The organism is Halorussus ruber, assembly GCF_004765785.1.
In the GTDB taxonomy this organism is placed as follows: Archaea; Halobacteriota; Halobacteria; order Halobacteriales; family Haladaptataceae; genus Halorussus; species Halorussus ruber.
The window spans coordinates 293,226-342,574 of record NZ_ML219768.1; the positions used below are offsets into that span (position 1 = coordinate 293,226).

Sequence of the window (49,349 nt, forward strand, 5' to 3'; positions counted from 1 at the left end):
CCCCCCCCCCCCCCGCGTGGGTGCCATTCGCCCCGTGCTGGGACGGGGCCGCGGTCGCCGCGGGTGCCGCGGCGACCGCCGACTGGGACGAGGAGGCGCTGGCCGAGGCTGCTGGCGAAGGATTCTCGACCGCGACCGGCGTGGCCGACCTGCTGGCGATGGCCGGAGTCCCCTTCCGGAAGGCACACGAGATGGTTGCCAAAAGCAACGAGATTGTTGCGATAGACAACGAGAACGTTGCTCAGGACGGAGTGAAGCAGGCCTATCTGGACGCGCTCGACGCGGCGGCCGAGGAGATTCTCGGCGATTCCCTCTCGGCCTACGTCGAGCGCGCGGCGGTCGCCGACGCGCTCGACCCCCAGACGAGCGTGGCGTCGCGCGACTCGACCGGCGGCCCAGCCGCCGAGGCAGTCACAGAGGGCCTGACGGTTGCCGAGTCGGGCATCGCCGACGACGAGGACGCGCTGGCCAGCGAGCGCGAGAAACTGGCCGCGGCAGGCGACCGACTTCGAGAGGAGGTGAGTCACCGTGCCTGACCCACGGCCGGTCCCGTCCGGGACCGCATTTATATACTCTCGAAGTGTGAGAACGACTTCGGATTGACGCGGTATTTGCCTTTTCACGCCGTTAGAGCCGACTTTGTGCAATGAAAAAATCTTGACACATTCGATGGATTTAAGTATTACACCGAAGTAAGAGAGAGTGCTATGACCGAATGCGTGCAATGCGGGGCGGACGTGACCCTGCACGACGACGCCGAAGTGGGAGAGATAGTCGACTGTACGACCTGCGGCGCGGAACTGGAAGTCGTCGAGCGAAACCCGCCAGTCCTCGACCGAGCCCCGGAGCTCGAAGAGGACTGGGGGGAGTAAATTGCAAGTTGGACTACTCTACTCCCGAATCCGTAAAGACGAGAAGCTGCTGCTGGCCGAGCTCCGCGAGCGCGGCCACGACGTGGTCAAAATCGACGTGCGCGACCTCCAGTTCGGGCTGACCGAAGCGCCCGAAGTCCTCGCGGACCTCGACATCGTGGTGGACCGCTGTCTCGCCACGAGTCGGAGCCTCTACGCCACCAAGTTCTGCGAGGCCTACGGCGTACCCGTGGTCAACTCCGCGGACACCGCCGAGACCTGCGCCGACAAGGTCCAGAACAGCCTCGCGCTGGCTGGCGCTGGAGTTCCCACGCCCGCGACCGACGTGGCGTTCACCAAGGAGTCGGCCATGGAGAGCATCGAGACGTTCGGCTATCCCTGCGTCCTCAAACCCGTCGTCGGGTCGTGGGGTCGCCTGATGGCCAAAATCGACTCCAGAAGCGCCGCCGAGGCGATTCTGGAACACAAGGCCACGCTGGGTCACTACGAACACAAGGTGTTCTACGTCCAAGAGTTCGTGGACAAGCCCGGCCGCGACATCCGCGTGCTGGCGACCGACGGCGAACCCGTCGCCGCGATGGTCCGGTCGTCGGACCACTGGCTGACCAACGCCGCCAAAGGGGCCGAAACCGACGTCTTCGAGCTCGACGCCGAGGCCGAGGAGCTCGTCCAGCAGGCCAGCGACGCTGTCGGCGGCGGCCTGCTCGGAATCGACCTGATGGAAGTTAGTGGCGAGGAGGACACCAACTACACCGTCCACGAGGTCAACCACACGGTCGAGTTCAAGGCCCTGAACGACGCCGCCGAAACCGACGTGCCCGCCGAAGTGGTCGATTGGCTCGAAGCCAAGGCCGCGAAAGCCGCCGAGGACGCCAAGCAGGAGGTGTTCGCCTGATGCCCACCAGCGATTCGGCGGCCGAGATAGACGCCGCAAGCGAAACCCTCACCGCCACCGTCGTCGGCGCGAGCGGGTTCGCTGGCGGCGAACTCCTGCGCTTGCTGGCGGGCCACCCCAACTTCGACCTCGCGGGCGCGACCAGCAGAGAGTACGCGGGCAAGTCGGTCGGCTCTGTCCACCCGAACCTGCGGGGCACGGACCTCCGGTTTTCGGACCCGACCGACCTCGACTCGGTGGACGTGCTGTTCGCCGCGACGCCCCACGGCGTCTCGATGAGCCAAATCGACCAGTTCTACGAGTCCGCCGACACCGTCGTGGACCTGAGCGCCGACTTCCGGTTGAACACCGAATCGCAGTACGACGAGTGGTACGACGGCCACGACGCGCCCGAGTATCTGGACGAAGCCGTCTACGCCCTGCCGGAACTCCACCGCGAGGAGCTACCCGGCGCGGACCTCGTCGCGGCGGGCGGATGTAACGCCACTGCGACGATTCTGGGTCTCTACCCCCTCTTCGAGGGCGACCTGCTGTCCGGCGGCGAGCAAATCGTCGCCGACGTGAAAGTCGGCTCCTCGGAGGGCGGCGCGAGCGCAAGCAAGGCCTCCAGCCACGCCGAGCGCTCGGGCGTCGTCAGGCCCTACGCGCCGACCGGCCACCGCCACGAGGCCGAAATCGAACAGGAACTCGGCACCGGAGTCGCCTTCTCGGCGCACGCCGTGGACATGGTCCGCGGGGCCGCGGCGACCTGCCACGTGTTCCCCGACGGGCCGGTCTCGACCGGCGACCTCTGGGGTGCCTTCCGCGAGACCTACGACGACGAACCCTTCGTCCGGATGGCCGCTGGCGGGTCGGGCGTCTATCGCTACCCCGAACCCAAGGCGGTCGCCGGGACGAACGTGGCGGAAGTCGGCTTCGAGGTCGACCCCGAAAACGAGCGCCTCGTGGTCTTCAGCGCCATCGACAATCTGGTGAAAGGCACGGCCGGGCAGGCAGTCCACGCCGCCAACGTCGCGCTCGGCTTCGAGGAGACCGCGGGACTCGAATTTCAGGGACTCCACCCGGTGGGAAGCCCATGACAGACAGCTACACGAAAGACGAACTCGAAGACGCCCACAAACAACTCGTGGACAACGACCTCGGCGACGACGGCCTCCGGACCGACGGAGGAGTCACCCGCGAGGACCAGAGCGCGCCCATCGTCGTCAAAATCGGCGGTGCGCGAGCCGTGAACCCCGAGGGCGCGCTGGCCGACATCGCCCACCTCGTCGCCAACGGCGAGGAGGTCGTGGTCGTCCACGGCGGTTCGACCGCGGTGGACGACACCCTCGAACGCCTCGGCGAGGAGCCGGAGTACGTCGAGACGCCCGGCGGCGTCGTCGGGCGCTTCACCGACGAGACCACGATGGAGGTCTTCGAGATGGTCCTGCCCGGCAAACTCAACACCGACCTCGTGGCCGACCTCCAGAACGAAGGTGTGAGCGCTGTGGGACTGTCGGGGGCCGACGGAAAGCTCCTGACCGGCCCGCGAAAGTCGGCGGTCAAGGTCCTCGAAGACGGTCGCAAGAAGATAAAGAGAGGCGACCACTCGGGCAAAATCGAGGCGGTCAACGACGACCTGCTGAACACCCTGCTGGCGGGGAGCTACGTCCCGGTCGTCACGGTGCCGATGCTCGCCGAAGAGAAATCCGGCGAAGGAACTGCCAGTGACTTCACGCCGGTCAACGCCGACGCCGACCGCGCGGCCGCCGCGATTGCTGGCGCACTCGGCGGCGAGTTGGTCGTGCTGACCGACGTGGAAGGGGTCTACGAGGACCCGGACAATCCGGACTCGCTCATCGAGAGCGCGGAGACCCCCGACGAGTTCGCCGCGGTCGAGGAGGCCGCGGAGGGGTTCATGACGAAGAAAATCATGGCGGCCGAGGAGGCCCTGAAGGGCGGCGCGGCCTCGGTGACGGTGGCGGACGCGAACAACCGCGACCCCATCACCGCGGCCCGGACCGGCCACGGGACCACCATCGAACCGGAGGCGGTCAGATAATGCCCAGTTTCGTCTACTCCGAGAAGCCCATCCAAATCGAGTCCGGCGAGGGGCCGTACCTCTACGACGACGCCGGAAACGAGTACCTCGACTTCGGCGCGAGCTACGGGGTCGCCGCGGTCGGCCACTGCCATCCCGAGGTCGTCTCGGCGGTCCAGAGCCAAGTCGAGAAGCTGACCTTCGTGCAGGCCAGCTATCCCAACTCGGCGCGCGACGGCCTCTACGAGAAGTTGGCCGCGATTTCGCCCGGCGACTTGGAGAACGTCTGGCTCTGCAACTCCGGCACCGAGGCAAACGAGGCCGCGCTCAAGTTCGCCCGGAGCGCGACCGGCGAGTCCAAAATCGTCGCGGCCCAGCGCGGCTTCCACGGCCGGACGATGGGGTCGCTCGCGGCGACGTGGAAACCCAAGTACAAGCAGCCCTTCGAGCCGCTGGCGGGCGATTTCGAGTTCGTGCCTTACGGCGACGAGGAGGCGCTCGCAGAAGCGGTAGACGACGAGACCGCCGCGGTCCTGCTCGAACCGATTCAGGGCGAGGGCGGCGTGAATCCCGCGCCCGAGGGCTACCTCCAGTTCGCCCGCGAGGTCACGGAGGAGACCGGATCGGCCCTGGTTCTGGACGAGATTCAGACCGGCTTGGGGAGAACGGGCGCGCTCTGGGCCTGCGAGAAGCGCGGCGTCGTGCCGGACGTACTCACCTCGGCGAAGGGACTCGGCGGCGGCCTTCCCGTCGGCGCGACCCTCTGTGCGGACTGGATAGCCGAGAGCGCGGGACCCCACGGCTCGACCTACTCGGGCGGACCGGTGGTCAGCGCGGCCGCGGAGGCCACGCTGTCGGTCATCGCCGACGAGAACCTGCCGGAAAACGCCAGCAGGGTCGGGGAGCATCTCCAGTCGAAACTAAGGGGTAGTGAGTTACCAATCCGCACGGTTCGCGGCGAGGGCCTGCTCGTCGGCGCGGAGGTCAAGCGCGGCGCGAACCGCCTGCTGAAGCAGCTGGCGATGGACCACGGAATTTTGGCGCTCCCGGCGGGCCGGACCGTCGTTCGCCTGCTCCCGCCGCTGACCATCGAGAAGTCCCACGCCGACGAAGTCGTGGCGGCGCTGGAATCGGTCCTCGCGGAGGTGTCGCAGTGAGCGCGAGCGACGAGGCCGTGAGTAGCGAGGCGGCCCGCGAGTTGCTGGTCGACCTCGTGAAAATCTCCTCGCCGACCGGCGAGGAGGCCGAGTGCGCCGAGCGCCTCGCGGCCTTCTTCGAGGAGCGCGGCCGCGAGGTCTGGATAGACGAGGCGGGCAACGTCCGCGCGCCCGCCGACGACTCGGTCCTCCTCACGTCGCACATCGACACCGTGCCGGGCGACATCCCGGTGCGGGTGGAGGAAGCGAGCGAGAGAAATACAGCAACAGCCGAAGGAAATGAGAACGTTTCCGAAACAAATGAAGAGGAGTCTCCACAGCTCTGGGGCCGCGGGAGCGTGGACGCCAAGGGACCGCTCGCGGCGATGGCCGCCGCGGCGGTCGAGACCGGCGTGAGTTTCGTCGGCGTCGTCGGCGAAGAGACCGATTCCCGCGGCGCGCGCCACCTGATTGCGGACCGGGAGGCCCCCGACGCGGTGGTCAACGGTGAACCCTCCGGCTGGGACGGCGTGACCCTCGGGTATCGGGGCTTTCTGGCTGGCGAGTACGCGACCAGCACCGACTCGACCCACACCTCCCGGCCCGAACCGAACGCGATTCAGGAGGCGATGGACTGGTGGCAGTCGGTCGAATCGGCGCTCGCCGGTTCGACCGGCGCGGGCGAAGGAGCAGAGAGTAGCGAGCAATCCGTCTTCGAGCAGGTCACGGCCAAACCGGTCGAGTTCTCGGGCGGCACCGCAGACGACGGCCTCTCGGTCGAGGCCAGCGCCGAGGTCCAGTTCCGGATTCCGCCCGGCGAGACCGCCGAGGAGATTCGGGAGACTGTCGAGGACGAGCTCGGTTCAGGGACAATCGACTGGCAGGAGCCGATTCCGCCCGTGATGGAGACGCCCCGGAGCGAGGTCGGGCGAGCGTTTCGGCGAGCGATACGACGAGTCGGGGGCGACCCCCGACTGCTTCGCAAAACCGGAACCAGCGACATGAACCTCTACGCCGGAGCGTGGGACTGCCCGATGGCGACCTACGGCCCCGGCGACTCCGAGTTGGACCACGCGCCGAACGAACACCTCGACCTCGGGGAGTTCGACCGCGCCGTCGCGGTCCTCGAATCCGTCTCCGAGACCCTGCAAGAATGAGCAAACACGCCACCCAAACCATGCCGAACCCGACCATCGAATCGCCAGCCGACCACCTCCTCGACGTCGACGACCTCTCTGACGACGAACTCGCGGAAGTCGTCTCGACCGCCGAGGAGTTGAAGCAGGCCCACCACGAGGGCGAACCCCACGCGGTCCTGCCGAACCAGAGCCTCGCCATGCTGTTCGAGAAGCCCAGCACCCGGACGCGAGTCTCCTTCGAGACGGGGATGACCCAACTCGGCGGCCACGCGGTCTACCTCGGGCCGGACACGACCCACCTCGACCACGGCGAACCGGTCGCCGACACCGCCCGCGCCCTCTCGCGCTACGTCGACGCCGTGATGGCCCGCGTCTTCGACCACGACGCGCTCGAATCCATGGCGGCCCACGCCTCGGTCCCGGTCGTCAACGGTCTCTCGGACGACGCCCACCCGTGCCAGACGCTCGCGGACCTGCTGACCATCTACGAGGAGTTCGGCGGGTTCGAGGACGTGTCGGTCGCGTGGGTCGGCGACGGCAACAACGTCGCCCAGTCGTTCGCCATCGGGGCCGCGATGGCCGGTCTCGACCTCACGATGGCGACGCCCGAGGGCTACGAACCCGACGAGTCGGTCCTCGCCCGCGCCGCCGAGAGAGGGTCCGCCCCCGAGGTCGGCCACGACCCGGAGGCCGCCGTCGAGGACGCCGACGTGGTCTACACAGACGTCTGGGTCAGCATGGGCCAAGAGGACGAGCGCGAGGCCAAACTCGGCGACTTCGACGGCTTTCAGGTCAACGACGAGTTGCTCTCGGCCGCGCCCGACGCCGACGTGATGCACTGCCTGCCCGCCCACCGCGGCGAGGAGATTACCGGCGAAGTCCTCGAAAGCGACCGCGCGCTGGTCTGGCAGCAGGCCGAGAACCGGATGCACACCCAGAAGGCGCTGTTGACGCACCTCCTCGGGTAACAGTCACCGAATACGCTCGACGCTTCGTTGCATCCGAGGGAACTCCTCTGCGATGGCCTCTCGCTTGATGAGGACGAATCCGACGAAGATGAGGACGAACCCGCCAATCGTGACCGAACCGATCTGCTCATCTAGAACCAACCATCCCGACACAGCCGCGAACACCGGTGCGACGTAGGAAACGAGGTTGATTTCTATCGGTCCGAGACGGTCGAGTAGGTCGAAGTAGATGAAATAGCCGACCGCGCTGGAACCGACGACGAGGTAGGCCAACGCCGTGATGCCCTGAACCGTCCACTCGATACTGCCAAACGACTCGCCGAGGCCGAGGCTCGTCGCGTGCAACATCACCGCCCCGACCAGACACGCCCATCCGGTCGTCCCCTCGGTCGAGAGTTCGTCGTCTATCAACTGGACGAAGACGCTCCCGAACGCGAAACTGGCCGCCGCGAGTAACATCAGGAGTTTACCGAGGGTGTCGCCAGTAAAGAGGTTCGCAAGGTCGGGGTTGGAGACGAGTCCGACACCGCCGAAACCGACGAGCAGACCGAACAGACCCAATACAGTAAGTCGCTCGTCGGGGAGAATGACCCGAGAGAACACTGTCGATAAAACTGGATTGAGACTGACGATGATGGCCGCGACTGCGCTCGTGACGTGGAGTTCGCCGAGGAAGACGAATACATTGTACGCGCCAACTAGAAACAGGCCATCGACCGTCGCCGCTGTCCAGTCACTTCGAGTGCGGGGGATCCAGTTGTCAGTCACGTACGCCGCGTACAATATCATGATGACCGCAGCAATATCGTACCGGATTGCGGCGAATAGAACAGGTGGGAAGAAAGCCAAACCTGCTTTAATCGCCATAAAGGCGACACCCCAGAGGGCGGCAAGCGCGACGAACAGAGTGAAGTTTCGGTGCCAGCTCATTTAACCAGAGTATTGTTTATCTATTTAAATAAAGGTTGGTTCGTAGCGGGAGCGACAACGGCCTACCGTAGCATGTTCTCCTGACCGAGTCGGTCGCCCATGTCGAGTTCGCCGGACTCGATGATGCGACCATCCTCTCGGTAAATGTAACTACTGCCGTCTGGCAGGAAGAACGTCGGGGTACCGGAGAAGTACTTGTGCTGAATCGATTCCTCCTCGGCGACGTAGTTCCCGTGTCTCTCACCTGCGGGAATCATCTCGAAGCGACCCGCTTCCGTAGTCGAGCCGTCAGGGTGACGGAGTTTCCCTTCGGTAAGGTAGAGCGTCTGAAGCGAGGTGTGGTAGTGTGCCGGGAATTCGGCCCCTTCTTCGATCTTCACGAGTTCGAAGACCTCGCCCGAGACGGGGTTCGAGTAGAGGACCTTGTTGTACACGCCCTCGAAGTGTTCCTCGGGGAGCGGTACCCAATCGTACTCCTCGTGATTACCGAGTTGTGTGAATGCCTCTTCGAAGCCGGATTCGTTTGGTTGCGTACTCATGCAGGTCAAATGACAATCCAAGGCAACTAATAGTTTTTGGTGACTACATAGACTAGGAATTTAGTTCTATATAGTAAGTAAACTTCTGTTTTGGGCGGTATTGTCGGACAGAAAAAATCTAATCAATATCCTGAAAACGCATTATAGTTGGGATTCCTAGGTTATCGGTAGGCGAAGCGCCGGAGTGCTGTCAAGGGGGACATCCGGGCGGAATACCATCACTACCATTTCAACTAGCACCTTATGAATGTCAACAGCCAAAACGAACTCCGGGATGCCCGTGGTGTGTCCGTCCGGAGAAAACCGATGTTCTACCACGACAACGAACTCCAGTACGAAGTCGAGGTCGAGGAGCCAGATCCGTACTTCGCCAAGATGTTGCAGGAGGCCATCGGCGGCGTCGAGGGCGAGATGCGCGTCGCGCTCCAGTACATGTTCCAGGCGTTCGGGCAACCGAAGGAGAAACAGGAGTACCGCAACCTGCTGATGGAGACCGCGGCCGAGGAGTTGGGCCACATCGAGATGCTCGCCACCGCGGTCTCGAAGAACCTGCAGGACGCGCCCGAGGAGATGCGCGAAGAGGCCCGCGAAAACGACGCCGTCATCGACGCGATGTTGCGAGGCGGCCAGCCGCGACAGGCCCTCTCCGCCGGACTGCACGCCATGCCGGTGGACGCCAACGGCAACCCCTTCAGCGGGAACTTCATCGTCGCCAGCGGGAATCTCGCGGCCGACATGTACGCCAACATCATGGCCGAGTCCACCGGGCGACTGCTGGCGACTCGACTCTACGAGATGACCGACGACGAGGGGATGAAGGACATGCTGGCGTACCTCATCGCCCGCGACACGATGCACCAGAACCAGTGGCACGCCGCCCTCGAAGAGCTGGGCGAGACCGTCCCCGTGCCAGCGAGTTTCGACCAACAGAAGGAGAATCAGGACTTCGACTACGAGTTCATGTCCACCTTCCGCGAGGAGCGCGAGAATCCCCACGAGCGCTGGACCGAGGGCGAGTCCATCGACGGGAAAGGCGAGTTCTCCTTCGGGAACCAACCCGGCGGCGGGAACCCGCAGTTGGAGAAGACCATCAAAGAGATGTACAACGAGGCCAGCGGCGGCCCCGAGGATTCGACCATCGAAGACGAGTAGCGCTTACGACCGGCGAGCGACCGCGAAGCCAGCGCCAAGAATCACGCCGAAGAGGACGTGCCCGGCGAGGCTTTCGGGACTCACGCTCGGAATCGGGAGAATCCAGAGCGTGTTCGCCAGCGCCCAGAACGCCACGGCGACGCCGGTTGCGACCGCCCAGAGGACGACGCCGTAGCCAGCGCCCAGCACCGCGCCGGTCGGCGCGCGCTCGGCGTAGTTTGCGAGGGGCGGCCAACTGCTCAGTTCGGCGTAGACCAGCGCGAAGACGAGACTGTGAAGCAGGTGGACCGCCCAGTCGGTCGCCAGCGACCCCACGCCGCTGGCGGCGCTCGTCGGGGGCAGGACGCCCGCGACGAACTGGAGGTAGAGGCCGAACGCGGCCCCGGCGGCGAGCCCCGCGACCGCCGCGTCGAGCCACCGATTCCCCTCGGGGCGCTCGCGTCGAACCGCGGTCTCGGTCTCCGCAGTCTCGGTTTCGCTCATACGCTAGTTCGGACCGCCCGAGACAAAAGTAGAGACGTTCGTTCGCTACGGTTCAGCCAATCAGTCGCTGATTACGCCGGAATCGTGGCAGGTTACTAATAGCTCCTCGGCGGGCGAATCTCGCCGACCGAAGCGGTCGCTCGGGGGAACGACCGACAAGCACGCGATTCGCGTCAGAAAAAGGTCAGCGCCGCCGGGCGAGCGCGAACACCGCGCCGAGGAGCGCACCGTAGACGAGGTGGCCGACGAGGCTGTTCACGTCGAGGTTCGGGATGGCTGGCGCGTCCATGCCGAGCGCGCCCATCCAGAGTGGCATGACGATTGCCGCCGCGAGGAGCCAGAGGACGACGCCGTAGCCCGCCCCGAGCGCGGACAGCGTCCCGGTTCCGGCGTCGTGGTAGTCGGTCCGGACCACCGCGCCCGCGAAGACGAGCGCGAAGACGACGCTGTGGAACAGGTGGGCGACCCACCCGACCGCGACGCTCTCCATCCCGTAGAGCGAGGCGATGGCGGGCATCATGCCCATCGTCTGGAGCAGGACGCCGAAGGCGAGGCCGCCCGCGAGGCCGCCGAGGACCGCGCTCGACCACGTCCGCCGGACGGTCTCGCCGCCGACGATAGTCTCGTTCTCAGTCGTTGCATCTACCATGGTCTCTCGAGTCTCTGAAGCCATGGAACCCTAGATGTCGCCAGAGGAGATATACGTATCCGATGGAAACGGACAGGACAGAGCGCGAGACGGACGTTTGTCGAGAGAAACCGTGCGCCAGAGCGGCCCAAAGAGCGAGACCGGCCGCGAAGCGGCCGGTCGGCAGACAGGAATGTTACCGTAGGTCACGCGCTACGAAAATATTCTTAATTCTCTAAGCATTGTTTTTATTTCCTTGATATATAAATATATACGTTAAACCGAATTCTCGTGCGGCAATCAACGAGCGACGGCGGGCCGACCAACCGCCAGCAGGCGCTCGGTAAACCAACCGCCGAATACGCTCAACCGACAAACCGCCGGGATGCACTTGACTAAACAACCGATGGGCGGGATGAAGGGGCCGGTCGCTCGCGCAACGCTTGGTCGCTCGTCGGCCCCTATCCGTCGCAACTACGTCCGTCGGATATGTCGACGAGCGACCGCGAGCGACCGGGGGCTTCAAGAAGCGTTCACAGCCTCAGAGACGGTCGAGTCAGTAGCAGTACAAACCAGCCAGGGCTTCAGAAGACAACGCTACACCGATTCCGGCGGTCACGATGGAACTCGTTCGAAGACGACCCCAAGCAGAGACTTTTGCCGGTGTATCTCCAAACGAAACGGAGGGGGTGCAAGCACGTGCCACGACTCGGATTCACCGGCGACGTGATGCTCGGTCGGAAGGTAGACGAGCGCCAGCGGCACCGAAATCGGGCGACAGACGCGGTCTGGGGGAGCCTCGCCGAGCGCCTGCGGGCGCTCGACGGCCTGTTCATCAACTTAGAATGCAACCTCTCGACGCGCGGCGAGCGGTGGACCAGAACCGAGCGGCCTTTCCACTTCCGGGCCGACCCCGACTGGGCGGTGCCCGCGCTCGAATCCGTCGGGGTCGAGTGGGCCGGTCTCGCCAACAACCACATGCTCGACTACGGAGAGACCGCGTTACGGGACACCATCGACCACCTCGACGCGGCGGGCATCGCCCACTCCGGGGCCGGGGAGAACGTCGAGGCCGCGCGCGAACCCGCGGTGGTCGATGTCGAACCGAACGACGGAAACGACTCGGACGCGCTCCGAATCGCGTTCGTCTCGGCGACCGACAACACGCCGGAGTTCGCCGCGGGACCGACGGACCCGCGAGACTCGCCCTCGCGTTCGCTCGGCCTCACCGCCGCGGACGAGACCAGTCCGGGCACCGCGTACCTCGATTTGGCCGACGAGGACGAGGCCCGCGAGGAGATGACGACGCTACTGACACGCGCTCGGGACGCGGACCCCGACCTCCTCGTGGTCTCGCTCCACTGGGGACCCAACATGGTCGAGGAGCCACCGGACCACTTCCGGTCGTTCGGCCGCTGGCTGGCCGAGCGCGGCGTGGATTTGGTCCACGGCCACAGCGCCCACGTCTTTCAGGGCGTCGAGATACACGACGGGACGCCTCTCCTCTACGACTGCGGGGACTTCGTGGACGACTACGCGGTCGATGCGGACCTCCGCAACGACCGGGGCTTCCTGTTCGAGGCGGGCGTCGAGGACGAGAAAATCCGGTCGCTCCGTCTCGTCCCGACCGAAATCGAGGACTGTGCGGTCTACGAGGCGAGTTCGGAGACCGCGGCGTGGAGTCGCTCGCGGATGCGCGAGCTTTCGGCGGCGTTCGGGACCGAGTTCGACGAGGAGGACGGCGCGCTCGTCGCGGCGGTCGAATGAGATGCGGTGGTCGAGTGAGACGCGGCGGGCGAGAGAGTCCCGAAAATCGAGCGCGCGCCAGCGTATTCGCCCTGTGAACGACCCCCATAACATCAGCTAATTTACTGATTTCCGTTTTCAGTCAAGGTACCCTTTATCAATACCGTATTCCAACTAGAAATGTCTGTATTCTGTTTTCAGCTAAGGTACCGCTTAACATTCAAACTCGTCTTAGGTCCTGTAGTCCTATATTTTCCGTACTTCAGAGTGCGCAACTATATGGTAAATCTTATGTAAGTAAACCTCAACCGACAGAATATGTCAGAACCACACCCCGACATCGAAGCGGTCGTCTCCGAAGTTCCGCCCCTGCACCGGCTCACCATCGAACAGGCCCGCGCGGGCTACGCCGACTTCCTGTCGGTAGAGCAGGACCTCGGAGAACTCGCCGACGTACGAGATAGCGTAGTACGCGGTCCCGACGGGAACAACGTCCCGATTCGCGTGTACACGCCCGAGGGCGAGGGTCCCTTCCCGGTCCTCGTCTGGATGCACGGCGGCGGCTTCCTGCTGGGCGACGTCGAATCCTACGACCCCGTCTGCCGTGTTCTCGCGGACGAACTCGACTGCGTCGTCGTCTCCCCCGACTACCGACTCGCTCCCGAACACAAGTTCCCGGCGGGCCTGCGCGACTGCTACGAGGTCGTCGACTGGGCCGAGTCCCGCATGGAGATTCTGAACGGCGACCCCGACCGACTCATGGTCGGCGGCGACAGCGCAGGCGGCAACCTCGCGGCGGCGGTTTCGCTCATGGCCCGCGACAAGGGCGGCCCGGACATCGACTATCAGGTTCTCGTCTATCCGACCACTACCTTCTCCTACGAGTTCGCCGACGAACCGAGCGGCGACGGCAGCTACTTCATCACCGAACCCGACCTCCAGTGGTCGTGGGACAACTACCTCGAGAACGAAATCGACGGCATGAGTCCCTACGCCTCGCCCCTGCAGGCCAACGACCTCAGCGACCTGCCGCCCGCGACGGTTCTGACCGCCGAGTTCGACCCCCTCAAGGAGGAGGGCATCGAGTACGCCGAGCGCCTCGCCGACGCGGGCGTCTCGGTCGAACACACCCATTACGAGGACATGGTACACGCCTTCTTCACCAACGTCGCCGAACCCCGCGTCGAGCGTGCGTGGGACGCCATCGCGGAAATCGGTGCGAACATCGAAGCGGCCTTCGACGGCGAGAGCGAGGAAGAGGAACTGGTCGTCGCGTGAAGTCCCGTGGTTCTGAACCTACAGGTTCTCGAGGGCTGGGAAGACGAGTCCGAGGACGAGTCCGTAGACGACGTGTCCGACGAGACTCAGGGGGTCGACGTTGGGGAACGGCGGGTTCGCGGGGGAACCGACCGCGCCGAGCCAAATCGGCATGACGACGGCGGCGAGGGCGGCCCAGAGGACGACGCCGTAGCCCAGACCGAGGAGCGTACTCCGGCCGACCGACTCGATACTTCGACTGCCCGAGGCGACACTCCCATCAGACTCGACGCCCGGGGCGACGCTCACGACGCTAGCGAAGACGATACCGAGGACGACTGAGTGAAAGAGGTGGACTGCCCACCCGAGAGCGAGACCGTCGAGGCCGTACATCGACGGGATGGCGACTGCTATTACTGGTCTCATCTGCATCGTGAGCATCGCGCCCATCACGATACCGGCGGCGAGACCGGCGAGCGCGCCGCCGCGCCACGCGACCTGTTCTGAAGGCGTTTCGACTGCGGTTGTGGTCTCCGAGGCCATGGATTCCGGTACGCCGGTCTTTTAAATAGTAGTTCGTCGGCTGTGCAGCCGGAGCGCACAGCCCCAGAAGCGACTGTCGCCAGTATCCTATCGGCCGTTCTCCGCAGATATTTCATACAAATATTATATAACGCCTCCAAAGTTAATTTTATATAGTTAGATATAATATTGTATTTTGTACATGCAGAAATCAACTCGGCTCGGACTGATCATGGTCGTTACCGCAACGCTACTGCTCGTCGCTTCCACCGGTACTGTCGCCGGTGGTGGCATGTGCGAGAGCGTCGGAGACCTCGTCACGCAGTGTACTTGCGACCCGGCCACAGGTTGCTAGTGCACGGCCGCACGAGCGTAGTACTACCCCTAACCAACGGTTTTTATCCGTCGCTTCCCTCCCACAGAACGATGAGTCTGAGCCTCTCCGGGGAGCGACCCGACCCGCCAGCGGACGCGGCCGACGGCGCTTGGTTGGCCTGTATCGAGTGCGGAGCGACCTACGCGCCGTTCGAGGAGATTCGCTACACCTGCGACTCCTGCGACGGCCTGCTGGAAGTCAGATACGAAGACAATCCCGCGCTCGAAGACTTCGGAGACGAGGGAGACCAGCGGGGCGTCTGGCGGTACGCCGACGCGCTCCCGGTCGAGTCCGGCGTCAGCATCGACGAGGGCGACACGCCCCTCTACGAGGTCCCGACCATCGAGGAGGAAGTCGGGGTCGCCGACCTCCGAATCAAACACGAGGGGATGAACCCCACGGGGAGTTTCAAGGACCGCGGCATGACCCTCGGCGTCCGAGTCGCCGAGAAACTGGGCGTGAACCGACTCGCGTGCGCCTCGACGGGCAACACGAGCGCGGCGCTCGCTTGCTACGGGGCTCGCGCGGGCACGGAGGTACTAGTGTTACTTCCCGAAGGCAAAGTCGCGGCCGGGAAAGTCGCGCAGGCCAGCCTCCACGGCGCGCGGATTCTGGAGGTAGACGGCAACTTCGACGCCTGCCTCGACATCGTCTCTGACTTGGCCGACCGGGGCGAGGCCTACCTGCTGAACTCGCTGAACCCCTTCCGACTCGAAGGCCAGAAGACCATCGGCCTCGAAATTCTGGAGCAGTTCCGCGACCAGACCGGCGACTTCCCCGACCGCATCGTCCTGCCGGTCGGCAACGCGGGCAACACCGCGGCGCTCTACAAGGCCTTCCGCGAGTTGGTCGCGGCCGGGTCGCTCGACCCCGAGGAGGTCCCGGCCCTGACCGGCGTGCAGGCCGAGGGCGCGGCCCCGATGGTCGAAGCCATCGAAGAAGGCAACGACGAAGTGCGCAGATGGGAGGAAGTCGAGACCCGCGCGACCGCGATTCGCATCGGGAACCCCGTCAACGCGCCGAAGGCCCTGCCGGGGATTCGAGAGACCGGCGGGACGGCAGTCGCGGTCTCCGACGAGAAAATCACCGACGCCCAGCGCGCGCTGGCCAGAGACGGCGTCGGCGTCGAACCCGCGAGCGCGGCCTCGGTGGCCGGACTGCGCAAACTCCGCGAGTCGGGCGACATCGACGCCGACGAGCAGGTCACGTGTCTGACGACCGGCCACCTGCTGAAGGACCCCGACGCCGCCGCGGCCGCCGGGGCCGACCCCGAACCCGTCCCGGCCGACACCGAGGGCGTGCTGGACCTCCTCGAGTAGCGAGTCACCTCCAGTCGAAACGGCGTCGTTCCTCCGTCTGACGCGTCATCCCTTCGTCTGACGCGACTTTTTGGTACTCGATGACGTGTGTTTGTGCGTGAGCATCGAGACCCCCGAATGCGCTCACGACCACGGCGAGGCCCACCGGGCCTCGAACGACGAGCGGGGAGGAACGACCCGCGAGTCCACTCGGCAGTCCCCCGCGAAGGAGGAGGACGGTTCGGACTGGAGGCCCGATACCGACGACGAACTGGTGGTGGTGGTCTGCCCGCAACGCATCTACGAACAGCTACAGCCCGACCTCGGCGAGTGGCGCGAGCGACTCTGTCGAGAGTACGAACGCGAGTACGAGGACCTGCTGGCCGAGCGCGCCCAACTCGAAGACGAGGTGGCGTGTCTCGAACGACAGTTGGCGCGCAAGGAGTCCCAACTCGACGCGGTCATCACGCGCAACGAGCAGATTCTGGAATCTCGCACCGAATCGTATCAGCGCCACATCGAGGGAAGAGAGGACGACGAGGCCGAGTGGACCGGAAGCAGACAGGAGTCCGGTCTACTGACGCGGCTGAAAAACTGGCTCGGATAAATTCTGACCTTCTCTTTCCAAGCCATCTAATGAGACCGTCTATTTGTCACAGTCGGCATCTTTGCGGAAGAGGTCTCTCACTCGCCGAGAAACGTCTCTAACAGAGGGAATACTCAACTGTGGACTATTGGAAGCGCGAGCACCCATCTGCTTGGAGTCTTCGGGCATTTAAATCGCTCTGTGTTGGTTACGTGTTGGTCGAATAGAGGTATTAATGCTTTGGTGGCTCCGTTTTCAGAGCTTGTCGGTCATGCTCAATAGAGCCAAGGCGGCAACGGAGACGGTGACGACGATAAAGGAGACCTTTGGGATAAATTCCAAAAGTGGAGACGCGACCCCGAGTACGAGCATCACGACCCCGTAAATGGCCAACCACGTCGTGAGAGTTATCAGAAATGCATTAGTGGTAAGTTTGTCGTCGTTCTCGTTTATCCAGTCGGCGTAGTAGCGAACCAGTTTCTCGTGATATTCCGGTTCATGGTATTTGCGGTTCTGAATGTCTTCTATGAGTCCAGAGCCGATACCGAGTTGCATGGTGGAAGCGGTGTACGTCAAGCCAGCGCAAACTGTCGAGAGTAGTAACGAGAGTCCCCCGTACTTCGTGTAGAGATTGAGGAACTTCGAAGTATACTGTAATCCATCAGTTCCAGTGGTTCCTGCTGTACCAAAGTCGGTGACTACTGAGAAACCGGTGAGAAGTAATCCAATAATTACGAAATTGAATCGAAGAATCCGCATCGATTTCCTATCGATTGCTCGAATCCAGCGAACTTGCTGGTCGAGTGTTCGTTGTGCCCGATTCTGAATCGTACAGAGTCGATTGACCTTCACGTCATCATCCGAGCTATTCTCGACCTGTCGTCGAGCAAGTTGACCATAGGGACTGTCCTGTGAGGACGATTGTCGAGAGAATTGTTCTTCGCTGGACGACCCATCAGCACCCATGACTTTATAGTGTATATTGACTATAGAAATATCCTTCTGATTCGGTGAGAATCAGCGAGAATTTTCATCCAGTCCGCGCCAATCGAACCACGATACCCGCGCTGACGAACAGGCAGGCCAACAGGCCCGCGAACGCCGCGGCGTAGGAGACTCGGCCCGCGACGAAGCCGACGTAACTCGGGCCGAGGCTCCCGAGACCGATGTAGACGGTCCGGGTCGCGCCGAGGTCCCCGCCCATGCTTCCGTCCGGGAAGGTATCCATCAACAGCGCCTGCATCACCGGCGGGTAGGCCATCAGACCCCCGGCGAAGGCGACGACTGCGAGGGCGACGAGGAGGGTGCCGGAGGCCGCGAGGAGACCCGCGAGCGCCGCGGCGGCGACGACCAGCGCGCCAGCGGCCACGACGGCGCGGGGGAGCCGGTCACCCAGCGACCCCGCGAGGGGCTTGACCGCCGCGCCGACCAGAAACAGCGCCGCGAACCCGCCGCTGGCGAGTCCGGCCGGAAACCCCTTCGAGACCCGGAGGAAGGTGGGCAGGAACCCGGCGGCGCTCTGCCACGTGAAGGCGTACAGCGCGTAGGCCAGCAGGAGCCACCGGAGTCTCGGGTTCTTCCAGAGCCGCCGCGCAGTCTGGCGGGCGTCGGCGAGTCCGGCGACGACGGCCTCGTGAGAGACGTTCGGCCGGTCGTACTCCTCGCGGCCCCAGACGTGGAGCGCCAGCGCGACACCTGCGAGGACTGCGAGAACGGGCGCGTAGGCCGACCGCCAGCCAGCGACCGCCAGCGCCGCGACTGCGAGTCCGGCCGCCGCCGCGCCGCCCACGTCACCCGAGGCGGTGTGGAGGCCGAACGCCTGCCCGCGGCGCTCGACGAACAGGTCAGAGACGAGCGCCCGCGCCGGGGTCGGGTAGAGACCCGCGCCGGTGCCGACGATAGCCGCGCCGACGAGAAAGAGGAGGTAGTCGGGCGCACTTGCGAGGACGGCGAACCCCGCAATCACGAGCGAGAGTCCGGCCACGAGGAGGGATTTGCGGGTGAGATTATCTGAGAGCCGACCGCTCGGGTACTGACAGAGCGCGTACAGCCCCCAGAGAAGGGTAAACGCGAGTCCAGACTGGAACTCGGTGATGGCGAGGTCGTCCATCACCGCCGGGAGCATCGGCGAGAGGACGAGTCGGCCCGCCTGAATCGCCGCCCACCCGAGCGAGACCGCGAGCAGGAGGCGGCCGGAGTAGCCGGTCAGCAGGCGCTCGCTCGACTCGTCGGAGTCTGGTTCGGACTCCTCGGCGCGGCCGTGGGACACATCGGAGCGAGGAGGCGGAGGTATTTGAGTGCGGGCTTTGCGGCAGGGGGCGTGGGACTCCGGAGGTTCGGTGTTCGACTACGGCGGCTTACATGACTATACAAGTCTTTAGAAATTGTGTAGTAGTCTTAAGAGTATAATTTCCTATCCGAAATACGCAAACAGGGAGCAACTCGGACTGAGTTCACCCACGAGTGCAGTCGTGGGATTCAGGCGGTCACAGACCGCGTTTCCTACGGCTTGGGGGGTGTTCCGAACTCGTGGTGGTTCGGTGCTGGCTGACCCAGTACGGCCACCGATGGAGACAGCGGGGTTGGTGGCCTTGCCTCCACCTCTGTACTCGAACCAAGAGGCGACATATAGTCAACATTTTGATTATCGTCGGCTTCATCCCACGGCTGAAGCCGTGGGCTTTCGCCTCGCTACCGCTGTAATACGAAAATTAGTACAGACAGAAACAGACTGGGCGGAAGCGCCCAAACGCCTACGAGGAGTCGTCGGGCGCGTCTTCCGCCGACAGGCGCAGGCCGGAATTACCCACACCGACGAAAGGTATAACTGTCGTCTGTCGCAATATTGAACTGAACGAAGATGGCGTTGGACCACATTCCGACAGTCGAGGACCTCGCGGAGACGACGGGTCAGACGAAGGAGCAACTTCGGAAGGACCGAGAGGCCGCCGCCGAGAGAAGCACCGAGAGCGACGAGTAGGAAGCCCGCTTCCATGGAATCCACCGGTTCGACGAACACGATTGACCAGTTACTGCGAGAGCAAAGCGGTCCCGGGCATCCAGTAACGGACCGTGACATCAAACGCGCTCGCTCGTCGGCGTACCTCGTTCACGGCAATTTCGACGCTCTCGCGCGGGCATGTGACGATATCACTACGACTGGCCTCGTGAAAGTCGAGGGGAGTGCAGACGAGTCGGACGTTGCGAACGAGGTGTTTCGACTCGTTCACAACTACGTCTCGTCGCTGTATTCGTACAACGAACAGATACGGGATATCCTGACGAAGCGACTCGACCGAGAGATTACGAAGCACTCGTTTCTTCCAAACCGAAACGATGCCGGTGCGCCGGAGTATACCCGACGCCTCGCGTTTCTCTGGGGACTTCGGAACGACTTCCAGCACGGGGATTACTGGTGTCTCTCGGTCAAACTCGAAACGTCACGAGAGACGTTCGACTATTACCATCTCTACTTCGAGAAACAGGATTTCGAGGCGACTCCCGAAGGAAGTCTCGATGAATCGGGAGACTATCTGGCGCACGCTCCCGACAACGACCAGCGGTATCCGCTACCGTACATCGGCGATTTTCATCGGAATCTGTTCACGGAATTCGAGCAACACTTTGAATCGTGGTGCAACCGGAATCAAGAGTGAAAAGCGAGTTGCGTTACACGGTCGTAAGCACCGATAGAAACCGACCGGGCGGAAGTGCCGGGACCCCTACGAGGAGTCGTCGGGCGCGTCTTCCGCCGACAGGCGCAGGCCCGAAGGCCCGACCTTCAGGTCAACGCGGTCCCAACGCTTCGGCACGAACCGAAGGCTGAGAACTCCGACAGTTATCAGCGAAACCAGAACAAGTAGAGTTTCCCAGAACATGTGTGTCTCACGCGCGATGCTGCAACATCGCGCAAAACATGGTTTGAAGACCGACAATTTAAGTGTTCAACATCTGCTTTCGTGTTATCGAACCCGTACTTTTATTGCGCAAGTCTGCATACTTAGGGGTGAAGGCTGGAACTCCAGTCAGCGAACCAGAACGTTTCCCAGAATACTGGTGGCGCGGTGCTGCAACACCGCGCACGGTTTCTATCGGCCGATGATTCGTTAGTTAGCTCTGTATCTACTCGCTCGCAGTTGCATGCGGTGTCAGAAGACAGAGAGACCCGTGACCTACTCCGTCCCGTTCAGTTCGATGTAGCGCGCTTCGATAATCCTATCGTCGTTCTCCAGCGCCTCCTTGGCTTCGTCGGGGACCTGCGCGTCGAGGGTGTAGACCGTCAGCGCCTCGCCGCCGATGGCCTCGCGGGCGTTGAACATCCCCGCGATGTTGACCTCGTGGTCGCCCAGCACGGTGCCGATGAACCCGATGACGCCCGGCGCGTCCTCGTTGCGGGCGACCAGCATGTGGCCGTGCGGGATGGCGTCGATGCGGTAGTCGTCCACGCGGACGATGCGCGGGTCGTCGCCAGCGAACAGCGTCCCCTCGACGCTGATGGACTCGTCCTCACCCGAGACGGTCACACGAACGAGGCTCTGGAAGTCCTCGGTCTGGCGAGTCTTGGACTCGGTGACCTCGACCCCGCGCTCCTCGGCGATTTGGGGCGCGTTGACCGCGTTGACCTGCCATTCGAGGGGCTGGAACACGCCCTTCTGAGCGCTGGCGGTGACGAGTTCCACGTCCTCGTCGGCGATGTCGCCCTCGTAGTGGACCTCGATAGAGGAGATGCGCTCGTCCAGCAGTTGGGTCGCAATCTTGCCCGCGGTCTCGGCCAGTCCGATGTAGGGTTCGACGCGGGGGAAGGCGCTCTCGTCGATGGAGGGCGCGTTCAGGGCGTTGACGACCGGCTCCTCGTTGAACGCCGCGACGACCTGATCCGCGGTGCTGGTGGCGACGTTCTCCTGTGCGGCCTCGGTACTCGCGCCGAGGTGGGGCGTGACGACCACGTCCTCCACGTCGAGCAGGGGGTTGTCCGGCGAGACGGGTTCGTCGGCGAACACGTCCACCGCGGCACCCGAGAGGACGCCGTCTTCGACTGCCTCGGCGAGAGCCTCCTCGTCCACGACGCCGCCGCGAGCGCAGTTGACCAGATAGCCGCCTTCGAGTTGGGCTAGCTCCTCGTCGGAGATGAGACCCTCGGTCTCGGGAGTCAGCGGCGTGTGGACCGTCAGGAAGTCCGCGCGGTCGAGACACTCGTCTAAGTCCACCAGCTCCGCGCCGAGTTGGTTCGCGCGGTCCTCGCTGATGTAGGGGTCGTAGGCGACCAGTTCCATCCCCAGCGAGTTGAGTTTCTTGGCGACCTCTTGGCCGACCCGACCGAGGCCCACGATGCCGAGGGCCTTGCCGTTGAGTTCGGTGCCGAGGTAGTCGCCCTTGGCCCACTCGCCGTCGCTGAGTCTGGCGTGAGCCTGCGGGATGGACCGCGCGGTGGCGAACGCCATGGCGACGGTGTGTTCGGCGGCGGCCCGGACGTTGCCCTCCGGCGCGTTGGCGACGATGACGCCGTGTTCGGTGGCCGATTCGATGTCGATGTTGTCTACTCCGATACCCGCTCGGCCGACGATGACGAGGTCCGATGCGGCCTCGAAGACCTCCTCGTTCACGTCGGTGCCGGAGCGTACGATGAGTCCGTTCGCGTCCGAGACGGCAGACAGTAGCGCGTCCCCCTCTACCTCGTAGGCAGTTTCGACTTCGTGGCCAGCCTCGCGGAGTCGGTCCAGACCTGCGTCGGCGATGGGGTCCGTTACGAGAACCTTCATGATTGTGGAAAGTCGTGCCGCCGGGATAACCCTTTCTCCGCATGTATCTTTTGCCAGCGTTTGAACGAGTGGCAATCGTTCGTTTTTCTCGGGAGTATTTCGAGCGCGTCAGAAAAAGTTCCCAAAAGTTTAACACGCCATCGTAGCATATCCGTTACTGTCGGCAGACGACGATAGCTCGCTGACTTGAGCCGACAACGGCCGATACGGTAATTCCGAAGAAAACGGGAAAGGTGGTTGGCGAGCTATCCTACGAGCCACATGCCGAAGCCAGCCCCCATGAGGGACCACCCGACTGGCCTTCCACTTCCAAACAGGGTAGCTCCCCCAATAATGAGGGCCGCTGGCACTTCGTTACCGTCTTTCATTTCTCGGGCAGACGTTTCTTCGCACGTGACGATGCCCAGCGCCCCGTGCTACGAGCGTTGAAATGTCTTCTCCTGCATAATTTTTGCCTTATAGAACGAATAAGACTATATCGACTCGAAAGCTTCAATACGTCGTGGACAATGATGGATTTGCGAAGGAGACGACTACCGACCAGTCTAACGAGACGAGCGTGCCACCCGAGGTCGAGCGCCGCGAGATGCTGGCCGAGCGTCGTAGTCGAACCGCTCTACTGAGTACCACAATTTAAGCGGTTCTCCGCCGATAGAGAAACCGTGACCAGTCTCCTCCTCGTCGTCGGTATCGCGGTCGCTATCTTCGTCGGCTTCAACATCGGCGGGTCGAACACCGGGGTCGCCTTCGGCCCTGCGGTCGGCAGCGGCACCGTCTCGAAACTCGGCGCGGCCGGTCTGATGAGCGTCTTCTTCCTCCTCGGTGGCTGGACCCTCGGACGCCGGGTCGTGGACACGCTCGGAAAAGGTCTCGTCGCGGGCGACCCGTTCACGATGGAGGTCACTATCTTCGTCCTGCTGTTCATCGGGTTCGCGCTGTTCGTCGGCAACGTCTTCGGCGTGCCCGCCTCGACTTCCATGACCGCGGTCGGGGCCATCATCGGACTCGGTCTGGCGCTCGGTCGACTCAAGGTCGATGCCGTCGTGGAAATCGTCGGCTGGTGGCTCGTCGCGCCCATCGTCGGCTTCTGGGTCAGCGCGATGATAGGCCGGTACTGGTACGACGACCTCGCGGAGTACGTCGCCATCGACCAGACCGAAGGCCCCCTGCTCGAATTCGACCGGTCGGGCGCGGTTCCGCGCCCCGAACTCGGTCCGAACACGACCCAGCGCGAGTTCGGCGGCACCGCACTCGTGGTCGGCATCGGCTGTTACATGGCGTTCTCGGCGGGCACGAGCAACGTGGCGAACGCGGTCGCGCCCCTCGTCGGCAACGGCGCGATTTCGATGAATCAGGGGATTCTGCTGGCGGCCGGGGCGACCGCGCTCGGGGCGTTCACCATCGCGCGCCGGACGCTGGATACGGTGGGCAACGACTTGACCGACCTCCCGCTGGTCGCCGCGCTCGTGGTCGCCAGCGTGAGTTCGACCATCGTGACCGCGCTCTCCGCGCTCAGCATCCCCGCGAGTTTCGTCGTCATCGCCACGATGAGCGTCGTCGGTCTCGGGTGGGGCCGGGCGACTGTCGCGGAACCAGTGCCCGACACGCCAGCGGTCCCCGCCTCGAGCGTCGGCGGCGCGGTCGAAGCCGACGACTCGTCGCGCGTGGTCGAACCCGACGGCGCACCCGCCGCCGCCGAACTCTACCAGCCCGCGACGACCGCGCGGGTCATCCTGCTCCAGAATCTCGTCCCCGGCGTGGCGACCGTGGCGGCGTATCTGGTCTTCCGGTACGCGCCGATTGTGTAGTCCCGTCCGACCGGAGGCCGCACGTCGGGCGAACCGCCACAATTTAAACGCGTTTCGTGCGATGTATAGACCGTGATTAGCGTACTCCTCCTCGTCGGTCTCGCGGTCGCAGTCTTCGTGGGCTTCAATATCGGTGGCTCCTCTACCGGCGTCGCGTTCGGTCCCGCGGTCGGCAGCGGCGTCCTCTCGAAACTCGGCGCGGCCGGTCTGATGGCCGGGTTCGCGCTGTTGGGCGGGTGGACAGTCGGCCGGAACGTCGTGGCGACGATGGGCGGGAAAATCGTGCCCTCGGCGCTGTTCACGCTCCCCGCGAGCGTCGGCGTCCTGTTCTTCGTCGGGTTAGCCCTGCTGGTCTCGAACCTGTTCGGCGTGCCCGCCTCGACCTCCATGACCGCGGTCGGCGCAATCGCCGGACTCGGCGTCGCGGCGGGCGACATCGACTGGGGCGTGATGGGCCAAATCGTCTCGTGGTGGCTGGTCGCTCCAATCGTCGCCTTCTGGGTCTGCGCGGTCATCGGGCGGTACCTCTATCCCTACCTCGACGTCTGGTTCCGCATCGACCGGTCCGAGGGACCGATGTTCGAGTACAAACGTATGGCGTCGATTCCCTACCCGGCACCGAGCGCGACGACGAACCGCCGGGAGTTGATTAGCAGCGTCCTCGTGGTCGTCATCGGCTGTTACATGGCGTTCTCGGCGGGCGCGAGCAACGTGGCGAACGCGGTGGCCCCGCTGGTGGGGAGCGGCGAGTTGGGCATCAATCAGGGTATCTTCCTCGCGGCGGGAGCCATCGCGCTCGGGGCGTTCACCATCGCGCGCCGGACGCTGGACACGGTGGGCAACGACTTGACTGACCTGCCCCTGCTGGCCGCGCTCATCGTCGAAGTCGTCTCGGCGTCGCTCATCACCTTCCTGTCGTACCTCGGGATTCCGGCCAGTCTCGCGGTCAGCGCGACGATGTGCATCATCGGCCTCGGGTGGGGCCGGGCGACTCGCGCGGTCAAAGTCCGCGACGCCGCGGCCGCCGCAGTCCGAGGAGACGGCGAGGAGGACGGCAAACCCAGAAGGGGCGAGTCGAAGATGTCGGTGGACGCATTGACGGCGGAACCCGAGGACGAGGTCCAGAAAATCGGCGAGGAGGACCCAGACGAACTCCAGACCAAGGACTTGTTCGACCCGGCTTCGACGGGGCGGGTCATCATGCTCTGGATTCTGACCCCGAGCATCTCGGCGGTGGCGTCGTTCCTGCTGTTCGAGTTCTTCCCGATTTATCAGTAGCATCCGGGCGTCTCGGGGTGAAACAATAACTACTAACCATGTCGCGGCCGAACATCCGGGTGATGCCTACCGTAGAATACCTCAACTACGAAGTGCTGGACGACCAGGGCTGGGACATGGACGACGACGACCTCTTCGAGCAGGCCGCCGACGCGGACCTCGGTGACGAGGACTACGGCAGCCTCGACGTCGCCGAAGGCGAGTACATCCTCGAGGCCGCCGAGGCCCAGGGCTACGACTGGCCCTTCTCGTGCCGCGCCGGTGCCTGTGCGAACTGCGCCGCCATCGTCAAAGAGGGCGAAATCGACATGGACATGCAGCAGATCCTCAGCGACGAGGAGGTCGAGGACAAGAACGTCCGCCTGACCTGTATCGGTAGCGCGGCGACGGACGAGGTCAAAATCGTCTACAACGCCAAGCACCTCGACTACCTCCAGAACCGCGTCATTTAAGCGCGTTTCCGGGTTTTGGATTTTTTGCGAGAGCGTCTTTGGGTACTCGTAGGAGTCGCTATCTTCGATTTTCATCGAATACTTTAGGCCGATAAGTAGTCTTATGTGACTATACCGACTACTCGGTGGTGATGGAAGGTGACGCAGGAGAGCGAAGGCCGAAATCTGAGGACAGCGACTCCGACGTCAACGACGATGGCTGGAATTGCGAACGAAGAGAACTCACCTATCAGGAAGCACGAGCAGTACTCGAATCACAACAGACGATACTTGCAGACATCGACGAGAAAGCGATGCGGACGGTTCGGACGACTGTCCTCCTTATCGGCGCAATCGCATCGGCAGTGAAAGTAGCGAAAATCGAGTTTCACGGCGGTCTGGCGGTTGCCGGTTCCGTATTTCTATTCGGTTCACTCGCGTTTGGTTTGACCACATACGATGAAGCTGACCCCTATTTGGGGCCGAATCGAGCGTATTTGGAGCAGCTCGCCGCGAACGAATTTCAAGGGACGTGGAAAGAAGACCTGATAGAAGTGTATGGATACTGGATACAGGAGAACGGAAACGACATCGAATTCAACAGCGTTCTCCTTCGAGCCACACAGATTCTCCTCTTTGTCGGACTCGGGTTCCTCTCGTTATCGCTCGTTTTTTGAGAATTTCACCTGCCTACCAAGACGCTCGTGAGAAGTGACTGATTCACCACTACCTTTTTACGGCCAAATCATGAGATAGTCAATATGGAAGATAAGAGACCGATTCACCCTGCCGAAAAAGGGCAACGTAGCAACAAGGGGTCGGCATTTCTCTCGCGCCTCCTCGGTCGCCGCGACGACTCCGAGTAGCGCCAGCTATTTCTCCTCGATAAGCGCCTCTACAGAACCCTACTCTGAGGATTTCGAAGCTCGAAAAGGCCGAAAACGTTCAGTCGAGTAGTCGCTTTACGAACTGGTAAAGAGAGGGTCCAGCCCATTCGCTGACGCCGTTCGATTCCACGTGAGCGTCTTCCGTGTCGGGCGTCGGTTGTTCCGTCGCGGCCATCAGTATCGGAAACGTTCTATCGCTATCATTATAAGTGTTTTACCGTCGCTCTGTCTTTCCAATCTTCTATTCTGAGACCCGACCACGAACGAAATCGTACAAGAGATACGTAGCTAACAGCACGACTAGTGGACAGCCGAAACGAGTCGGAAGGTCGAAACGAGCGATGGGACCGACGAACGCAGTTCCAACGAGGAGATACCCGAGACTGAAGAAGATACACATCTTGCAGTTGAACAATCGGGTGTGGTCTTTCTCGATTTCTGTTTCGTTGTTCGAGACCCAGTTAGGCACTTTCTGGTTGATGTCTCGTTTGGCGTCTGTGATGGTAGTCTCGTCGGAGAACTCGTCTTCGAGATACTGGACGCTCGGTCCGCTAGCAATTTCGGTCCGATGGTACGCGAGAACCGCGTAGAGGAATCCTGCCGCCAAGAAAAGAACACTCAAAACGACGTACTCGTTGATGAAAAAGCCGAACTCGACATTGGTCGAAGGACTGAGACTGCGTTTTGCCGCGACGAGAAACGCACCGGAGTACACGCTCAGAATCACGCCAAGGAGACGAATTAGATGGGCCGATTTCTCGTTCAAACCGCGTGATTGCTCTTTCTGTCGGTCGAGAACGTCCGTGTTTAGTTCGTGAAGAAAATCGACGATGTGCTGTTCCCTTTCGGCGGCATCAGTGTCATCGCTCCCCTGCCTGTTCGGCGGCATCCGTTGATAGTCTATATCGACTACAAGAGATTAAAAAGAGTTCGTTATCCAGAAATCCGGACTTCTCTCCTCCTACATTTATATACGAAGCCGGAACAAACCTCGCTCACGGAGAACTACTCGCCGTGGCTACCCCCATCGACGCCTCGATACCCGACCTGCTCAGACTGCTCGTCGTCCCCGTCTTCGGCTGGGCCGCGTGGCGCGACGTGAAGACTCGGCGCGTGCCGAACCGGACGTGGTACCCCCTCGCCCTCCTCGCGGTCGTCCTGTTGGCGGTCGAGGGCTGGCAGGCGTGGACCGGCACGCCCTACGAGACCCGCGCGTTCGCCATCCGAACCGCGGTCAGCCTCGGCTTCGTCGGGCCGCTGGTCGTCGCGTTCTGGTGGTTCCGGGCGTTCGGCGGCGCGGACGCGAAGGCCTTCCTCGTGGTCGCCGCGCTGTTTCCGACGTATCCGACCTACGAGGTCCTGAACTGGGTGGCTCCCCACCAGCAGACCGCAGTCGGCGTGTTCTCGCTGACCATCCTGACGAACACGGTGCTTCTGGGCGCGCTCTATCCGCTGGCCGTCCTGCTCCGGAACGCCGCCACCGGGCGGTTCTCCTCGGTGATGTTCGTCGGCAAGCCCGTCTCGTGGGACGCGGTACCCGACGAACACGGCCGTCTGCTGGAGACGCCCGAGGGCGTGACTCGGAACGGCGTGGACTTAGACGCCCTCCGGATGTACCTCCGGTGGCGCGGCCTGACGCTGGCCGAGTTGCGCAAGGAGGCCGACCACTTCCGAAACCCCGCGACGCTGCCCGCCGACCCGAATCCGCCGGGCGACGGCTCGACTAGTGTCGAGGAGACCCGCGCCGACGGCGGGCAACTCGACCGCCGAGAGACCGTCGGCGAGGCCGACGCCCCCGAAAACGACCCGTGGGGCGCGGCGGCCTTCTTGGACGACATCGACCACGGGGCCTACGGCACGACGCCCGAGGGCTTGCGCGACGGACTGGAGGTCCTCGCTCGGGAGGACGAGGTCTGGGTCTCGCCCGGTATCCCGTTCATCGTTCCGCTGTTCGTCGGAACCGTCGTGGCGCTGACCTACGGGGACTTGCTGTTCGGCGCGATGGGACTAGTGGGGCTTGCGTGAATTGCAGATGATTCGTCTGCGGTGATTGTCGGCCCGCCGCCGCAGTCGAGAAGCCATCTTGGACCGAGACACCACTATACAATTGTTAAATAAATACAAGTTTTTGAGAACCATACACAATTGTTTGTTACGTCCCTCGACTGGGCAATCAATCCCTACCGATGAAAAGAACCGAAGGAGAAGCGCCTACTCCTCTTCGCCCTCCGTTCCGGCCACCATCCCGCTCACGTTGCCGACGTTCATCGCCACCGCCAGCACGACCGCGATGACGAAGACGATGAACGACGAGATGGCGTTCATCTTCGGTGCAGTCCCGTATTTTATCATCGAGAACATCGACGTGGTCAGCACGTCCATCGTGCCGCGGACGAAAAAGGCCCGGATGAAGTCCTCGAACGACCGAATCCACGCGAACAGGAAGCCCGCGCCGATGGCGGGCGCGACGATGGGCATCGTGATGTCGCGGAACACCGTCAGCGGGTCGGCCCCGAGGTCCCGCGCGGCCTCCTCTAAGGACTCGTCGAACGTGTAGAGGCGCGAGGTCACGAGGAGCAACACGAAGGGGTAGCCGTAGACGCTGTGCGTGAGGACGACGGTCCAGAACCCCGGCACGATTTGGATGCCGAACAGCTGGGGCAGGAGCGTCCGGAAGTAGATGAGCAACGCGATGCCCAGCACGACCCCCGGAATCACCATCGGCAGGATGCCGAAGGTCCGGTAGGTCTCCTTGAACGGGAAGGAGAACCGGGCCAGCGCGAAACTCGACAGCACGCCGAGTACCGTGGCGATGCTCGCCGCGATAGTGGCGACTTGGACGCTGTGCCACAGCGAGGTCATGAGCGCGGCGTCGGCGAACGTCGCCCCGTAGTGGGCCAGCGTGAACCCCCGGAAGGGGAAGAACGTGCTGGCGTTCACCGCGAACGAGAGGATGATCATCACCGCGAGCGGAATCCACAGGAACACCAGCAGCGCGCCCGCGACGACGTAGAAACTCCTGCTGAGCAACCGCTCTTTGGTCTCGTGGTCGACGAGGCGGGTCCCCGTGCCGCGCTCGGTCACCGTCCCGGTTCCGGAGTCGGTCTCGTTGCCGGTTTCTGTCGCCATTTCAGACACCTCCGAGGTCTTCGATGCTGACGTAGCGGAAGGCCACCGCGAACGCGACGACGATGCTCAGGACGATGAACATCGACGCGGCACTTCCGTAGCCAATCGCGTAGAGCGAATTGATGCGCTCCTCGATGAGCTGGCCGATCATCAGGACCTTCCCCTGCCCGAGGAACCGAGGCGTGATGAACGCGCCCAGACTCGGCACGAACACGAACAGGCTCCCGCTGATGATGCCCGGCAGGACCAGCGGCAGGATGATGTCCTTCAGCGCGGCTGTCCTCGACGCCCCGAGGTCCCGCGCGGCCTCGATGAGCGAGAAGTCGAGGCCGTCGAGGCTGGCGTACAGCGACAGCAGCATGTACGGGAAGTAGGCGTGGGTCAACCCGATGATGATGGCCGGGACGCCGTAGTTGAACAGGCCGACCGGGCCGTTGACGACGCCGAGGCGCAACAGCGTGCTGTTGATGACGCCGCTCGGGCCGAACATCAGGAACCACGAGTAGGCCCGCACGAGGTACATCGTGAAGAACGGCAACAGCACGAGGAAGATGACGACTTTGAACGTCGTCCCGCCCTTGCGCGCCAGTAGGTACGCCAGCGGGAAGGCAAGCACCAGACACAGCACGGTCGTCACCGCCGCGATGAAGTACGACAGCGCCAGCGACTGGAAGAACGCGGTCTGCCAGAACGGTCCCTCTCCCGCGAACAACTGGTTGTAGTTCTCCACCGTCGGTTCCCAGATAATCTGGTAGGTGAACGTATCGACGCTGGTGAAACTCACCGCGACCATGAACGTCAGGGGCGTGAGCAGCAGGAGGAACAACCAGATGAGCGCGGGTCCGGTCGTAATCCCCAGTCTGCTCGCCCGCGAGGTGAACGCGCCGACGAACCGCTCGCGCGCAGACCGACTGCGCTCGGACGTTTCGGTAGCCACGGCTTACGCGACCTTGATTTCTTCCCAAGCCTCTATCCACGAGCGCTCGTTCTCGACCGCTTTGAACGGGATGAAGCTCTCCAGTTTCGCGGGGTCAACCGACCCGTAGAGTTCGTTTTGCTCCTCGGTCAGGTGCTCTTGAGTCGCCGGATTGACGCTCGGCGAGTAGCCGACCTCCGCCAGCTTCGCGCCCCGTTGCGGCGAGATGTACTCGTTGATGACCTCCCACGCCTTCTGCTTGTTGTTGGAGGCCTTCGAGACGACGGCGGACTCGAACCACGCCAGCGCGCCCTCTTGGGGCACGGCCATCTCGGGCCAGTCGTCGCCGTTGTCCCACATCTCCACGATTTCGTTGCGGCCCGACTGGCCGACGAGGAAGTTGCCCTGTCGGAAGGACTTGATGTAGGTCGGGTCGGCGGCGATGTAGCCCTGAAGCAGGGGCTTTTGGTCTATCATCGTCTGCTTGACCTCCTGAATCTGGTCTTCCGACAGCGTCACGCGCTGGCCCTCGAAGGCGTCGCGCATCCCGAGGTGGAGCGCCGCACCACTCATCGCCTTGAAGTGGTTGTCGTACATGATGATTTCGCCGCTGAGGTCCACCCCCTCGAACTCCTCGTTGAACAGGATTTCGTAGGTCGGTTCGTGTTCGGGAATCTCCCGCGAGTCGTAGGAGTAGCCGTACCAGCCGAACCGAATCGGGACGCCGTACATTTGCCCGTCGCTGGTGAACTGGTTGTCGGCGAACCCTTGGAACGTGTCGTAGATGTTGCTCTGGTGCGTGACCACGTCCTGGTTCACCGGGGCCAGCAGGTCGGCGTTCATCATCTTCGGGACGTAGTTGTTGTTCGGGATAGCGATGTCGTACTGCTGGTACTGTCCCGCGTTCCACGACGAGAACATCTTGGCCGACGACGTGGACTTGGTGATTTTGAGGTTGACGCCGACCGTCTCCTGAATCGGATTGAGGAGTTCGGGGTCGCCGTACTCCTCCCACGTCAGGACGTTGAGCGTCGGGTTCTGTGCCGTGACCTCGCCGACGTAGCCCGACAGGCCGACGAGACTGGCCGCCCCCGCCGCGCCACCGGCCTTGAGGAAAGTACGACGAGAGTTTCCGCTCGTTTCGGTGCGACTGCCGTCCGCGTTTCGTGTCATTTGGTGTCCCCCACCATACCGAGAGTCGAGATTATCAATCATAAACGTTCGTGTCGTTTGCCAGCTTCGCCCGGCGAAATTAGGAGAACGCGGCGCGTACGCTAACCCAGCCAAAACAGTCAATCCACCAACCTTTATCAGGCGGTCAGAAGAAGCGATTAGAGAAATTAAAGCATTTCTTAAAACAATTATAAAGTTGTCTCTAAGACAGTATTCTCGACCGGACCGCCCCGATTGAACGGCCCCATGCCGTTTTATATTGTGATACAGTACCATGCGGTATGGGAGTGGACGGGGAACTGATACGGCTGGACGACGTGCGCAAGGAGTTCGGCGACGTGACCGCGGTCGACGGCATCGACTTCCGCATCGAGCGAGGAGAGTTCTTCTCGCTGGTCGGGCCGTCGGGCTGCGGCAAGACGACGACGCTCCGAATGATTAGCGGCTTCGAGACGCCCACCGACGGCGACGTGGTCATCGACGGGCGGGACATGCAGGGCGTGCCGCCCGACGACCGCGACACGAATCTGGTGTTCCAGCACCTCTCGCTGTTTCCGCACATGAGCGTGGGCGACAACGTCGCCTACGGACTGAAGAAAATCGGCATCGACGGCGACGAGATTCCGGAGGGCCAGTCCGAGTCCGAGTACCGACACCGGAAAGTGAAAGAGTACCTCGAACTCGTCGATTTGGGCGGCTACGAGGACCGCGACCCCACCGAGCTATCGGGCGGCCAGCAACAGCGGGTCGCGCTGGCCCGTGCGCTGGTCAACGAGCCGAGCGTCCTCCTGCTGGACGAACCGCTCTCCTCGCTCGACCGGAAACTCCGCAAGCAGATGCAGGTCGAGTTGCGGAAAATCCACGAGAAGACCCAAGGCGCGTTCTTCTACGTGACCCACGACCAAGAGGTCGCCATGACCCTCAGCGACCGCCTCGCGGTCATGAACGAGGGACAACTCGAGCAGGTCGGAGCGCCCGAGGAGATTTACCGGAATCCAGCCAGCCCCTTCGTCGCGGACTTCATCGGCGACACGAACCTCCTCGACGGCCAAGCTCGCGCCGAGAACGGTCGAACCGTCGTGGAGGTCGGCGGCCGCGAGGGCATCCGCTTCTCGCCGAACGACGGCGTCGGCGAGGGCGACGTGACTGTCTCGCTCCGGCCCGAGGACCTCTCGCTCGCAAACGGCGCGAGCAACGCGAGCGCCGGGACTAGCGCCAATACCTTCGAGGGTGACATCGTGGAGCGGTACTTCCAAGGCGACCAGACCAACTACGTGGTCGAGACCGGCGACGGCCTCGAACTGGAGGTCGTCATGCAGGGACGGAGTACGCCGGTCGAGCGCGGCGAGCGCGCCGCCTTCCGGTTCGAGGACGACGCGCCCGTGGTGTTCGACTGAAAAACGGGCCGGGCTACCGAGAGCGTAATGCGTCGAAGGTGGCAGACTCGGAGTACTTTTGCAGGTCACTTCGGTCAATCGGCTTCGATGCTTCAGTCACCGCCTGCTGAAGTTCCTTCGGCGAAGGCTGTTTCCCCTCTTCTATGATTAAATCACTAAGGATAGATACCAAGGAACTCGTAACGAGAGGGGTGGCGAAACTTGTGCCCGACTGAAACGAAGCGTCCCGTTCCTGAGTGTCTCCGGAAGCACGAATCGCAGGAGCAAGTACGTCTGGTTCGGCATTGACGAACGGTGCGTTCCCGTCCCAAGGAACATCCTTTCTATTGTCCTCACAGTCTTGTCCGTTCTCGCACTTTCGCTGTCCGCAGAACGGTCCGTACAGTTCGTCGCCGTGTATCCAGTACTGGCTACCTTCTGTCGAATCGCTAACGTCGTTCGTACACAGCGAGATGAGTCCGCCGACGCCAATAACCTCGTCGAGGAGTCCGGGGCAGGTAACGGCATCTGCCGTCTTTTCGTTTCCGATGGCTGTGACGATAGTTACGTCGTGTTCTTCGACGGCCCAGCGTGCCTCATCACCGATTCGGCAATGGCCGCCACAATCATATCCATCCTCCTCGTGGTGACAGACTCCAAGTGAGAGGTTAAGAACGTCAACACCGTGTTCGACGGCCGCCGCAATTGCTCGAACGACGTTAGAACGTTTCGCTTTCCCGTGACCCGTATCCGGTTCCTCAGCAATTACTCGATAGAAATTGTAAACTGCCTTCGGCGAGGTGGCGGTCGCGTAATCAAACACGGCGGTCCCGTGACCTGTCGTGTCCGGTTTCTCTGAGGCGACGTAATTTTCACGTCGGTTTATCTTGTACTGCGAGTCCACGTCCGATTCGGTAGGTAGCTGGTAAATCGAGTCTGCAATGCCGACCCTGACGAAATTACCGTCGTTTCGTGACCGTTCTACCTCCATAGAAAGAAGGTGAGACGAGAGAACGGCTTCTTGAAACGAGTATCCCGTTTCGAACCGCGAGGGAATTACGAGTTTCCCGTATCAACACCGTCAGCGTGTGGTCGAACGTCTGTCTCGTTCAGTTCAACCGACTTGAGACCCTCGAACTCACACACCTCGTCAACCCGGTTTTCGGGAACGGAAACCTCCAGAGTGGCACGCCCGATTTGGTCGTGGACAGTACCGCCGAGTTCTCGAATACGCCGTTCAAGCGTGTCGGTCTCGCCGGAAACACCGAGCAACAGTTCAACCTGCGTCTCAGCGGTGCTATCCCGCAGGCTTCGAACTGTATGCTCGATGTAACTAGCCATTTCGCTCGGAGCTACTCCCTAGAGCGTTAAAACCATACCGGAAAATTACAGAATTTACATATTGCCTGAAACCTCTTCGATTCGGATTTAAAGAGTGGCGCTCCGATAAGGCACAAGAGTTGATATTTCGAATCGAAATCCTATTGTCGGTCGCTTCGCACTCGGTGAGTATGGAAACGGTTCGTGCGAGCGACTACCACGACATCGTGCAGACCGGCGAGCCTCGAATCTCCCCCGACGGGGAGCGAGTCGCGTTCGTCCGGAAGGTACCGAGCGGCGACGAAGAGTACGAGGCGACGATTCACGTCGTCCCGGTCGGTGGCGACGAACCCCGGCAGTTCACCGTCGCCGAGGGCGTCGATAGCCAGCCTCGGTGGAGTCCGAGCGGCGACCGCCTCGCGTTCGTCAGCACCCGCGGCGCGGACGACGACCGACCCCAGTTGTGGGTCATGCCGACCGACGGGGGCGAGGCACGGCAGGTGACCGACGTGGTCGGCGGCGTCTCGGGCATCTCGTGGTCGCCCGACGGGACCAGAATCGCGTTCGCCCAGCAGGCCACCGAGGAGGACCGCGAGGAGGAGCGGGACCTCGGTCTCGACGGCGACGAGTACGAACCCGAGGAACCCGACCCGCGGGTCATCGACCGGATGGTCTACCGGGCGGGCCAGCGGTACTTCGACGGGCGGCGCTCGCACGTCTACGTCGTGGACTTGGAGACCGCGACCGGGGAGGACGACGACACCGGCGTCACCCGACTCACCGACGGCGACTACGACTTCGCCGAACCCGAGTGGAGAGACGACTCGACGCTCTACTACAGCGCGCGCCGGACCGACGACCCCGACGACAACATCGTCATCGACATCGCGGAGTACGACCTCGACGCCGACGAGGAGACCGAGGTCGTCACCCAGACCACCGGCTGGATGGCGAGGCTGGCGGCCGCGAGCGACGGCCGACTCGCCTACGCCTACACCCCCGAGGAGAACGCCACGCTCCGCCAGACCGAAATCGAGGTGCTGGACCGCGAGACCGGCGAGGTCACGACCCCGACCGAGAGCCTCGACCGGACCCTCAGCGTCGATATTCCCTTCCAGTGGGGTCCCGACGAGGAGAACCTCTACTTCGTGACCCCCGACGAGGGCGAGTACGCAGTCTGGCGCGCTCCCGGCGACGCCTCCACCGACCCCGAGCGCGTGGTCGGCGACGGCAAAGTCGAGGATATGTCGGTCGGCGACGACGCCATCGCGTTCGTCCGGTCGGAGTGGGACCACCCCGGCGACGTGTTCGTCTCGACGCTCGGCGGTGCCGAGAGTCGGCGGCTCACCCGCGCCAACAGCGACTATCTGGACGACCGCGCAATCTGTCAGCCCGAGGAAATCCGGTTCGAGAACGAGTCGGGCGACGAGATACAGGGCTGGGTGCTGACGCCGCCGGACTTTGAATCGGATGGAGACTATCCCCTCGCGGTCGAAATCCACGGCGGTCCCCACTCGATGTGGACCACCAGCGGGACGATGTGGCACGAGTTCCAACTGCTCGCGGCGCGGGGCTACGTCGTCTTCTGGTCGAACCCCCGCGGTTCGACCGGCTACGGCGAGGAGTTCATGGCCGAACTCGGCGGCGGCCAGTGGGGTCCGCCAGCCTACGAGGACGTGATGGCCGGAGTGGACGAGGTTGCGAGTCGGGACTACGTGGACGAGGACAACATGTTCGTCACGGGCGGGAGCTACGGCGGCTACATGACGATGTGGACCGTCGGGCACACCGACCGGTTCGAGGGCGCGGTCAGCCAGCGCGGCGTCTACGAACTCAACAGCTTCTACGGTTCGACCGACGCCTTCAAACTCGTCGAGTGGGACTTCGACGCCACCCCGTGGGAGGACTCGGAGTTCCTCTGGGAACAGTCCCCGACCGCCTACGCAGACCAGGTCGAGACCCCGACGCTCCTCGTCCACGCCGACGAGGACTACCGCGTCCCGGTGAACAACGCCGAGATGCTCTACCTAATGTTGAAGAAAAACGACGTGGAGACCCGACTGGTTCGGTACCCCCGCGAGGGCCACGAACTGTCCAGAAGCGGCGAACCCGGTCACGTCGTGGACCGCCTCGAACGCATCGTGCGCTGGTTCGACGGCTACTCGGACCACCACGACGCGCCGAAGGCCCTCGAACGCGGCGACGAAGGGCTGTCGGCCGCTGAGGAAGACGACGAAGGGGACGAGGAAGGCGACGAAGACGAAAGCGGGGAAGACGAGTAACGGACGGAGACGATGAGTAGCGAGGAGATTTAAAAACTCGGCGCGCGCGAGCAACGCGCGCGAGGGAGTCGGCCGTCGGAGGCGGCCGACGAGGTTGGGGAGGCGTGAGGCTGTCGCGGGGCGGTGCGGGAGACTCCCGTGTTCAAGCCTGAAGCTAGCTTCTCTGAACAGACTACTTCAGAACCATCGAACGAAACGAGTCGGCCTGCTCCGGTCAACCTCCCTCTCACGTGGTCACTTTTCGCACACAAAGGTCGGCTTCGGTAGCGACTCTCACGACCAACAACCCGGAGCCGTCTTGCGTTCTTGTACCCGAAACGAGGGGGTTGCGGTCGCGGCGATACGAACCGATACGGACGACTTCCCGGAGCTATGGACCGCGATAGGGGTGCCTTTCGTCAGCAGACCCTGCACAGATAATCGCCCGCAGGCTCGGCGTTCTCCAGTCGATACGGAGGGGTTCGTCAGTCCACGATGATTTCGGACTCGCCGTCGTCGATGACCTCCCGACCCTCGTCCTCGGGTTGCATCTCGGTCTCGTAGCGGTCTATCCAGTCGGCGAAGCACTCGGGACAGAGCCGCTGGCTGTCGATCTGCGAGCGGTCCACGGTCAGGCGAATCGTGCGGGCCAGCGCGTCCGACACGGGGTCCCGGCAGTCGTCGCAGGGTTCGGTCTCCTCGGCGTCGGTCATGGTTCGGCGTGCGTAGCGAGGCTACATAGATTTTGGTTGTCGATTCGGCGTTTAGTCGGATTTCTGGATTTGCGCGTAGAGTCGGGGTATCTGGGGTCTGCAATGTAGTAGTTCTCCTTAGGAAATTATATTCAATGTTTAAGAATTATAATTATGGTTGAGGCGTTCGAGAGGTGGATTAGACACGAGAGGAGGTCGGTTGCCTCGTCGCTCCCGCGCTGAACTCGAACGTCGCGCCGGTCTCGGCGGCAGTCGCCACGATGTGGTTCGAGCGAGACGAAAATTCGCGGAATTCGTCAGGACGGAGTGGAATCAAGTCGAGCGCCGGATACTCGTCGTGGTTCCAATCCCAGTCCCAGTAGTAGCGCCGTGCGTACACGTCGTCCTCCTCGAAATTGGGACTTACGACGACGACATCCGCGTCGCTTGACGGCGATGGGTCGCCACTCGCGTAAGAGCCAAATACGACAACTGTGGTCGGTTCGATGCCATTCTGGCGACCGATGCGGGCGACCTCGCTAGCGATTTCGCTGGCGGAAGGGAGTTCTTCTCGGCGGTCGTTCGGCCCGCGGTCCACACCGGTACTCATCGGAAATACTGTTCGTCGGCCCAGTTCTTCAGTTCTTCGACTGACTGATTGACATCCTCCCCCGGCTAAAGCCGGAGGAATCCCGAGCGTTGGGATATTACGGTTTGCAGACTCCCTGTTCTCTCGGTGTGAACCGTCCGCTCTCGCGGTCGAACAGGACGACTCCGGGCTGTGCCAACCAGCCGTTACTCATATCCCCCGTCGGGGGACTCTGAGTCATCTTTCTGCGAATGTTCACCGCACCGTTCACGTCTGCGTTCATCGTTGTTTCGCACGACGAACAGACGTACAGCCCACGCTCCACGCGGTTCGCATCTCGAATCTGCCCGCAACACGAACACGTCTTCGACGTGTTCTCCTCGTCTACCCGGTCAACGAGGATTCCGTATTCCTCGGCCTTATATTCAAGGAGACGGACGAATCGGTCGAACTCCCAGCTGTGGAGTTTCTTGTTCCCCGACGTACCCCAGTTCCGAGACTCGCCGTTCTCATCCTCGCGGATGTCGCTAAGGTCGCCAACTGCTATCTTCTCCACACCTTCTTCGACACACCGTTGAACAATGTGTTTCGAGAGCGTATGGAGGAAGTGGTCTTTGCGTCGGGAGAGTTTCCGACGAGCCTTCAACGCCTGCTTCGATGGCCCGTTCGCGCCTTCGGTCTGGTACTCCTCGCGGGTGAAGTAGTGCTTGTCTTCTTTCAGCGTGTTCCCCGGATACAACTCCGAGGGGCCGTCCTCGTAGTCGATGGCGAGGTAGTTGCTGATGCCGAGGTCGATGCCCGCCGTGTTGTCGCCGGGTGCGTCCTCGACGGGAATCTGTTTCTTGCAGACGAGGTGGAGTTCCCATTCGTCGCCGTTCCAGACACCACGCACCTGCTGGATGTTCTCGACTTCTACGTCGGGGCGGGTTTCGTATTCCGCGAGGATGAAGTCAGACCGTCCGTCTTTCAGGTTGAACCCTTTCGAGAGGCGGAGTTGACCGTGCTTGTCGTCGTGCTTGATGCCTTTCTGTTTCCACGTCACGGTGGAACGTGGGTGGTCGTCGCCACGTTTCCGGTAGCCCGGTGGGTTGTTGCCGTCGTCGGAGTTGTACCAGCCGGTGAACGCTTCAGCAAGTTCTTCGAGAACTCGCTGACTTGACTGAGAATGCAGGTCACTATAGCGTTCGTGGTCTTTCAACTCCGACTTCAATTCGGCTTCGTCGGGTATCTCACCATCTTCATCCCATCGGCCTTGGATATAGTAGCGTCCGACGTTCCACAGTTTCGAGGCGGAGAACCCGCACTGGTCGAAGTCGTCACGAACCTGCTGGTGGTTCGTGATACGTGCGACGTAGGTGCGGGTTGTCTCCAGCATCGTACTGTCTTCATAACTATTTATGAAATAGAGGATATTAAAGGCTGTGTTCGGCGTGGAATATCCAGCCCTGTTAGTGTCGGTGGAATGTGTCACTGAGTGACGGCGCGTATCCACGGCCTGAAGGCCGTGGTATTGCGCCTACTCCGCGTATAACGTCTTCTGAAGACTTCTTTCGGGCGTAGTCTAAGTCGTCGGGGTATCGCCGGTCATAGACGGCATACAGGTACGAGAGAAGTTGCCGTTTGTCGCTCGGAAAACGCGGGATGTCCCGTGCAAGTTGTGTCGTATCGTGGATTTCCGCAGGTGTGGTTCCTTTCGTGACTAGAATCGCCTTCAGTAGTGATTCTACGGCCAAATGACACTCTTTTAATTTCTTCTGGGGTTGGCTGTTATCCCGTGCTGACTGAATATCGCGCTCGTACTTTGCCAGCCACTCGTCAACTGAGGCCATCGAGCGTAGATAGCCAATATAGTCTAATACGACTTTCGGCAGACACATCTGCAACCGGAGGTTGAGGATATACTGAATTCAAAACCTGACAGTAAGGACTTAAATTGACTCTCAGCGGCCGAACGCTTTTGCTCGCGGACGGTGTGCAACGACCAATGGGGACCGAGGAGTCCTGTATCGCCGTCGCGGTCGGAAACCCGGACAACGCAGAGCAGTTGACCCGGACCGCGGTGGACGTGGCCCGCGACAGAGGCGGCGAGGTCTTCGTGGTCGGCGTCGTCGTCACGCCGCAGGAGTCGCCGCTCGCGCTGTTCACCGACGAGGTCATCACCCGCGAGTTCGGCGGCGAGCGCCGGGCCGTCCTCGACCGGGCGATAGAAGTCGCCTCCGGCACGGGTGTCCCCGTGTCGGGGCGACTGTTCGTGGCCTCTTCGCCAGCTCGGGGCGTCCTCCACGCCGTTCGCGAGCGAGGGTGCGACGGGGTGGTGGTCGGGTGGGAGGACCGGACCCGCGAGTCCGCAGTTCTCGGAAGCAACGTGGACCGCATCGTGCGCCGGGCCGACTGCGACGTGCTGGTCGAGAAAATCGGAGCAGTCGCCGACGGCGTGGAGGCGGTCCTCCTGCCGGTCGCCGAGAGCCGACACACGAAACTCGCGGCGTCTGTCGCGCGAGCCATCGCGGCCAGCAACGACGCCCGCGTGGACTTGCTCCGGGTCGTGGAGTCCCAGAGCGCAGAGTCGGAATCGGCGGCCCGCGACCTGCTCTCGGAGACGGCCGACCACCTCGCGGGCGTCCCGGTCGAGACCGAGGTCCGGACGGGCGAGGTGGCCGACGAAATCGTCGCGGCCTCGCGGTCCCGAGACGTGACGGTCCTCGGCGCGACCCGGACCGGCGCGATTCGGCGGCGCGTGGTCGGCTCGACTCCTCGGGCGGTGGGCCAGCGCGCGGAGGGGACCGTGATTATGGCGAAGAAGGGCGACGGGTCGATGCTCTCGCGGGTGTTTCGGTTGTAGGTCGTGCAAAACCATTTTATCGAGCAGACGTTATTGGGTGCTGATGGGAAATACTGTCCGGAAGTTTTCGTCTCTCGGGGCTCGTGAACCCTGTAACAACGAGAAAGAAGAACAGCAAAAGCTTGGAGATTCGCTTGACAGTATCGAGACCGAAGAGGGGCTTGGAGACCGACTCACGGGGATGTTTGAAGAAGTAGATGTAGATTCGGTTGAAGCAGTCCGTGAGTTGCGAGAGGACACATGAGTAGACGACTTTTCCTCGACACCAACGTCTTCATCGCCTCGATTACTAAAGAATCGGAGAGAGTAGAAGTAGCCAAGAAGCTCCTAAATTCCGACTACGAGTTTTACACATCTTTGTTGAATTTATTAGAGCTACGAACGGTACTTGCGAAGAAGAAACGGCTAGAACGGGGCCAAGTCGAAAAAGCGATAGAGCGAATTTCCGAGGAAGTAGAGATTATTTGTCCACGAAACGTCTGACGTTCTTGCAACGAATCAACTCCAGCAGGAGACCCTTCTCTATCCGATGGATTGTCTCATTCTTGCCGCAGCCAAGGACGCTAATGCCGAGTTAGTCACCTTCGACGGAGAAATGCTTGAAAACGGGGCTACGTCGCCATCTGAAATTCTCGACAGAGAATAGTTATTGCGTCCGGAAGGCCCGGTCGCCAGCGTCGCCGAGGCCGGGGACGATGAAGCCCTCGTCGTTGAGTTCGTCGTCGATGGAGACCGTCAGGAGGTCGGCCTCGTCGAACTCGTCGCCGACGCGGAGGAGGCCCTCGGGCGCGCTGACCGCCGAGAGGACGAACAGGTCCTCGGGGTTCGGTTGCTCGTTCAGCACCTCGTCGAGGACCGCGCACATGGTCGAACCGGTGGCGAGCATGGGGTCGGCCACGATGACCGTGTCCTTCTCTCGAATCTCGGGGAGTTTCACGTAGTCGATGGTGATGGGGAAGCTCCCGTCCTCGCCGCGGCCAGCCTCCTCGTCGCGGCCCGCGCTGATGACGCCCTGCTTGGCGCGGGGGAAGGCCTTGAGCAGGCCCTCCACGAAGGGGGTCGCGGCCCGGAGGACGTTGATGATGACCACGTCGTCAAGTCCTTTGACGCGCTGGCCGGTCGTCTCGGTCAACGGCGTCTCGATGGAGACGTACTCGGTCTCCATCGCGCCGTCGATAATCTCGTAGCCGCAGATGCGGCCGAGCTTGACGAGGCCCTTCCGGAACCCGACTTGTTCGGTCTCGACGTCCCGAAGCTTCGAGAGGGTGTCCTGTGCCAAGGCGTGCGTGAGGAGTTTGGCGTCCCCGCGGTCCTCGATGGTCATGTCTTATCCGTACTCGGGGCGCGCGAGGGCTTATCTTTTAATATGACCGGCCAGACCGAGAGTCAGACCCACGGGCCAGCGTGCCAGTTTCAACCCGAGGACGCCGCCGAACAGCAGCCAGTGGGACGCGTCGGCGAGGACGTGGCCCAGAAAGTCCTCGGTCGGGTCCACCTTGTCCCAGTCATCTACCCACGCCTTTAGCCGTGGGCTTGAGCGTGGGACTCCTCTTCTGACGACAACGTGTCGTAGGCGGTGTAATCGCCGTTCAGGGTCACTGTCCCGCTCTTGAGGGCGAGATGACCGTCGCCCAACCCCGAGGGACGTTTGCCCTCGGGTAAAGAGAGTAATCGCTTCCCAATGTTCTTCGACGCGTTGTAGTCGCCGTCTACCTCGTATCTGCACTCGTTACACTCGAACAACCCTTCTAAATTGCGGTTTGTGCTAGATTGGTGTCCGCACTTCGAGCAGGTCTGCGATGAGAAGGCGGGATGTACGTCTTCGACGCGAATCCCGTACTCGGTGGCTTTCCACCGAATCATCTCCTGCAATTCGCGGAATGCCCACTGGTGCATCTGAGTTTCAGTTGGTCGTCGTAGGCATCCATTCGCTCGCGGATACGTGTCAGGTCTTCGACGGCGATATGCGAACAGTCGTACCTGCGGGCTTCTTCCACGATGGGCAGACGAGCGTCTGCCGTGGAAAATCGACGGTAGAATCAACGAGTCACGAGATGCGTCACGACCATCAGGAGACCGGCGAGGAGCGCGACGTTCTGCAACCCGAAGGTCACCATGTCGATGAACGCCAGCCCCCAAATCACGAGAGCCGCGAACGCCGTCGAGAGAACCAGATTCATCACGAACAGCACGCGGGGGTCGCCCTGCGAGTTCGCCATGCCGGGCAGTCTCGGCCACAGCGACTTATCTCTTCCCCGACAGAGGCCAGCAGAGCGAAGGGTACGGAGCGCGAACAGCCGATATGCGACCGGTGAATAGACGCGGGACGCCGGTTGACCCGGTTCCCTTTCTGGTCGTCGCGGCGGCGGGGTTCCTCGGCTGTTACAGTTGCGGCCCGATTTACCTGATGGAGTTCGGCGTCGGACTGCCGAGCGCGCTCGCGGTCACGACGCTGGTATTTTTCGCCACGACCGTCCTCGCCTACTACCGGTTCGTCTGGACCGCGCGCCCGGACCTGCGGTCGGAGATTCCGGCGGGCCTCCGCCTGCGGCGCATCGTACTGGCCGGACTGGCGATCGGCGGACTGTTCGTCCTGCTGTCGCTTCCGCTCTACTGAGCGAAACACTTTCCTCGCGGGTTGCGTACTGCCACCAATGCGCGAGGTCGAGGTCTCGGCGTTCGTGCCCGCGTCACCCGTAACCGTGGAGCGCGCGCTCACGCCGACGGCAGTGGTCGAGTACGAGGGAAGTTTCGAGGTACGGGACGTGACCGACCGCGACGACGGGACGACCGTGACCGTCGGAGCGAGAGGACTGACGATGCGCCTCGACTTCGAGGAGCGCGAGGACGGCCTGTGCTACCGCCAGCGAGGCGAGGAGGGTCCCTTCGAGGCGATGGAGACCGAGTTTTCGGTCGCGGCCGAGGAGGGCGGGAGCAGGGTCACGGCCTCCTCGCGGGTGAGCCTCGGCCTGCCGGTGTCGGCACTCTCGGACCGCGTCGCGGCGTGGAAGCGCCGGGGCGAACTCCGCCGGGCGCTCGACGCGCTGGCCGAGGACGTGTGAGGCGGCGGAGGTGTCGAGTTTCCGGTAATCGGTCGTGCAGGCGCTGTTCACGACCGGCACGGGTTTTATACGCTGAATAGGCGCAATACCACGGCGTGTAGGCCGTGGATACGCGCCGTCACTAAGTGATACGTTCCACCGACAAGAGCCGAGTCCGAATTTCCAGTCTATACTTTCAAGTGGGAAGAATCGCTATAGAGGAGCAAGGTCAGGTCGGAACGGAGCGGATTCCGAACGACCGTCGGAGGCGGCCTGCCCGCCCACGTAACGAGGTCGTTCGAGACGGCTTCGCCGTCTCGTGATGACGAAAATCTCCGATTTTCGAACCACAGTATCCGAAATACCGACGCGGTGAACGTGAATCCTCGAAGGGTTCGTCTCCGTGCCCGTCGGTTGAGCAAGCCGACGATACCTCCGAGTCCGGAGACGTGTCAGCGACTCCCTGCTGGCACAAACAACAGCTGGGAGTCAACGACACCGAGGAGAGGAGTAACGGCCATTTGGCATGGCCAGACAGCCACCGACCACGATGGCAGGGTTAGATGCCGACTCCCGTGAAGTGGCGGCGTCCCTGGTTGCAGACCTGAAATTCCCACCGCTCGGGATTCCTCCGCGTTCACGCGGAGGAGGATGTCAATGTATAGGCGTTTTAAAGAAGGGAGAGTACAGGAAGGCCAAAAGCTAGCTACTGCCGAAGCCTCGGCGTCACCGCAACCGCTCCGCACCGCTCCGCGTCTCGCAAGCCTCAGTCGTCGCTCCCTTCGGTCGCTCCTCCTTTCGCTACTCATCCACCGGCGGACAAACCGCGTCCTCCGAGCCTTCGGCTTCGCCGAAGACCTCGCACGCCGATGGCGCGGCCACTCCGGGCCGCGCCAGCGCGCGCCGAAGAGAAATATTCCCACTTCGGATTGGAAATCCACACTTCCAGAGCGGTACGTCCGAAAAACGGCGTCCGGGTTGCGCCCAGCGGCAACCTTTTATCGGCGGGGGGACTGTATGGGAAATGATGACACTTGCCGACCGAATCGAATCCTACCGCGAACTCCTCGAGGAGTGGTTGCACGGCCTCTATCACGGGATGGTAGAGCATCCGGCCTACGAGCTCATCGAGCAGGAGGCAGAGGACTCCGAGGACGCCTTCATGTTCGCGTGCTTCTCCGATGCGTTCGGTATCCCGAGTCCCGTCTCCTACTACACCGCCGAACTGTTGCCCTACCTCGGCGAGGAGTTCCAGCACTGGGAGCGCCGGATGTGGGACCGCGAGTCGATGCTCGAACGCAAGGGCCACCAATATCACTTCTAACATGAACAAGTTCGTCTTCTTCGGCGGCAAGGGCGGCGTCGGCAAGACCACCGTCTCGTGCGCCTACGGCTTGAAATGCGCCCGAGAGGGCCTGAAGACGCTGGTCGTCTCGACCGACCCGGCACACAGCACCTCCGACGTGTTCGACCAGCAGTTCGGCGACGACCCCGAGCGAGTCGAGGCCTACGAGAACCTCTGGGCGATGGAACTCGACCCCGACGAGGAGGTCCAGCGCCACATGATGGAAATCAAGCGGACCATGAGCGACCAGGTGAGTCCCGCCATCGTCAACGAGATCGACCGCCAAATCGAGTTGGCTCACCGGACGCCCGGTGCCCACGAAGCTGCGCTGTTCGACCGCTTTATCGACGTGATGCGCGAGGCGTCGGCAGACGCCTCGGAACGAGCGAGCGGGGAGGGACGACCCGCGAGCAACTCCGAGGAGTACGACCGCGTGGTCTTCGACACTTCGCCGACCGGCGGGACGCTCCGCCTGCTGTCGCTGCCGGACTTCCTCGAAGGCTGGATAGAGCGTCTGCTGGAGAAGCGCGAGCAGAGCCTCGACCTCTACGAGAAGGCGGCCATCGGCAAGCGCGAACCCCGCCAGACGATAGAGCAGGACCCCATCATCGCCCGACTGGTCGAGCGCAAGGAGATGTTCGAGTTCGCGGGCGAGACCCTGACCAACGACGCCACCTTCTTCCTCGTCCTCAACCCCGACGAACTCTCGATTCGGGAGACCAGTCGCGCAATCGAGGACCTGGACGAGTACGACCTCAACGTCGCGGGACTCGTGATTAACAAAATCGCGCCCGAACCCGACGAGGGCGAGGAGGGAACCGGCGCGACCTACCTCCGCGAGCGCCACCGGACCGAACAGGACCGCATCCGGCGCATCGAGGAGAAGTTCGCGGAACCGGTCGTGGCCCGCATCGTCCAGCGCGTCGAGGAGGTGAAAGGCGACCTGCTGGAGGAAGTCGCGGCCGAGTTGGACATCGAAGTTGCACCGGATTCTCCTCGGCCCTGAGCGAGCCGGGCCTTCGCCACGACACCCGCCGAACCCGAAACATTCAGATATCCATCAATATATTACTTCCTTCATTTTTGGCTCCGGGAAGGTGTGTTATATCGTTCTCAGCGTGTCTACTAAGGATAATAAACATACATTATAAGCAAAAATAGGAACAATCTTTAAGTCGCTGTTTTCCGTTTCCCTGAAATGAGGTCTCATACCATGGTGCAAGTAATCTGGCTGGTGGTCGCGGTACTCGTCCTGTTTAGCGCGGGGTATCTGGGATACTCCAGATACCTCTCCCAGTTCGTAGAACTGGACGAGGACCGAACCACACCAGCACACAAGTACGACGACGGGCAAGAGTACGTCCCGTCGAAGAAGCCGGTACTGTTGGGGCATCACTATTCGAGTATCGCGGGCGGGGCACCTATCGTGGGACCCATCACCGCCGCGGTCTGGTGGGGATGGGTCCCGGCGTTCCTCTGGGTCGCCATCGGCAACCCGCTTTTCGGGAGCGTCCACGACTTCATGTCGCTGACCTCCAGCGTCCGCCACGAGGGCAAGTCGATAGGCTACATCATCGGCGAGTACGTCGGCGAGCGCGGCAAGAACATGATTCTGTGGTTCGCCTTCCTGACCATCATCCTCGTGGTCGGGGTGTTCGCGCTGGTGGTGGCGCTGGTGTTCACCGCCTACCCGCAGACGGCGACCGCAAGCACCGTCTACATCCTGCTGGCGCTGGTATTCGGGGTCTACCTCTACCAACTCGACCTCCCCTTCCTGCCGGGGACCGTGACGTTCGTCGCCGCGGTGTTCGCGGGCGTCTGGGTCGGCGTCGAGTACCCCATCGCGCTGACCGCCGACGCGGGGTCGTTCGCTCCTTACCCCGAGGGAACCATCGTCCTGCTCAACAGCAACCCGCTCCCGGTGGTTCTCGGAAGCGGGAACCTCGCAATGTGGATTCCGGTCGTGATGGTGTACGGCTTCATCGCCAGCGTGCTTCCCGTGTGGGTCCTGCTCCAGCCGCGGGACTTCCTCACGTCGAGTCTGCTCTACACGGGCGTCGGTGCCGTCCTGCTGGGCGTCATCGTCGGCACGTTCACGGGCGCTGGCGAGACGTTCGCCATCCAGATGGAGGCCTACAAGGGCTTCTTCGGCGACCCGCAGTTCACTACCGCGCCGCTGTTCCCCATCCTGTTCGTGACCATCGCGTGCGGGACGATCAGCGGGTTCCACTCGCTGGTCTCGTCGGGGACGACGGCCAAGCAACTCGACAAGGAGACCGACGCCAGACTCATCGGCTACGGCGGGATGCTCGGCGAGGGCCTGCTGGCGACCGTCGCGCTGGTCACGGTGTCGCTGGCCGCACAGACTCCCGCCGGAAGCGGCATCGGCCTCGCGCTCCCCAACTTCGCGGCGGGCGGCGGCATCGTCATCAACACCGCCTTCGGCATCGGCGAGACCATCGCCGCGACGTTCATGGGCCTCGTGCTGGTGAGCTTCCTGCTCACGAGTACGGACACCGCGGTCCGCCTCGGTCGGTACATGATGGAGGAGATCGTCGGCACCCCCGAGACGCAGGTCGAGGAGGCCGCCGCGAACCGGTACGTCGCCGCGGGCATCCAGATTCTCCCGGCGTACCTGCTGGTTGCGACCGGTAGCTGGGCCGACCTCTGGCCGCTGTTCGGCGGCGCGAACCAGACGCTGGCGGCGCTCGCGCTGCTGGTCGCCACGCTCTGGCTGGCCAACTGGGACGACAGCAAGCAGTTGCTCAGCACGGGCGTCCCGATGGCCATCATGTTCTCGATGACGACGCTGGCGTTGCTCTATCTGGCGTTCTGGCAGAACCTGAACAACAAACTTCTGAACTCCGAGTGGATGGCGGAGGCCGGGACACTCGACTTGGTGGCCACCGTCCTCCAGATAGCAATCGCGCTCGTGTTGGTCTACATGGCCGTCTCGCTGGTCAGGATGGGCTACACCAACATCAAGAAGGTGAGAGGCGGCGAGACGGTCGCCGCGGACGGCGGGGAGGTGGGAGACGACTGAGGCGGTCGAGAAAGTCAGCGACAGGGCGCTAAATCTGGAACCGACGCGCGATTAACCTGAGCAGTCCAGGTCGCTCTTTTTCGATGGGGTCCCACAACCGGAAGGCCTCCTCGACGGTCGCCTCCTGACTCGCCACGATGTCGTCCTCGTCGGGCGCGACTGCGACCAGATTGATTTCGTAGTGGCCGTAGTAGCCGTACTTCAGCATGGTGCGGTCGCGGAAGTCGGCGACGAACTCGCGCAGGTCCGCCGAAATCGTGGGGACGACGAGGACGAAGGTGAAGTCGGTGCTGTAGTGTTCTTCGTCGGCCTCGATCCACTCGTCGGCGAGGTCGTGGCCGAGTTCGACCAGTCGCTCGGCGTCGGCGACGCTCGCGCCGCCGGTCCGCCGGACGAACAGGTGTTCCTGCTGGTCGTGGTGGCCGAACGAGAGCGCGGGGTGGAAGAAGTGCTTCTCGCTGTGGACGACCAACTGGCCGTAGAGGGTGAACGCCTCGCCGCGGACCGTCCGGTCCTTTTCGAGGTCGAAGTTGTGCATCAGGCGGTCGCTCACCCGGTCTACGTACTCGTCGTCCCAGTCCGGTACGTCGGGCGCTTGGTCGTCAGCGATTTCGGCCTCGGCGGTCGTCTCGGTCTGCGCTGGCGAGTCGTTCGAGTCGGGGGTCGAGTCACTCATGGGTAGGGGTATGGAGCGTCGTCGGTGGTTGGTTCGCCGAGCGTTCGCGCTCGGTGGTCTCCTCGGCGGTTCCGACGCGGTGTTTCACGTGTGACCACAGCACACGGTGGGTTAAATACTCTCGGACGATTTGGCCGTCCGAACGTGGTCGTGGGGGGGGGGGGGGGGGGCCCCCCCCCCCCCCCCCCCCCCCCCCCCACAAAAGGGGGAATTTGGGGGGGTTTATTTTTTTTTTG

Annotated in this window: 50 protein-coding genes and 2 pseudogenes; 29 read left to right on the plus strand and 23 right to left on the minus strand. The window is 62.5% G+C overall.

Annotated elements, in window-relative coordinates:
* From EPL01_RS22155 to argF, 8 genes and pseudogenes are all read left to right on the plus strand, one after another.
* Positions 1–536: pseudogene (locus EPL01_RS22155) on the plus strand (hypothetical protein); the annotation flags it as partial.
* Between the two features lie 171 nt (positions 537–707).
* The gene (gene lysW / locus EPL01_RS01505) at positions 708–872 is read left to right on the plus strand and encodes a lysine biosynthesis protein LysW (protein ID WP_135823492.1); all 165 of its coding nucleotides are present in this window, start codon (positions 708–710) and stop codon (positions 870–872) included.
* A 1-nt stretch (position 873) separates the two neighbouring features.
* Positions 874–1,767, plus strand: a complete 894-nt coding sequence (lysX, locus tag EPL01_RS01510; protein ID WP_135823493.1) for a lysine biosynthesis protein LysX — start codon at positions 874–876, stop codon at positions 1,765–1,767.
* Positions 1,767–2,846: an N-acetyl-gamma-glutamyl-phosphate reductase gene (gene argC, locus EPL01_RS01515; protein WP_210424034.1), complete on the plus strand. Its 1,080-nt coding sequence runs from the start codon at positions 1,767–1,769 to the stop codon at positions 2,844–2,846. Before lysX ends, argC begins: the two co-directional genes overlap by 1 nt.
* Complete coding sequence (locus EPL01_RS01520) at positions 2,843–3,808, plus strand: acetylglutamate/acetylaminoadipate kinase (RefSeq protein WP_135823494.1); 966 nt, start codon at positions 2,843–2,845, stop codon at positions 3,806–3,808. The genes argC and EPL01_RS01520 overlap by 4 nt, the downstream gene beginning before the upstream one ends.
* Positions 3,808–4,944, plus strand: coding sequence for an aspartate aminotransferase family protein (locus tag EPL01_RS01525; RefSeq protein ID WP_135823495.1), 1,137 nt, complete (start codon positions 3,808–3,810; stop codon positions 4,942–4,944). The genes EPL01_RS01520 and EPL01_RS01525 overlap by 1 nt, the downstream gene beginning before the upstream one ends.
* Positions 4,941–6,080, plus strand: coding sequence for a [LysW]-lysine hydrolase (locus tag EPL01_RS01530; RefSeq protein ID WP_135823496.1), 1,140 nt, complete (start codon positions 4,941–4,943; stop codon positions 6,078–6,080). The genes EPL01_RS01525 and EPL01_RS01530 overlap by 4 nt, the downstream gene beginning before the upstream one ends.
* On the plus strand, positions 6,077–7,030 hold the full coding sequence (gene argF / locus EPL01_RS01535) for an ornithine carbamoyltransferase (RefSeq protein WP_135823497.1): 954 nt from the start codon (positions 6,077–6,079) through the stop codon (positions 7,028–7,030). Before EPL01_RS01530 ends, argF begins: the two co-directional genes overlap by 4 nt.
* 3 nt (positions 7,031–7,033) lie before the next feature.
* Here the strand turns inward: argF and EPL01_RS01540 are convergent, their stop codons facing one another.
* The gene (locus EPL01_RS01540; RefSeq protein WP_135823498.1) at positions 7,034–7,960 is read right to left on the minus strand and encodes a DMT family transporter; all 927 of its coding nucleotides are present in this window, start codon (positions 7,958–7,960) and stop codon (positions 7,034–7,036) included.
* 62 nt (positions 7,961–8,022) lie between these two features.
* Positions 8,023–8,499 (minus strand): cupin domain-containing protein, encoded by a 477-nt coding sequence (locus tag EPL01_RS01545; RefSeq protein ID WP_135823499.1) that lies wholly within the window; start codon positions 8,497–8,499, stop codon positions 8,023–8,025.
* A 306-nt stretch (positions 8,500–8,805) separates the two neighbouring features.
* On the opposite strand from EPL01_RS01545, the gene EPL01_RS01550 reads away from it, so the two are divergent.
* Entirely contained in the window at positions 8,806–9,651 is an 846-nt protein-coding gene (locus EPL01_RS01550) for a manganese catalase family protein (RefSeq protein WP_135823500.1), read from the plus strand.
* 3 nt (positions 9,652–9,654) lie between these two features.
* Here the strand turns inward: EPL01_RS01550 and EPL01_RS01555 are convergent, their stop codons facing one another.
* Positions 9,655–10,134, minus strand: coding sequence for a hypothetical protein (locus tag EPL01_RS01555; protein ID WP_135823501.1), 480 nt, complete (start codon positions 10,132–10,134; stop codon positions 9,655–9,657).
* A 184-nt stretch (positions 10,135–10,318) separates the two neighbouring features.
* Positions 10,319–10,807, minus strand: a complete 489-nt coding sequence (locus tag EPL01_RS01560) for a hypothetical protein (RefSeq protein ID WP_135823502.1) — start codon at positions 10,805–10,807, stop codon at positions 10,319–10,321.
* A gap of 654 nt (positions 10,808–11,461) precedes the next feature.
* Here EPL01_RS01560 and EPL01_RS01565 point away from each other — a divergent pair.
* Together EPL01_RS01565 and EPL01_RS01570 are read left to right on the plus strand one after the other, a co-directional pair.
* The gene (locus EPL01_RS01565; RefSeq protein ID WP_246045601.1) at positions 11,462–12,529 is read left to right on the plus strand and encodes a CapA family protein; all 1,068 of its coding nucleotides are present in this window, start codon (positions 11,462–11,464) and stop codon (positions 12,527–12,529) included.
* A 297-nt stretch (positions 12,530–12,826) separates the two neighbouring features.
* Complete coding sequence (locus EPL01_RS01570; RefSeq protein ID WP_135823504.1) at positions 12,827–13,786, plus strand: alpha/beta hydrolase; 960 nt, start codon at positions 12,827–12,829, stop codon at positions 13,784–13,786.
* A gap of 18 nt (positions 13,787–13,804) precedes the next feature.
* Here EPL01_RS01570 and EPL01_RS01575 read toward each other — a convergent pair whose 3' ends face one another.
* Positions 13,805–14,308 carry a histidine kinase gene (locus EPL01_RS01575; RefSeq protein WP_135823505.1) on the minus strand — a complete coding sequence of 168 codons (504 nt, stop codon included), beginning with the start codon at positions 14,306–14,308 and terminating at the stop codon, positions 13,805–13,807.
* Between the two features lie 405 nt (positions 14,309–14,713).
* On the opposite strand from EPL01_RS01575, the gene thrC reads away from it, so the two are divergent.
* Together thrC and EPL01_RS01585 are read left to right on the plus strand one after the other, a co-directional pair.
* The gene (thrC, locus tag EPL01_RS01580) at positions 14,714–15,982 is read left to right on the plus strand and encodes a threonine synthase (RefSeq protein ID WP_135823506.1); all 1,269 of its coding nucleotides are present in this window, start codon (positions 14,714–14,716) and stop codon (positions 15,980–15,982) included.
* A 97-nt stretch (positions 15,983–16,079) separates the two neighbouring features.
* Positions 16,080–16,568, plus strand: coding sequence for an isocitrate/isopropylmalate dehydrogenase family protein (locus EPL01_RS01585; RefSeq protein ID WP_135823507.1), 489 nt, complete (start codon positions 16,080–16,082; stop codon positions 16,566–16,568).
* A gap of 234 nt (positions 16,569–16,802) precedes the next feature.
* Here the strand turns inward: EPL01_RS01585 and EPL01_RS01590 are convergent, their stop codons facing one another.
* The gene (locus EPL01_RS01590; RefSeq protein WP_135823508.1) at positions 16,803–17,102 is read right to left on the minus strand and encodes a putative antibiotic biosynthesis monooxygenase; all 300 of its coding nucleotides are present in this window, start codon (positions 17,100–17,102) and stop codon (positions 16,803–16,805) included.
* A gap of 475 nt (positions 17,103–17,577) precedes the next feature.
* Positions 17,578–18,816 (minus strand): MFS transporter, encoded by a 1,239-nt coding sequence (locus EPL01_RS01595; protein WP_135823509.1) that lies wholly within the window; start codon positions 18,814–18,816, stop codon positions 17,578–17,580.
* Positions 18,817–19,540: 724 nt separating this feature from the next.
* Here EPL01_RS01595 and EPL01_RS01600 point away from each other — a divergent pair.
* Complete coding sequence (locus tag EPL01_RS01600; protein WP_135823510.1) at positions 19,541–20,203, plus strand: hypothetical protein; 663 nt, start codon at positions 19,541–19,543, stop codon at positions 20,201–20,203.
* A gap of 516 nt (positions 20,204–20,719) precedes the next feature.
* Here the strand turns inward: EPL01_RS01600 and serA are convergent.
* On the minus strand, positions 20,720–22,306 hold the full coding sequence (serA, locus tag EPL01_RS01605) for a phosphoglycerate dehydrogenase (RefSeq protein WP_135823511.1): 1,587 nt from the start codon (positions 22,304–22,306) through the stop codon (positions 20,720–20,722).
* A gap of 662 nt (positions 22,307–22,968) precedes the next feature.
* Here serA and EPL01_RS01610 point away from each other — a divergent pair.
* The 4 genes from EPL01_RS01610 (at position 22,969) to EPL01_RS01625 (ending at position 26,500) form a co-directional block, all read left to right on the plus strand.
* Positions 22,969–24,114, plus strand: a complete 1,146-nt coding sequence (locus EPL01_RS01610; RefSeq protein ID WP_135823512.1) for an inorganic phosphate transporter — start codon at positions 22,969–22,971, stop codon at positions 24,112–24,114.
* A 72-nt stretch (positions 24,115–24,186) separates the two neighbouring features.
* Positions 24,187–25,392, plus strand: coding sequence for an inorganic phosphate transporter (locus EPL01_RS01615; protein ID WP_135823513.1), 1,206 nt, complete (start codon positions 24,187–24,189; stop codon positions 25,390–25,392).
* A gap of 62 nt (positions 25,393–25,454) precedes the next feature.
* Positions 25,455–25,844 carry a ferredoxin Fer gene (fer, locus tag EPL01_RS01620; protein WP_135823514.1) on the plus strand — a complete coding sequence of 130 codons (390 nt, stop codon included), beginning with the start codon at positions 25,455–25,457 and terminating at the stop codon, positions 25,842–25,844.
* 131 nt (positions 25,845–25,975) lie between these two features.
* Positions 25,976–26,500: a hypothetical protein gene (locus tag EPL01_RS01625; RefSeq protein WP_135823515.1), complete on the plus strand. Its 525-nt coding sequence runs from the start codon at positions 25,976–25,978 to the stop codon at positions 26,498–26,500.
* A 451-nt stretch (positions 26,501–26,951) separates the two neighbouring features.
* On the opposite strand, the gene EPL01_RS01630 is transcribed toward EPL01_RS01625, so the two are convergent.
* Positions 26,952–27,599: a hypothetical protein gene (locus tag EPL01_RS01630; RefSeq protein ID WP_135823516.1), complete on the minus strand. Its 648-nt coding sequence runs from the start codon at positions 27,597–27,599 to the stop codon at positions 26,952–26,954.
* Between the two features lie 137 nt (positions 27,600–27,736).
* On the opposite strand from EPL01_RS01630, the gene EPL01_RS01635 reads away from it, so the two are divergent.
* A complete protein-coding gene (locus EPL01_RS01635) occupies positions 27,737–28,735 on the plus strand; it encodes an A24 family peptidase (protein ID WP_135823636.1) in 999 nt (332 codons plus the stop codon).
* Positions 28,736–28,921: 186 nt separating this feature from the next.
* On the opposite strand, the gene EPL01_RS01640 is transcribed toward EPL01_RS01635, so the two are convergent.
* From EPL01_RS01640 to EPL01_RS01650, 3 genes are read right to left on the minus strand one after another with little or no spacing between them, the layout of a single operon-like run.
* Positions 28,922–29,839: an ABC transporter permease gene (locus tag EPL01_RS01640; protein WP_135823517.1), complete on the minus strand. Its 918-nt coding sequence runs from the start codon at positions 29,837–29,839 to the stop codon at positions 28,922–28,924.
* Position 29,840: 1 nt separating this feature from the next.
* Complete coding sequence (locus EPL01_RS01645) at positions 29,841–30,776, minus strand: ABC transporter permease (protein WP_135823518.1); 936 nt, start codon at positions 30,774–30,776, stop codon at positions 29,841–29,843.
* 3 nt (positions 30,777–30,779) lie between these two features.
* On the minus strand, positions 30,780–31,928 hold the full coding sequence (locus EPL01_RS01650; RefSeq protein WP_135823519.1) for an ABC transporter substrate-binding protein: 1,149 nt from the start codon (positions 31,926–31,928) through the stop codon (positions 30,780–30,782).
* A gap of 281 nt (positions 31,929–32,209) precedes the next feature.
* Here EPL01_RS01650 and EPL01_RS01655 point away from each other — a divergent pair, with 281 nt between their 5' ends.
* The gene (locus tag EPL01_RS01655) at positions 32,210–33,325 is read left to right on the plus strand and encodes an ABC transporter ATP-binding protein (protein ID WP_135823520.1); all 1,116 of its coding nucleotides are present in this window, start codon (positions 32,210–32,212) and stop codon (positions 33,323–33,325) included.
* Between the two features lie 13 nt (positions 33,326–33,338).
* On the opposite strand, the gene EPL01_RS01660 is transcribed toward EPL01_RS01655, so the two are convergent.
* Positions 33,339–34,295, minus strand: coding sequence for a S8/S53 family peptidase (locus tag EPL01_RS01660; RefSeq protein WP_135823521.1), 957 nt, complete (start codon positions 34,293–34,295; stop codon positions 33,339–33,341).
* 65 nt (positions 34,296–34,360) lie between these two features.
* Positions 34,361–34,645, minus strand: a complete 285-nt coding sequence (locus tag EPL01_RS01665) for a hypothetical protein (RefSeq protein ID WP_135823522.1) — start codon at positions 34,643–34,645, stop codon at positions 34,361–34,363.
* 170 nt (positions 34,646–34,815) lie between these two features.
* Between EPL01_RS01665 and EPL01_RS01670 the strand changes: the two genes are divergently transcribed.
* Complete coding sequence (locus EPL01_RS01670; RefSeq protein ID WP_135823523.1) at positions 34,816–36,906, plus strand: S9 family peptidase; 2,091 nt, start codon at positions 34,816–34,818, stop codon at positions 36,904–36,906.
* A 464-nt stretch (positions 36,907–37,370) separates the two neighbouring features.
* Here EPL01_RS01670 and EPL01_RS01675 read toward each other — a convergent pair whose 3' ends face one another.
* The 4 genes from EPL01_RS01675 to EPL01_RS22545 form a co-directional block, all read right to left on the minus strand.
* Complete coding sequence (locus EPL01_RS01675; protein WP_135823524.1) at positions 37,371–37,598, minus strand: DUF7569 family protein; 228 nt, start codon at positions 37,596–37,598, stop codon at positions 37,371–37,373.
* 178 nt (positions 37,599–37,776) lie between these two features.
* Positions 37,777–38,187 carry a nucleotidyltransferase domain-containing protein gene (locus EPL01_RS01680; protein ID WP_135823525.1) on the minus strand — a complete coding sequence of 137 codons (411 nt, stop codon included), beginning with the start codon at positions 38,185–38,187 and terminating at the stop codon, positions 37,777–37,779.
* Positions 38,188–38,284: 97 nt separating this feature from the next.
* A complete protein-coding gene (locus EPL01_RS01685; RefSeq protein WP_135823526.1) occupies positions 38,285–39,541 on the minus strand; it encodes an RNA-guided endonuclease InsQ/TnpB family protein in 1,257 nt (418 codons plus the stop codon).
* A 73-nt stretch (positions 39,542–39,614) separates the two neighbouring features.
* Positions 39,615–40,043 carry a HEPN domain-containing protein gene (locus EPL01_RS22545; protein ID WP_135823527.1) on the minus strand — a complete coding sequence of 143 codons (429 nt, stop codon included), beginning with the start codon at positions 40,041–40,043 and terminating at the stop codon, positions 39,615–39,617.
* A gap of 107 nt (positions 40,044–40,150) precedes the next feature.
* On the opposite strand from EPL01_RS22545, the gene EPL01_RS01695 reads away from it, so the two are divergent.
* The 3 genes and pseudogenes from EPL01_RS01695 to EPL01_RS22550 all read left to right on the plus strand — a co-directional run bounded on the left by EPL01_RS01695 (position 40,151) and on the right by EPL01_RS22550 (position 41,654).
* The gene (locus EPL01_RS01695; RefSeq protein WP_135823528.1) at positions 40,151–41,008 is read left to right on the plus strand and encodes a universal stress protein; all 858 of its coding nucleotides are present in this window, start codon (positions 40,151–40,153) and stop codon (positions 41,006–41,008) included.
* 43 nt (positions 41,009–41,051) lie between these two features.
* Complete coding sequence (locus tag EPL01_RS01700) at positions 41,052–41,252, plus strand: hypothetical protein (RefSeq protein ID WP_135823529.1); 201 nt, start codon at positions 41,052–41,054, stop codon at positions 41,250–41,252.
* A pseudogene (locus EPL01_RS22550) lies at positions 41,249–41,654 on the plus strand (type II toxin-antitoxin system VapC family toxin). The gene EPL01_RS01700 and the pseudogene EPL01_RS22550 overlap by 4 nt, the downstream one beginning before the upstream one ends.
* Here the strand turns inward: EPL01_RS22550 and upp are convergent.
* The 4 genes from upp to EPL01_RS01720 all read right to left on the minus strand — a co-directional run bounded on the left by upp (position 41,655) and on the right by EPL01_RS01720 (position 43,227).
* Positions 41,655–42,332, minus strand: coding sequence for a uracil phosphoribosyltransferase (upp, locus tag EPL01_RS01710; protein ID WP_135823530.1), 678 nt, complete (start codon positions 42,330–42,332; stop codon positions 41,655–41,657).
* Between the two features lie 30 nt (positions 42,333–42,362).
* Positions 42,363–42,503 carry a hypothetical protein gene (locus EPL01_RS21355; protein ID WP_168215778.1) on the minus strand — a complete coding sequence of 47 codons (141 nt, stop codon included), beginning with the start codon at positions 42,501–42,503 and terminating at the stop codon, positions 42,363–42,365.
* Positions 42,504–42,529: 26 nt separating this feature from the next.
* Positions 42,530–42,904 carry a zinc ribbon domain-containing protein gene (locus EPL01_RS01715; protein ID WP_168215779.1) on the minus strand — a complete coding sequence of 125 codons (375 nt, stop codon included), beginning with the start codon at positions 42,902–42,904 and terminating at the stop codon, positions 42,530–42,532.
* Positions 42,905–43,047: 143 nt separating this feature from the next.
* Positions 43,048–43,227 (minus strand): DUF8107 family protein, encoded by a 180-nt coding sequence (locus tag EPL01_RS01720; RefSeq protein ID WP_135823531.1) that lies wholly within the window; start codon positions 43,225–43,227, stop codon positions 43,048–43,050.
* An 83-nt stretch (positions 43,228–43,310) separates the two neighbouring features.
* On the opposite strand from EPL01_RS01720, the gene EPL01_RS01725 reads away from it, so the two are divergent.
* The 5 genes from EPL01_RS01725 to EPL01_RS01745 all read left to right on the plus strand — a co-directional run bounded on the left by EPL01_RS01725 (position 43,311) and on the right by EPL01_RS01745 (position 48,437).
* Positions 43,311–43,625: a hypothetical protein gene (locus EPL01_RS01725; RefSeq protein WP_135823532.1), complete on the plus strand. Its 315-nt coding sequence runs from the start codon at positions 43,311–43,313 to the stop codon at positions 43,623–43,625.
* A 37-nt stretch (positions 43,626–43,662) separates the two neighbouring features.
* Positions 43,663–44,070 (plus strand): SRPBCC family protein, encoded by a 408-nt coding sequence (locus EPL01_RS01730; RefSeq protein ID WP_135823533.1) that lies wholly within the window; start codon positions 43,663–43,665, stop codon positions 44,068–44,070.
* 1,006 nt (positions 44,071–45,076) lie between these two features.
* Entirely contained in the window at positions 45,077–45,373 is a 297-nt protein-coding gene (locus EPL01_RS01735) for a DUF7990 family protein (RefSeq protein ID WP_135823534.1), read from the plus strand.
* Position 45,374: 1 nt separating this feature from the next.
* The gene (locus EPL01_RS01740) at positions 45,375–46,400 is read left to right on the plus strand and encodes an ArsA family ATPase (protein WP_135823535.1); all 1,026 of its coding nucleotides are present in this window, start codon (positions 45,375–45,377) and stop codon (positions 46,398–46,400) included.
* A 207-nt stretch (positions 46,401–46,607) separates the two neighbouring features.
* Complete coding sequence (locus tag EPL01_RS01745; RefSeq protein ID WP_135823536.1) at positions 46,608–48,437, plus strand: carbon starvation CstA family protein; 1,830 nt, start codon at positions 46,608–46,610, stop codon at positions 48,435–48,437.
* Positions 48,438–48,465: 28 nt separating this feature from the next.
* On the opposite strand, the gene EPL01_RS01750 is transcribed toward EPL01_RS01745, so the two are convergent.
* A complete protein-coding gene (locus EPL01_RS01750; RefSeq protein WP_210424036.1) occupies positions 48,466–49,113 on the minus strand; it encodes a DUF8052 family protein in 648 nt (215 codons plus the stop codon).
* Positions 49,114–49,349 lie beyond the last annotated feature (236 nt).

Bases quoted from the DNA above. Each gene is read 5' to 3' on its own strand.
- lysW (WP_135823492.1), top strand. From the start codon at position 708: ATGACCGAATGCGTGCAATGCGGGGCGGACGTGACCCTGCACGACGAC.
- argC (WP_210424034.1), top strand. From the start codon at position 1,767: ATGCCCACCAGCGATTCGGCGGCCGAGATAGACGCCGCAAGCGAAACC.
- EPL01_RS01520 (WP_135823494.1), top strand. From the start codon at position 2,843: ATGACAGACAGCTACACGAAAGACGAACTCGAAGACGCCCACAAACAA.
- EPL01_RS01525 (WP_135823495.1), top strand. From the start codon at position 3,808: ATGCCCAGTTTCGTCTACTCCGAGAAGCCCATCCAAATCGAGTCCGGC.
- argF (WP_135823497.1), top strand. From the start codon at position 6,077: ATGAGCAAACACGCCACCCAAACCATGCCGAACCCGACCATCGAATCG.
- EPL01_RS01540 (WP_135823498.1), bottom strand. From the start codon at position 7,960: ATGAGCTGGCACCGAAACTTCACTCTGTTCGTCGCGCTTGCCGCCCTC.
- EPL01_RS01545 (WP_135823499.1), bottom strand. From the start codon at position 8,499: ATGAGTACGCAACCAAACGAATCCGGCTTCGAAGAGGCATTCACACAA.
- EPL01_RS01550 (WP_135823500.1), top strand. From the start codon at position 8,806: ATGTTCTACCACGACAACGAACTCCAGTACGAAGTCGAGGTCGAGGAG.
- EPL01_RS01555 (WP_135823501.1), bottom strand. From the start codon at position 10,134: ATGAGCGAAACCGAGACTGCGGAGACCGAGACCGCGGTTCGACGCGAG.
- EPL01_RS01560 (WP_135823502.1), bottom strand. From the start codon at position 10,807: ATGGCTTCAGAGACTCGAGAGACCATGGTAGATGCAACGACTGAGAAC.
- EPL01_RS01570 (WP_135823504.1), top strand. From the start codon at position 12,827: ATGTCAGAACCACACCCCGACATCGAAGCGGTCGTCTCCGAAGTTCCG.
- EPL01_RS01575 (WP_135823505.1), bottom strand. From the start codon at position 14,308: ATGGCCTCGGAGACCACAACCGCAGTCGAAACGCCTTCAGAACAGGTC.
- thrC (WP_135823506.1), top strand. From the start codon at position 14,714: ATGAGTCTGAGCCTCTCCGGGGAGCGACCCGACCCGCCAGCGGACGCG.
- EPL01_RS01590 (WP_135823508.1), bottom strand. From the start codon at position 17,102: ATGCAACTCGGTATCGGCTCTGGACTCATAGAAGACATTCAGAACCGC.
- EPL01_RS01600 (WP_135823510.1), top strand. From the start codon at position 19,541: ATGGAATCCACCGGTTCGACGAACACGATTGACCAGTTACTGCGAGAG.
- serA (WP_135823511.1), bottom strand. From the start codon at position 22,306: ATGAAGGTTCTCGTAACGGACCCCATCGCCGACGCAGGTCTGGACCGA.
- fer (WP_135823514.1), top strand. From the start codon at position 25,455: ATGCCTACCGTAGAATACCTCAACTACGAAGTGCTGGACGACCAGGGC.
- EPL01_RS01625 (WP_135823515.1), top strand. From the start codon at position 25,976: ATGGAAGGTGACGCAGGAGAGCGAAGGCCGAAATCTGAGGACAGCGAC.
- EPL01_RS01630 (WP_135823516.1), bottom strand. From the start codon at position 27,599: ATGCCGCCGAACAGGCAGGGGAGCGATGACACTGATGCCGCCGAAAGG.
- EPL01_RS01640 (WP_135823517.1), bottom strand. From the start codon at position 29,839: ATGGCGACAGAAACCGGCAACGAGACCGACTCCGGAACCGGGACGGTG.
- EPL01_RS01650 (WP_135823519.1), bottom strand. From the start codon at position 31,928: ATGACACGAAACGCGGACGGCAGTCGCACCGAAACGAGCGGAAACTCT.
- EPL01_RS01655 (WP_135823520.1), top strand. From the start codon at position 32,210: ATGGGAGTGGACGGGGAACTGATACGGCTGGACGACGTGCGCAAGGAG.
- EPL01_RS01660 (WP_135823521.1), bottom strand. From the start codon at position 34,295: ATGGAGGTAGAACGGTCACGAAACGACGGTAATTTCGTCAGGGTCGGC.
- EPL01_RS01665 (WP_135823522.1), bottom strand. From the start codon at position 34,645: ATGGCTAGTTACATCGAGCATACAGTTCGAAGCCTGCGGGATAGCACC.
- EPL01_RS01670 (WP_135823523.1), top strand. From the start codon at position 34,816: ATGGAAACGGTTCGTGCGAGCGACTACCACGACATCGTGCAGACCGGC.
- EPL01_RS01675 (WP_135823524.1), bottom strand. From the start codon at position 37,598: ATGACCGACGCCGAGGAGACCGAACCCTGCGACGACTGCCGGGACCCC.
- EPL01_RS01680 (WP_135823525.1), bottom strand. From the start codon at position 38,187: ATGAGTACCGGTGTGGACCGCGGGCCGAACGACCGCCGAGAAGAACTC.
- EPL01_RS01685 (WP_135823526.1), bottom strand. From the start codon at position 39,541: ATGCTGGAGACAACCCGCACCTACGTCGCACGTATCACGAACCACCAG.
- EPL01_RS22545 (WP_135823527.1), bottom strand. From the start codon at position 40,043: ATGTGTCTGCCGAAAGTCGTATTAGACTATATTGGCTATCTACGCTCG.
- EPL01_RS01695 (WP_135823528.1), top strand. From the start codon at position 40,151: ATGGGGACCGAGGAGTCCTGTATCGCCGTCGCGGTCGGAAACCCGGAC.
- EPL01_RS01700 (WP_135823529.1), top strand. From the start codon at position 41,052: ATGGGAAATACTGTCCGGAAGTTTTCGTCTCTCGGGGCTCGTGAACCC.
- upp (WP_135823530.1), bottom strand. From the start codon at position 42,332: ATGACCATCGAGGACCGCGGGGACGCCAAACTCCTCACGCACGCCTTG.
- EPL01_RS01715 (WP_168215779.1), bottom strand. From the start codon at position 42,904: ATGCACCAGTGGGCATTCCGCGAATTGCAGGAGATGATTCGGTGGAAA.
- EPL01_RS01720 (WP_135823531.1), bottom strand. From the start codon at position 43,227: ATGGCGAACTCGCAGGGCGACCCCCGCGTGCTGTTCGTGATGAATCTG.
- EPL01_RS01725 (WP_135823532.1), top strand. From the start codon at position 43,311: ATGCGACCGGTGAATAGACGCGGGACGCCGGTTGACCCGGTTCCCTTT.
- EPL01_RS01730 (WP_135823533.1), top strand. From the start codon at position 43,663: ATGCGCGAGGTCGAGGTCTCGGCGTTCGTGCCCGCGTCACCCGTAACC.
- EPL01_RS01735 (WP_135823534.1), top strand. From the start codon at position 45,077: ATGACACTTGCCGACCGAATCGAATCCTACCGCGAACTCCTCGAGGAG.
- EPL01_RS01740 (WP_135823535.1), top strand. From the start codon at position 45,375: ATGAACAAGTTCGTCTTCTTCGGCGGCAAGGGCGGCGTCGGCAAGACC.
- EPL01_RS01745 (WP_135823536.1), top strand. From the start codon at position 46,608: ATGGTGCAAGTAATCTGGCTGGTGGTCGCGGTACTCGTCCTGTTTAGC.
- EPL01_RS01750 (WP_210424036.1), bottom strand. From the start codon at position 49,113: ATGAGTGACTCGACCCCCGACTCGAACGACTCGCCAGCGCAGACCGAG.